Here is a 55,837-nt window from a genome sequence, read left to right as displayed (position 1 = left end):
ACCGGCGGCCGAGGCGGGCCGGGCGCAGGCCGCGGCCGAGGCCGACCGGATACGTGCGGTGTGGAGCGGCGTCACTCCGGGATGAGGCCGAGCTGCCGCAACTGCCCGTAGACGTCGACGACTCCCCACAGCTCGGCGATCCGGTCGCCGGCGATCCGGGCGATGAAGATCTCGCGGTAGACGACCGGCCTGCCGGTCGCCGGCAAGCCCCGGTACTCGCCGGTGTTGGTGCCGGTCACGGTCTGCCGGGCGACGACCTTGTCGCCGTCGGCGAGCAGGTCGTCGATCGTCACGTGGAGGTCCGGGAAGGCGCGCAACAGGATCGGCCAGATGCGCTTCTGCGCCTGCACCGCGTCGGCGCCGGACTGCTCCCCGGCGTGGAAAAGGGCGTCCGGGTGGAAACACCGGTCGATCGTGCGGCTGATGACCTGGAGGTCACGGCTGTTGACGGCGTCGTGGAAGCGGCGATAGGTCTGCTTGTGGTCGTCCTGGGCACTCGGCATGTCGGTCTCCGTCTGTCGGGCCGGACGCCCGCGGTGATGCGGGCGTCCTGCCTTCTCGACGGACCGGCTCGGCGGAATGTGACCGCCCTAGGCGCTGCAGGCGAGGCCCGGCGTGCCCGCCGCGCCCGTGGCGATGAAGCCGAACTCGGCGGTCGCGCCCGGCTGGAGCGAACCGTTCCACGCGGCGTTGCGGACGGTGACCGTCGATCCGCTCACCGACAGGCTGCCGCCCCACACCTGGCTGATCGACTGCCCGGCGGCCGGCGTCCAGGACACCGACCAGCCGTTGACCGCGCTGCCGCCGGCCTTGACCGTGACCTGGCCCTGGAACCCGCCCTGCCACGAGCTCGACGTCACGTAGCTCGCGGCGCACGCGCCCGCCGGCGCGGTGGTCGGCGGAGTGACTGGCGGAGTGGTGGTTGGAGGTGTGGTCGCGGGGGGAGTGGTGGCCGGTGGTGTCGTCGGCGGATTGGTGGTCGGCGGGACGGCCGCGCCGGTCGCCAGGCTGGCAGCCAGCGCCGGCTGGAACGAGCCGGCCGCGTACACGCAGCCGTCCGCCTCGCCCGGCGGCTTGACCCACAGGTACGCGTCGATGTTGGCGTCGCCGGTGTCGAGGGTGGGGTAACGCCCGATCCGCCGGTCGGTGTTGTCGTCGCCGCACCAGTCGCCGGCCGCGCCGCCGTTGCGGCTGGTGTCGATGACCTGGCGCTTGCCGGAGATGCCCCGGCCGGACAGCGCGCTGATGACCGACCGGCCGAACGCCGCCTCGTTCGCGGTGGACTGGAAGTTCGAGACGTTGGTGTAGAAGCCGTCCGCGTCGGCGACGCCCGCGTTCGCCAGGCGGCGGGCCTGCTCGGCCGCGCTGTTCCAGGCCGAGTGGCCGCCGTCCAGGTACACCTTGGCGCCGGCGGCCTTGAGCGTGCGGGTCGCCGTGGCCAGCGCCTGGTCACGGGCGGTGACCTCGCTGCTGCTCAGGCACGTCTGCAGGGCGATCGAGTCGGGCTCGAGCAGGATCAGCGTGGTGCGCCCGGCCAGCCCGCGCGCGATCCCGGTGACCCAGGTCTGGTACTGGGTGAGGTCGGGGGCGCCGCCCGCGCTCGCGCCGCCGCAGTCGCGGTTCGGGATGCCGTACACGGTCAGGGCCGGGACCCGCCCGGCGGCGGCCGCCGCACCGACGTACGCGGAGACCTCGGACTGGACGGTGCCGAGGTTGAAGTTCGACAGCCAGCGCGAGGCCGGCTGGCTCGCGATCCGTGAGCTGATCAGCGACGCGCGCGAGTCGTTCGGGTTCGCGGCCACCCAGCGGGCGGCGGCGGTGTCCGGGTCGCGGTAGAGGGTGCCGGTGAGCGTGCCGGCCGAGGCGATGCCGCCGGCCAGCCAGACGCCGGCCGTGGCGCAGGCGAGCGCCGCGGCGGCCAGAGCCAGCCGGGGGGAGCGGCGAGAAGCAGAGGGGGACAAGGTGCTTCCTTCCGAAGGGGGACGTCCGGTGTGGGAGCGCTCCCGAAAGGTAACCCCGGCGGCGACCCGGGAACAATAGCCTTCGATGCTTTGCCGCCGCCGCGTCATCCCCGCGGCAGCTGCTCGATCACGTCCGCGGCCGCGGCGGCGCCGTCCTCGCTCCGCATCCGTGCGGCGGTCGCCCGGGCCGCCGGTGTGCAGGCGAGGGCCGTGGCGAGCGCCGCCGCGACGGTGCCGGCGTGCGGCCGCCGCGGGATCCGGGTGCCCAGGCCGGCGCGCCGGACGACGCCTGCCCAGAACGGCTGGTCGCCCAGGAACGGCAGGACGACCTGAGGCGTTCCCGCGCGGGCGGCGGCGTGCACGGTGCCCGCTCCGCCGTGGTGGACGGCGACGACGGCGCCCGGCAGGACGAGATCGTGCGCGACGCTGCCGACCTCGAGGACGTCGTCGCCGGCGAGGTCGGCGGGCAGTGCCAGGCCGCCCCAGCCGCGGGCCAGCAGCACGCGGAGCCCGGCGGCGCGGGCGCCCAGCACGACGGCCCGGGCCCGGGCGGCGGGATCCCCGGCGGCCATCGACCCGAAGCCGGCGTACACGTAGTCACCGCCGGCGAGGAAGCTGCTGACCGCGGCGGGCAGGGCCGCGGACGAAGGGGCCGCCTGCCACGGTCCGGTCATGCGCAGCGAGTCCGGCCAGTCGGCCGGGCGGGGGAGCAGATGCGGGCTGACCGCGAGCAGGGTGCCCCGGCCCTGCGTGGCCGCCGCCCGCCACGTCTGGCCCACGGCTGCGGCGGCCGCGGCGAGCTCCGCAGCGAACAGGCGCCGGCCGGCTCGCTCCGCCACCCACGTACGGCGGTTGAGCGGCCCGAGATCGCGGTTCACCACGCCCGGTGCCGGGAACGCCCGGGTCGGCGCCGACGCGGGCACCAGCTCGGCCAGCAGGTGCGGGATGCCGAGCGTCTCGGCGGCGGCCGGCGCGGACAGCACCTTGGGGTGGTGCACGACCACGTCGGGCCGGTGCGTGACGACGGCGCGGGCCGCGGCGGTGAACAGGGTGCGCATGAGCGGACGGACGGTGGTGCGCAGCGACCGCGCGGCCTGCCACGCCGACACGCCCTGGCCGGCGACGACCGCGGCGTAGTCCACGCCGAGGCTCTCGGTGGCGAGCCCGGTCAGGTCGGCGCCGCTGTTGTCGGGCAGCGCCAGCGTCACGTCGTGGCCGCGGTCGGCGAGCTGCCGGGCGAGGTGGGTGAACGGTTCGACGTCGCCGCGCGTGCCGGCGGTGAGCAGAAGTGTTCGCATACGGAGCGGACGAGCCGGCGCCGACGAGCGTGACGCACCGGCGGTGAGACCCGGGTCACCGGGCAGCGGGATGCGCGTCAGGCGGCCGAGGAAGTGCGGAGGGCGGGCAGGGTCTCGGCGGGCCGGCCGAAGTGGTAGCCCTGCGCGAACCGGTAGCCCAGGCGGTACAGCTCCGCGGCCTGCTCGGCCGTCTCGACGCCCTCGGCCACCGCGGTCATGCCGAGGCCGTCCGCGATCTCGATGAGCGCGATCGGGATGACCGCTCGCCGTCCCGAGGTGAGGTCGTCGACGAAGGACTTGTCCACCTTGAGGACGGTGGCCGGCACGGTGCGCAGCAGCGTCAGCGAGGAGTGCCCGGTGCCGAAGTCGTCGAGGGCGATGCCCACACCGATGCCGCGCAGAGCCTGGAGCGTCGCGGCCGCGGGACCGGCGTCGAAGACCGCGGTCTCGGTCACCTCGATGGTCAGGCGTCCGGGGGCCAGGCCGCTGTCGGCCAGCGCGGCGGCGACGACGCCGACCAGCCCGGGCCGGACGAGCTGGCGGGCGGAGACGTTGACGCTGACCCGCTGCGGGGCGTCCGGGCCGAGCTCGGCCTGCCACCGGGCGGCCTGCCGGCAGGCCTCCCGCAGCGCCCACGCGCCCACCTCGACGATCAGGCCGTTGCGCTCGGCGACGGGCACGAAGCCGTCGGGGTTGATCAGTCCCCGTTCGGGGTGCTGCCAGCGGATCAGCGCCTCGGCGGCGACCGGGCGTCCGTGCGGCAGCTCGACGATCGGCTGATAGACCAGCCGCAGCTGCCCGGTGTCCAGGGCGGTGCGCAGCTCGGCGCCGACCCGGGCCTCCTCGGACGCCAGCCGGTCGAGCCCGGCGTCGTACCAGCAGGACTCCTCGCCGCTCTGCTTGGCGGCGTACATCGCCACGTCCGCGCGGCGCAGCGCCTCGAAGGGCTCGTCGGTGTCGCTTCCGCGCGCCAGGCCGAGACCCGCGCCGGTGAGCAGCTCGTGCTCCCCGAGCCGCACGGGTTGCCGCAGGGCCTCGACGATGCGGTTCACCACGGCCAGGGCGGGCTCGTCGCCCGCGCCCGGGAGCACGACGGCGAACTCGTCGCCGCCCATGCGGAAGGCTGCCGCGGTGTCGCCGACGGCTCCGGCCAGCCGGTGTGCCACCTCGATGAGCAGCCGGTCCCCCGCCTGATGGCCCAGGTGGTCGTTGACGTGCTTGAAGCCGTTCAGGTCGAGCAGGGCGATCGACGGTCGGGGCTGCGACGCCCACGCCGCCCGCAGGTGCGTCTCGAGGTGACGGCGGTTGCCCAGGCCGGTCAGCTCGTCCTGCATGGCGAGGCGCTCGAGCTGGCCGGCCTGCCGCTGCACCTGGGTGACGAAGCCGGACATCCGCAGCGCGACGAGCAGGAACAGCACCACCGCGCCGGCCGCCGCGGCGATCCAGTCGCCCGGGCGGGTGGTCATGCCCGGCAGGAACAGCATGCCGGGCGCGAGCAGCGAGCTGGCGGTGAGCACGGTCAGGCGGCGGATGCCCACCTGCGGCCGTCCGGTCGCGTGCCGGATGCCGGGCGAGGCCATCGACGGGTGCAGCGCGGCGACGCCCCACACCACGTACGACATCAGCCACAGCCCGTCCACCGGGTCGCCCGCGTCGTAGGTCGCGTACTGCGCCATGTACGTGTACGCGACGTCGGCCACCAGCAGCAGCAGAGCGGCCACGCCGAGCAGGCGGCCGGTGGCGCCGCGCGTCCCGGCGGCGGTGAACAGCCGCGCCAGGATCGCCAGCAGCAGGACGTCCGCCACCGGGTACGCCGTGGCGATCACCTGCGCGAGCGTGGAGTCCGCCTCGGCGGCCGCGACGGGATGCAGCAGGAACACCCAGAACACCAGGCCGAGCCCGGTCGCGACGATCGCGGCGTCGATCAGCCCGGCGAGGTCACGGCCGCGCCGGTCGCGCACCAGCAGCACCAGGCCGACCGCCAGCAGCGGGTAGGTGCCCAGATAGAAGACGTCGGCCGGGGACGGGAAGGGCTCCTGATGCAGCACGTACTCGTAGATCTCCCAGACCACGTCGCCCGCGACCGACGCGAACTGGCCCGCCGCGAACCAGTACCAGAGCGCCGGACGGCGGGGGCGGTGCAGCCGCACGCCCGCCAGCATGCACAGGCCGAACACGACGCCGATCGCGTTGTAGACCAGGTTCTGCGCGAGGCCGCCCTTCGGCAGCAGGAAGAAGCCGGCGATGGCCGCGACGCCGGCGCCGAGCATGACCAGCCACAGGTCGGGCGCGGCGGCGGGGTTGCCGTGCTGCTCCCGGCTCCTCGGCCGGCGTCCCCCTGATGCCACGGGCGGAAGATCGGCACCGCGGCGGGGGAGTTGAGGAATGCCCGCGTCTTGACATCCGTCGATGGCGGGCCTGAGATGTTACCGGGAGGTAACGCCATGCTCCGGTTCCGTGCCCTGGTCGTCGCCCTGCTGCTCGTCCCGCTCGCGGCGCCCCCGGCGCCCGCCGCGGCGGCCGCGCCGGCCTGTGCGGCGCCCGCGCCCAGCACGACCCGGCCCGGCTACCTCGTCGCCGATCCCGGGTGCAACCTCGACGGCACGCCGTTCGTCGCGCTGCCCGGCGCGCGGGTGCAGGTCGGCGTCGAGGCAGGCGCGGCGTACCGCATCGAGGTGCCCGACGCGTGGAACGGCAACCTGGTCGTCTACGCCCACGGCTATCGCGGCACCGGCACGACCGTCTACGTCGACAACCCGGCGCTGCGCGAGCACTACGTGAGCCGCGGCTACGCGTGGGCCGCCTCCAGCTACGCGACCAACGGCTACGACGTCGGCCAGGGGGTCCGCGACTCGGTCGCCCTCGTCGACGTGTTCCGGCGGGTCACCGGCCACCGCGCCCGTTCGGTCATCATGACGGGGGCGTCGATGGGCGGGCACGTCACCGCGGTGGCGATCGAGGAGCGCCCGCGGTTGTTCGCCGGCGCGATGCCGTACTGCGGGGTTCTCGGCGACACGGCGCTGTACGACTACTTCCTCGACGCGAACGTCACCGCGGCCGCGCTGACCGGCGTGGACATCGAGTTCCCGCTCCGGCCCGACGCCGGCTTCCAGCAGCGGTGGCGCGAGCAGGTGGGCCGGATCGTCCCGGCGCTGGGCCTGCCGACGGCCTCCACGCCGGCCGGCCGCACGTGGTCGGCGATCGTGGAGCGGCGCAGCGGCGGGGAGCGGCCCGGGTTCGACAGCGCGTTCACGTATTGGAACGCGGCTCCCTCGCTGCCGCCGCTGGCGGACCTGCCGTTCCTGTTCGGCCTCTACCCGGGTCTGCAGGGCGGCACCGCGAACATCGCACCCGGCAACGTCGCCGACAACCGGCACACGCTCTACCGCAGCACCGACCGGCTGTGGCCGACGACCGCGGAGTGGCGCCTCAACCGCGACGTGCTGCGCGTGCGCCGCACCGCGCAGGCCGACCCCGGGCTGTCCGGCATTCCCCGCGTCGACGGCCGGCCGCCGGTGCCGGTCCTCTCGCTGCACGACATCGGCGACCTGTTCGTGCCGTTCTCGATGGAGCAGGCGTACGCGTCCCGCGCGGCACGCCACGGCCGGGCCGGGCTGTTCGTCTCCCGGGCCGTGCGCGGCGTCGGCCACTGCGACTTCACGCTGCCCGAGCTGACCGAGGCCTTCGACGACCTGACCGGCTGGATCGGCACCGGTCGCCGCCCGGCCGGCGACGCGATCCTGAACCGCCGCGCCGTGGCCGACCCGGCGTTCGGCTGCCGCTGGACGCGCGGCACCCACCGCGGGTTCGTCGCGCCGCCCTGCCCGGCCGGCTAGGACGCGAGGAACTCCGCCAGCGTCGCGGTGATGTGCTCGGCCAGCGTGCGCTCGTTGCCGGGCTGGTTCCAGCGGTTGCGCGCGACGAAGAACACCGCGACCGCCGTCCACGCCGCGACCTCCGCGGCCGCCTCGGACGTGCCGCGCTCGCGCAGCGCGGCGGCCATCCCGGCCGCCAGCGTGGCACGTTTGGCCAGCTCACGCTCCTGCAGCTCGGGGCTCGCGGCGATGACGCGGCCCAGCAGCACCGCACCCTCGCGGTACTGCTCGTAGATCGTGTCGGCGGCCCGGACGAGCCCGGCCACGGCGGCGTGCAGCGGGTCCACCGCCGGCGGCTGGGCGCGGATCTCGCCGGTGATCAGCTCGTCGGAGGCGTCCTGGCCGGCGAAGACCACCTCGCGCTTGTCGGCGAAGTGGTGGAAGAACGTCCGCCGGTTCAGGCCGGCCCGCTCGGCGATGTGGGCGACGGTCGTCTTCTCGAAGCCCTGCTCGTCGAAGAGCGTCAGCGCCGCCTCGCGCAGGCGGTCGTACGCCCCCGGTTCCCATCTCGCCATGGCGCCAGCCTACGTGATTGCACTCAGTGGCATCACGGATGTACGGTGATGCCACTGAGTGCAATCACCGCTGCCGAACGGAGCTCTCCCTCATGGCCGACTTCACCGCCGCCGACCTGCCCGACCTGAGCGGCCGGACCGCGATCGTGACCGGAGCCACCTCCGGCGTCGGCCTCGCCACGGCCCGCACGCTGGCCGGCGCCGGGGCCCGGGTCGTGCTCGCCGTGCGCAACACCGGCAAGGGCCGGGACGTCGCCCGGACGATCCCCGGCGACACCGAGGTGCGCGAGCTCGACCTCGCCGACCTGTCCTCGGTGCGGGCCTTCGCCGGCGGCTGGGCCGGACCGATCGACCTGCTGATCAACAACGCCGGCGTCTCCGTGCCGGACCTGCGCCGTACGGCCGACGGTTTCGAGCTGCAGTTCGGCACCAACCACCTCGGGCCGTTCGCGCTGACCAACCTGCTGCTGGAGCACGTCACCGGCCGGGTCGTGAACCTGTCATCGCAGGCCGAGCGGATGGGCCGCCTCGACCTCGAGGACCCGCAGGGCGAGCGGCGGCCCTACCGCGAGGCGCAGGCCTACAACCGGTCCAAGCTGGCCAACCTGCTGTTCACCGCCGAGCTGCAGCGCCGCCTGAACGCCGCGGGATCCCAGGTACGTGCGCTGGCGGCCCACCCCGGCCTGGTCCGCAGCGACATCTACGCCGAATCCGGCGCGGTCACCAGGCTGCTGGTCCGCCTGCTCGGCCAGAGCCCCGAGGAGGGCGCCCTGCCCGTCCTCTACGCCGCCGTGGCCGACCTGCCCGGCGACAGCTTCACCGGCCCCAGCCGTTTCGCCCACATGCGCGGCGCGCCCGAGCTCATCAACCGTTCCGCCACCGCCCGCGACGAGCAGCTAGCCGCTCGTCTGTGGACGCTCTCCGAGCAGCTGACCACCACCCGGTTCCCACTCACCCACCTGTGATCTCTGTCGAGCTGCGTGGGAACGAGCGGTGAGCTCGGCGTGGAGCCTCTCGGAATTCGTGGGGCATCCAGCGTGACCGGCTCCCCGCGCGCCGCCGGGTGAGCCCTGCGGCGGCGCCCGAGTGGGCGACGTGCAGGTCGCGGTCGAGTCGCCGGCCGCCGGTCCTCGCGCCGGGCAGTAGTCTCCGCCGCGCCCGCCGCGCCCGCCGCGCCCGCCGCGCCCGCCGCGCCCGCCGCGCCCGCCGCGCCCACGGCGGCAATCCCACCCGCCGCGCACACCCCACAGGCCGCGCCCGCCGCGCTCACCCCACAAGCCGCGCCCGCCGCGCCCACCCCACCCGCTGCGCCCGCCGCGCGGGCCGCGCCCTTCGCGTCCGTCCCGTCCCGCTGGCTCTCCGCGCCTGCCCCTCGCGCCCACCCGTGCACCCCACGCGTTCTCCGCGCCCTGCCCCACGCGCCCACCGCGCCCACCCCACGCGCTGCGCCGGCCGCGCGGGCCGCGCCCATCGTGCCCTTCGCGTCCCGCTGGCTCTCCGCGCCTGCCCCTCGCGCCCACCCGTGCACCCCACGCGTTCTCCGCGCCCTGCCCCACGCGCCCACCGCGCCCACCCCACGCGCTGCGCCGGCCGCGCCGGCCGCGCCCATCGTGCCCTTCGCGTCCGTCGCGCCCCGCTGGCTCTCCGCGCCTGCCCCTCGCGCCCACCCGTCCACCCCACGCGCTCTCCGCGCCCCGCTGGCTCTCCGCGCCTGCCCCTCGCGCCCACCCGTCCACCCCACGCGCTCTCCGCGCCCCGCCCCACGCGCCCACCCCACTCGCTCTCAGCGCCACCCCACCCGCTCTCCGTGCCACCCCACCCGGTCTCCTCGCCCCGCCCCACGCGCTCTCCGCGCCCTCTTCGCGCCTGACCGTCGTACTCAGGGCGGGTCCTAGGATGGCGCCATGGTGGAGGTGCGGCTCGAGCCGATGAGCGCGGAACAGTTCGGACGGTGGCGCGAGGAAGCCGAGGCGCACTACGCGCGGAGCGTCGCCAGGACCGGAGTGCCCGTCGAGGCCGCGGCGGAGGAGGCCGCCGAGACGTTCGCGCGGCTCCTGCCCGAAGGCGCGGACTCCGCCGGCAACCACCTGTGGCACGCGTACGACGGCGACCGGCGGGTCGGGTTCCTCTGGCTGAAGGTCGTCGACAAGGCGAGCGGCCGCAGCGCGTTCGTGCACAACCTCGGGGTGGAGGAGAGCCTGCGACGCAACGGCTACGGCCGGGCCATCATGGTCGCGGGCGAGCGGTGGTGCCGGGAGAACGGCGTGACGAGCATCGGGCTGCACGTGTTCGCCCACAACCCCGGTGCGCGGAGCCTCTACGAGCAGCTGGGCTACAGCGAGCGCGGCCGCAACCTCGCGAAGGCGCTCTGACCGTCAGCGGCGCAGGACTGCGGGCGGGGTTTCCGGCGCGTATCGTCCGGCCGGTGACCGTCATCTCCGTGATGCTCGCGGTGCCGGACGCTCCCGCGGCGTCCGCCTGGTATCAACGCGCTCTCGGCGCTACCGAGCTGTGGAATCTCGGCTCGGTGATCGGCCTGGAGATCGGCGGGGCGCCGTTCTTCCTGGCCCAGCCGGAGGCGAATCGCTGGGCGAGCCCGGCGGAGGTGGGCACCACGACGGCACGGGTCGAGGTCTTCGTGGACGACCCGGACTCGTTCGCCGACTGCGCCGCGGCGGCGGGGGCGGAGTATCACGATCCGGTCCGCGACCACGAGATGCCGTGGGGAACGCATCGGCAGGGCGGTTTCTTCGATCCGTACGGGCATCTCTGGCTCGTGGGTGACAGGTCGCCGCTACGACGTTGGTGAGGCATCGGGACACGGGCGCGTAGCCGGCGACCCCATTCTGTCCGACATTTATAGATCGACAGACGTCATTATTGGTAAGCACGTCTGACAGATCTTGCGGCCGGTGGCGGGTATGGGCCGACGGCGACCGATTCGTGCGCAATACGGAGTCCCGGTTCGCGGGAACACATCTATTCACGCTTGCCAATGCCGGGTAGGGTTCCTCGTCGGTGGCACCCGAGGGCGGCACGCCATTTCGGTTGCGTCACCAGCCACCGTCCACCTTTTGCTGGGAGTGCGGCCAGTGAGCTTCGACCGGCCGGGTTCGCGGGGAGTGCCCTGGGCGTCTCCGCGACCTCGCACATGATCGCCTCGCCGTCGGTAGGCGGCACATCCACCCTGCTCACCACGGTTCTCGAGGTGCTCTGGTTTCTCGCCGGGGCGGCCATGGCGGTGTTCGCCGCATTCGTGGCGGTGCTGATTGTGGCGGGCGTGGTTTTCCGCCTGAGGCGGCCGAAGGGGGCGCGCCATTCGGCGGCGGTGTTCTCCTTTTCTTCCCTTCTTGTTGTCGCGCTGGCAACAGTGGTCTTCGTGCCGCAATCCTTTCGCGGCGGCGCCGATGCGGAGCCGCGTACGGCGTCCGCCGGTGGCCTCGCGCGACCGAATTGGATCTATCCGGCGGCGACCGGTCTGCCCCTGCGGTACGCGAACGGCGGGGCGAGCGGCGCCGGGCTGAGGACGGCGACCCGCACGCTGGTGCTCTACGGCGGCGCGGCCGAGGTGAGCGCGACGAAGCTGGCGAACCTGGTCTCGCATTTCGGAGGCTGGACGGCCCGGCCGGTGGCGACGTACCGGACCGGCGAGGTGGCGGCGTACAACGCGGTGTTCTACGTGGACGGACCGGCCGGCGCGGCCCCGCCTCCGGCGTTCCTCGACGACGTGCTGCGCACCTCCCGCCCGGTGATGTGGGTCGGCGGGGACATCGGACAGCTGAGCTCCCGCGGCGGCGCCGGATGGACCCGCCGGTACGGCTTCGTCCCGCAGGGCACGCAGGCGGGCCCGTTCGCGCGGGTGGACTACAAGGGCACGGCGCTGCCGATGAGCTGGGCCGCGGACATCGGCATCACCCGCGTCCGGATCACCGACGCCGGCCGGGCCACCGTGCTGGGCACCGCGGTGCGCACGGACGGCGACTCGCTGCCGTGGGCGGTCCGGTCGGGCAACCTCCTGCACGTCGCCGAGAACCCGCTGCCGTACATCGCCGCGGACAACGACCGCTACGTGGCGTTCGCCGATCTGCTGTTCGAGGCGCTGGCGCCCGGCACGGCGCAGCGGCACCGGGCGCTGATCCGGCTCGAGGACGTCGGACCGGCCGCCGATCCCGCACAGCTTCGGGCGGTGACCGACTACCTGCACGGCCAGGGCATCCCGTTCAGCGTCGGCGTCTTCCCTGTCCACCGCGACCCGAACGGAAAGGCGGGGGACGCGACGATCCGGCTGTCCGAGCGCCCGCTGCTGGTCGAGGCGCTGCGGCATGCGGCCGCGTCCGGCGGCACCGTGCTGATGCACGGCTACACCCACCAGTACGCCGACGCGGCCAACCCGGGCGACGGGCTCAGCGGCGAGGACGCCGAGTTCTACCGGTGCCACCTCGACGCCCGTCACCAGTCGTGCGTGCTGGACGGGCCGGTGGCCGAGGACTCCACGGACTGGGCGCTCGGGCGTATCGACCGGGGCCTCGAGGAGCTGCGCCGGGCCGGCCTGCCGCGACCCTCCATCTTCGAGTTCCCGCACTACATGGCGTCGCCGTCGGCCTACGCCGCCGCGGGCTCCCGGTTCCCGTACCGCTACGAGCGTTCCCTGTACTTCCCCGGGCTGCTGTCGCGGCAGCCGATCCCCGACGCCGGGCGGGAATGGCAGTTCTTCCCGTACGCCGTCCGGGACGTCTACGGCGCGACGGTGCTGCCGGAGAACCTGAACTACGTCACGAGCACCGGCGACTCGATCCCGGGCATGCTGGACGCCGCCCGGGCCAACCTCGTCGTGCGCGACGGCGTGGCGAGCTTCTTCTACCACCCGTTCCTCGGCGTCGGCGAGCTGCCGCGGCTCGTGGACGGCCTGCGCGCGATGGGCTACACGTTCGTGTCCCCGGCGGATCTGGTGGCGTCGTGAGGCGCGGCCTGGCGGCGGCCGTCGTCGCGGGCGGCGTGGTGACCGCCGTGACGCTGACGGCCGGGCTCGTCCGCGACGACACGCGGCACCGCGGCTTCGCCCTGCCGACGTACACGGCCGACGGCTACCGCAGCCCTCAGGCCGTACGGCATCTGCACGAGATCGCGGCGACCGGCGCCCGCTGGGTGCAGTTCAACCCGACCTGGTACCAGCACGGCACTCGCGGCGCCACGATCGCCGCGTCGGCGGACACGCCGACCGACGCGGCCCTCGAGCACATCGTCGCGGCCGCGCACCGCGCCGGTCTGCAGGTGCTGCTGAAGCCGCTGCTCGATCTGGACGACGCCGGATACCGCGGCACCATCCGCCCGGCCGACCCCGCGGCGTGGTTCGCGTCGTACACCGCCTTCATCGGCCACTACGCCGACCTGGCGGCGCGGCTGGACGTGGCCGAGTTCGCGGTGGGCACCGAGCTCGCCGGCGTCTCCGGCGACCGCGCCCGCTGGCTGCGGGTCATCGAGGCGGTCCGCTCCCGCTACGGCGGCCGCCTGATGTACGCCGCGAACTTCGACGAGTACCGGCAGGTCGGCTTCTGGCACGCCGTCGACCTGATCGGCATCGACGCGTACTGGGAGCTCGGCGACCGTCCCACCACCGACGCGGACGTCCTGCGCCGGGCGTGGGAGCCGGTGGTGCGCGAGCTCGCGGCGCTGAGCGCCCGCACCGGGCGTCCGGTCCTGTTCACCGAGGCCGGCTACACCAGCCGCCGGGGCAGCACGACCGCGCCCTGGGACTGGACCACGGGCCGCACACCGGATCAGGCCGAGCAGGCCGCGGCGTACGAGGCCCTGCTCGCCGCGCTCAGCGACCAGCCCTGGTGGGCCGGGGTGTTCTGGTGGTGCTGGGACGTGCCGCCGGCGCGGACCACCGACCCGCTCGGCTATTCCCCTCGCGGCAAGGCCGCCGAGGCCGTCGTCCGCCGGTGGTGGACGTGACCCGACCCGACCCGGCACCGGAGGAACGATGATCTGGATGCTCCGCTTCGCCGCCGTCATCCCGTTCCTGCCGATCCTGTCCTTCCTGGTGTACGGCGTGCTGGCGCTGGCCGCCGAGCGCCACCGCAAATACGCCGCGGGCCCGCCGGCGGCCACCGCGGACGACTTCCTGTTCGTGTTCGTGGTGCCCTGCCTCAACGAGGAACTGGTGATCGCCGCCAGCCTGGACCGGCTGCTCGCGCTGCCCGGCCGCGCCGTGAGCGTGCTGGTGGTCGACGACGGCTCGGACGACGCCACCGCCGCGATCGTCACCCGGTACGCCGAGCGCGACCCGCGCGTCCGCCTGCTGCGCCGGCGGGCCCCGGATGCGCGCAAGGGCAAGGGCGCGGCCCTCAACGCGGCGTACCACCACCTGCGCTCGGTGCCGCCGGCCGGCGCGTCCGGCTACGACGACGACCACATCCTGGTCGTCGTGGTCGACGCGGACGGGCGGTTGCAGCCGGACGGCCCGGCCACCGTGGCGCCGCTGTTCGGCGATCCGCGGACCGGGGCCGTGCAGGTCGGCGTCCGGATGTACAACCGCGCCTCCGGCCGGCTGGCCCGCATGCAGGACATGGAGTTCCTGGTCTTCACCGAGATCTTCCAGCGTGCCCGGCACCGCTGGGGCAACGCCGGGCTCGGCGGCAACGGGCAGTTCGTGCGGCTGTCCGCGCTGCGGTGCCTCGGCGACGACCCGTGGACGCACTTCCTCACCGAGGACCTCGACATGGGGCTGCGGTTGCAGGCGCGCGGCTGGCGCACCGGGTTCACCCCGGCGACGTACGTCAGCCAGGAGGGCCTGGCCACCCTGCGCCCGCTGGCCCGCCAGCGCACCCGGTGGTACCAGGGCCATCTTCAGTGCTGGTACCGGATCCCGGAGCTGCTGGGCTGCGGGCGGCTCTCCGCCGGCCGCACCGTCGACCTGATGGTCTACCTGGTCTCGCCGATCACGGTGCTGCTCATCACCCTGTCCCTGGTCGCCTACCTCCCGCGCCAGGCGTACGTGCTGGTCACCCGCTTCGACGAGACCGTCGACGGCTTCCTGGCCCACCACGGCCTGCTGCTCTGGTGGTACCTGCTGGTGTTCGGCGTGATCCCGCTGATCGGCACCATCTACTGGCGTGCCTGCAGGCGCTCGACCGACGACGTGACGTTGCCGCAGTCGCTGTACTACGCGCTCCTGTTCTCCGTCTACGCCTACCTTTGGCTGCCCGTGGGCTGGCGCGCGACCGCCCGGCTCCTGCGCCGCGACGGCAGCTGGGCCAAGACCCTCCGCATCCCCGACCAGCCCGCCACCGTGCCGTCCGCCCGCACCTGAGGCTGCCCGCTGCCCGCCGAAAGGACTCCCCGTGCACCGGATCATGGCCGTTTACGGCACCCGGCCCGAAGCCATCAAGGTCGCCCCGGTCATCCAGGCGCTGCGCGCCGACGGCCGGTTCGACCTCGTCACCGTCGCCACCGCGCAGCACCGGCACATGCTCGACCAGGTCATCAAGCTGTTCGACATCGTCCCCGACGTGGACCTCGACATGCTGCGCCCCGGGCAGACCCTGCCCGGCATGACCCAGCACCTGCTGGCGGAGCTGGGCCCGGTGCTGCGCCGGCTGCAGCCCGGCATCGTGCTGGTGCAGGGCGACACCACGACCGCGTTCTCCGCCGCGCTCGCCGCGTTCTACGAGCGCCGGCCGGTGGCCCACCTCGAGGCGGGCCTGCGGACCGGCGACATCCGGGCGCCGTACCCGGAGGAGGCCAACCGCCGGCTCATCGCCACGCTCACCGACCTGCACCTGGCGCCCACGCCCACGTCCGCCGGGAACCTCGTGGCGGAGAACGTGCCGGCGGACTCCGTCGTCGTCACCGGCAACACGGTCATCGACGCGCTGCTGTGGGCGGTCGACAACTGCCACGGGTACGGCGATCCCGCGCTGGACGTCCTGGACCGCGACGAGGGGCCCGTGCTGCTCGTCACCGCGCACCGGCGCGAGTCGTGGGGCCGGCCGCTGCGCCAGGTGGGCGCGGCGCTGGCCGAGCTCGCCGCGGCCGAGCCGCAGCTGCGCATCGTCCTTCCCGTGCACCGCAACCCGGAGGTACGCCGGGCGCTGCTGCCCGCGCTCGAGGGCCGGCCCAACGTCCTGGTCGTCGAGCCGCTCGACTACGCCGGGTTCAGCCGCCTGATGTACCGCAGCGACCTCATCCTCACCGACTCCGGCGGCATCCAGGAGGAGGGCCCCAGCCTCGGCAAGCCGGTGCTGGTCATGCGGGACACGACCGAGCGCCCCGAAGGGGTGGACGCGCGCACCGCGCTGCTGGTCGGCACCGACCCCGCGGTCATCGTCCCGGTGGTGCGCACGCTGCTGCACGACTCCGCCGCGTACCGGCGCATGGCGAACGCGGTGAACCCGTACGGCGACGGCCGCGCCGCCGAGCGGGTCGTCGCGGCCCTCGCCCACTTCTTCGGCGAGGGCCCGGCGCCGGAACCGTTCCGCCCGGACGTCGGTTCCTCGCCCACCGGCAGCCGGTGAACGTCCATACGCCCTCCGCGCGCCGCCGTGTGTCCCTTGGCCTGTCGGCATTCCGGCACCCATCGACGATCGGCTATTGCTATGGTCGTCGCACGATCCATAGTGGACCGGATGGGGGAGACATGAGGAAGTCAGCAGGACTGGCGGCGACCATCGCCGGCGGCGTGGGGCTGGTGCTGAGCCTGGCCGTCGGGATCCCGGCCGCGTCGGCCGACCCGCTCACGCCGGGCGCGCCGGCGACGACAGCCGGACCGGGCAAGCCCGCGGTGCCGGACGTCAAGCCGCCGCTCGCGCCGACCAGCACGGTGCGTCCCGAGGCGGAACCGGCCGGCGGCGAGGCGGAGGTCACCTCGGTCACGACCTCCGGTGACATCACCAGGGTCAAGGTCTTCCAGGCGGCGCCCGGCGTGACCGCGAAGCAGCTGCACGCCAGGCTCAAGAAGGCCGGTGTCGCCGGCCTGCGCGACCCGGGCGCGCCCCGGACCATGTCGATCAACACCTGCACCTGGGGCAACGCGACGACGATCCAGTGCCCGCAGATCCACTGGGCGCGCAACGGCCACAACCACCCGCAGATCTACTTCACCGACCACACCAGCTCGGCGTGGCCGGTCACCGCGGCCGTGCCGGTCTGGAACGAGGCCCAGGGCGTCGACAGCTGGTACCGCTGGGCCAACTGCCCCACCACCTCGGGCATCCACTGCGTCCACGTCTACAACGACAGCTTCGGCACGACCGGCTGGGTCGGGCAGACCGACTACAGCTACAACACCAGCTCCCGCAACTTCGTCGACGGCTCCGTGTGGGTGTGGTTCAACGACTCCTACTCGACGAGCGCGGCCCGCAAGCGGAAGACGGCCTGCCACGAGCTCGGCCACGCGCTCGGCATGGGCCACAACTCCTCCACGGGCAGCTGCCTGGTCAGCGGCGACTACACCCCGTCCCGCCCGAACGCGAACGACTTCTCCCTGATCCGCGACATCTACGCGTCGTTCTGACCGAACCCGCAGCAGGGGCCCGCGATCCTTCGCGGGCCCCTGCGCCGTCCCCGGTCAGTCGCACGGCGCCGGCTCGCCGGGATACGGCGTGAACTCCACCGTCAGCGCCGGCTCGCCGCCCCGGAACGACGCGTGACCGGCATCCGTCAACGTCATCGTGCCGGTCAGGTAGTTCCCGTCCTCGCCGGCCGGAGCGGAGGGCGCCTCGCGCGGCGGCGCCGCCTGCCACCACCGGTCGTCGAAGCGGGCGTACCGGATGCCGCAGTGCACGTACAGCCGATGGGGGTACGGGGTCCCCGCGACGACGCCGGGCCGGGCGTCCCCGGTGCCGGCGACGGGCGGCGGGCTCGCCTCGGAGGCGGGCCAGACGAGCGCCGCGGCGGCCACCACCGCGACCCCGGCGGCGCAAGAGGCCACGGTCGTACGGATGCGGGCGGCTCGGGCGCGGCGCACCACCGGCTCGTGCAGGCCGGTCATCGGCGGCGGGTCGTCGGTGAGCGCCCGCAGTCCCCGGCGCAGGTCGTCCTCGAGCGGGTTCATCGCCGGTCCTCCAGTTCGCGGGTGGTCCATCCGGTGGCCTCGCGGCGCAGTTTCTCCAGCGCGCGCGACGCGATGCTGGTGACGGTGCCCGGCGGGCAGCGCAGGACGGCAGCGGTCTCCGCGACCGACAACTCGTCGAAGTACCGCAGCACGATCACCGCCCGCTGGCGCCGGTCCAGGCGGTCGAGCGCCCGCGCGAGCGCGTCGGAGGCCGCCACCCGGTCGGCGGCGTCCGGGGCGGCGGGCGGCACGGGCGCGGCCGTGGCCACCTCGCGGTGCCAGCGTCGCCGCCGCCAGGTGCAGAAGGTGTTGACCATGACCGTCCGGGTGTAGGCCAGCGGCGAGTCCCACTCCGCGTGCCGGTTCCACCGCCGGTAGACCTGCACGAGCGCGGTCTGCACCAGGTCCTCACCGAGGTGCCAGTCCCCGGTGAGCAGGCGCGCCGATTTCAGCAGCGCCGGGCCGGCTCCGGTGACGAAGTCACTGAAGTCGCGATCGTTGCCGCCCAACGTGATCCTCCGGAGTCGGCGGGACAGTCACCCCATATGACGACCCGGCCACGACATCCGCTGCGGTCCGGCGGAAAAACTTCCGTGGCCGAGCCGACCGGCAACGGTCCTGGTCACTACGCCTGGGTGTGGCGTGCCTGCAGGTCGGCCATCAGGCCCAGGTACTCGTCGAGGTCGTCCTGCTCGTGGTTCGCGAACAGCACGTGGTCGACGCCGGCCTCGGCCAGCCGCTTGAGGTCCTCGGTGATCTCGGCCGGCGATCCGCCCAGGTACGGGCGGCCGTCGCCCAGCGGGCCGGTGGTGACGGGCACGTTCGCGCGCACGGCCACGGTCAGCACGGCCGGGTCGCGCCCGTGCTCGGCGGCCGCCTCCCGGAAGGTCGCCGCAGCGGCCACCACCTGCTCGTACGTGAACGCGATCGGGTTGATGCCGTCGGCGAACCGGGCCGCGCGCCGGTGGCCGGCGTCGGAGTTGGAGCCGACCAGCACGGGCAGCCGCGCCTGCACCGGCTTCGGGTTGATCTCGGACGCCTCGATCCCGTAGAACCGGCCCTCGTACGCCACCGGGTCCGGTCCCCAACAGGCCCGCATCGCCGCCACGAACTCGTCGAAGCCCGCGCCGCGGCGCTGCAGCGGCACGTTGGCGGTGGCGAACTCCTGCGGCATCCAGCCCTGCCCGATCCCCGCGATGGCGCGGCCGTTGCTCAGCCGGTCGAGCGTCGCGTACTGCCGGGCCAGCACGACCGGCGGGTGGTACAGCGCATCGACCACGCTGGTGCCCAGCTTGATCCGCTCGGTCAGCGCCGCGACGTAGCTCAGCGTCTCGAGCGGCTCGTACGTCTCCCGGTAGTACTCCGGCAGCCGATGCACCTTGCCGTCCGGCCCGGGCAGGATCGGCGCCATCGGCCGCAGCAGCCGCTCGTACGTCCACACGGCCGCATAGCCGAGCTGCTCCGCCTCGCGAGCCACCCGGGCGATGTTTCCCACGGAGGCCAGCGGCCCCGATGTCGGCAGCGCAATCCCCAGATCCACGTCGGACTCCTCCCGTCGTCGCGCCCTTTCCCGTGACTACCAGACCCTCGCACGCCACCGGCTGACGGAAATCCGACGCTCAGCGTCCGCTCAGCCACCCGGAGACGCTTCCCGGCCGTGGCGGTGGAGGGCGGGGCGGTAGACGAGCTCCTGGGTGCGGCCGTCGAGGGTGCGGCTCTCCAGCAGCTCCAGGTCGAAGTCCTCGGCGCCGCGCAGGACGGGGCTGGTGCCGCTGCGGCCGGAGATGACGGGGAAAATCGTCAGCTGCAGGCGGTCGACCAGGCCGGCGGCCATCAGCGCGCGGTTGAGCGACAGGCTCGCCTGCGAGCGCAGCGGCACGTCCGACTCGCGCTTGAGGCGGGTCACGACGTCCACGGCGTCGCCGCCGGCGATGGTCGCGTCGGGCCAGCCCAGCGTGTCGGTCAGCGTGGACGAGATGACCGTCGCGGGCGCGCGCATCGTCCGGACGTTCCACTCGTCGAGCGCGTTCAGGTCGGCGCCCGAGGTCATGATCTCGGCCATCTCCCGGAAGGTGGTCGCGCCGTAGACCATCCGCTGCTCGGTGTCGAACAGGGCGGCGCGGTGCTCGAGGAGCTCGGGGCCCTGCTTGCTCCAGTAGCCGCCCCAGTCGGCGCCCTCGGCGTACGAGCCGTAGCCGTCGAGGGTGGAGAAGACGTCCCACGTGTAGACAGCAGTCATCGTCGTGCCTCCTTGTCGGTCTGTGCCCCCACTACGAACGGGCGGCAGCCGATCCGACAGGGTTCAGCGATCGCAGGCGAGGACGAAATCCCCGGGCGGCGTGCCGGTCGCGACGAGCATGCCGAAGGTGGCCGATCCGCCGGGCGGCACGGCGCCGTTGTACGAGGCGTTGCGCACCGTGACGGCGGCCCCGTCCTGCTCGGCCACTCCGTTCCACAGGGTCTGGAGGCGCTCGTCACCTGCCCAGCGCCAGGAGACCCGCCACGCGTCGAGCGGCTCGGCGTTCACGTTGCGCACGGTGATGGTGGCGACGAAGCCGCCGGCCCAGGCGTTGCCGATCGTGGCCGTCGCGGTGCAGACCGGCAGCGCCGCGGTGCGCACGGACCCGGTCGCATAGGGATCGCGGACGTCCCCGGCGCTGAACCGGAACCAGTACGTCGTGTCGGGGGTCAGCCCGTCGAGGGCGACCTTGCCGTAGCGCTCCGGCCCGGACACCGCCTCGGCCACCGGGTTCTGCCACTGCCGGGCGTCCTCGGCCGCGGCGAACAGGGTGACGGTGATCGGCGGGTCGTAGCCGCAGGGCGGCGCCATCAGGATCGAGTAGCTGATCGTCACGCTGGTGGCGGTCACCGCCGAGGGGATGCCGCTGACCGGCAACGCCGGTGGGCACGCGGGGGTGGGCGTGGGCGCCGGGGTGGCCGCGGGGCCGGGGCCCGCTACGAGCAGGGCCAGCGCCGCGGCCGCGCCGCCGAGGGCAGCACTGAACGGGGGCATGGCCGTCACTATATATTGCTGAGCGTCGATTCGTGGGGGTGTTCTACCGGTCGGCGGTCAGGCCGGCGTGGTAGGGGATCGGGGTGGCCGCGACGGCGGCGAGCGCCTCCAGCACGCTGGACAGGTGGGCGCGCATCGCCTGCTCGGCCCGCTCGGGGTCCCGGGCGCAGACCGCGTCGATGATCGCCAGATGTTCCGGCAGGGACACCGACGGGCGGCCGGGGACCAGCGACAGCCGGAACTGGTGGCGGACCATCTGCCCGTTGAGCTGCTCGATGATGCGGATCGCGGTGGCGTGCTGGGCGATCGCCCGCACCCGGCCGTGCAGCTGCGCGTTGAGCTCCGAGTAGCGCAGCATGTCGCGGCTCTCGACGGCCGTGGTCATCCGGTCGCCGAGGGCGCGCAGCTCGGCGATCTCGGCGTCGGTGATCCGCTCCGCGGCGCGCGCCGCCACCAGCCCCTCCACGGACCGGCGGATCTCGGTGATCTCGATCGCCTCGCCGACGGAGATCTCGCGGACCCGGGCGCCGCGGTTGGGCTGCAGCTCCACCAGGCCCTCGTTGGCGAGCCGGGTGAGCGCGTTGCGCAGCAGGAACCGGCTGGTGGCGTACCTCTCGGTCAGCTCGTTCTCGATGAGCCGCTGGCGGGGTGCGTACTCGCCGCGCAGGATGGCCGCCCGCAGCTCGTCGAAGACGTCGCTCATCGCCGGACCTGCCCGGGGGCGGAAGGCGCCACCATCTCGTCGGTACTCCTCGTCGGTTCTCCCGGAGACGGCGGCCACCGCCGGCCCCGCCCTCGCGCCATCGTAAGCTCGCCGTCAGCCGCCGCCGGGACGGTGGCCCGGTCATCGGCGAGCCGTCGCGGTGGATCCGGCCGGCGGTCCAGGTCTGCGGGAACGTCCGCACGGGCCTTTGCGGCGCGAGAGATTGTTGACAATCTTGTCGACAGGCTCTTACGGTGGGCCGAGACCGAGAGGACTGACCATGTCTGTCGATTCCCTCCCGCCGAGCCGGGACTGAGCGGCATGGCGGATCACTACGTCGTGCGCGAGATCGACCGGGCCGCCCCGGGCACCGTCAGAGCGCTGCGGGACGCGGGCGTGGCCACGGCGCACGAGGCGGCCGGCCGCATCGGGCTGCTCGACGCCACGATCCGGGCGCGCCAGGACGGCGTCGCGGTGGCCGGCCCGGCGATCACCGTCTCCTGCCACCCGGGGGACAACCTGATGATCCACGCCGCGGTGGAGGTGTGCCGGGCCGGTGACGTGCTCGTCGTGACCACCACGTCGCCGTCCACCGACGGCATGTTCGGCGACCTGCTGGCCACCTCGTTGCAGGCCCGCGGGGTCGTCGGGCTGGTGATCGACGCCGGGGTGCGGGACCTCGCCGACCTGCGCGCGATGGGCTTCCCGGTGTGGTCGCGGGCCGTGCACGCACAGGGCACGGTCAAGGCCAGCCCCGGCTCGGTGAACGTCCCCGTCGTCGCGGCGGGCCAGATCGTCCGGCCCGGCGACATCGTCGTCGCCGACGACGACGGCGTGCTCGCCCTGCCCGCGGCCGCCGGCGCCCGGGTGGCCGCAGCCGCGGCGAGGCGCCTGGAGAACGAGGCCGCCAAGCGCGAGAAGCTCGCCGCCGGGACGCTCGGCGTGGACCTTTACAACCTGCGCCCGCTGCTGGCCGAGCTCGGCGTCCGCTACGTGGACCGCCTGCCGGACGAGAGCGGCTCATGAGCCACGACGCCGACGGCGTGCGGTGCATGCAGATGCGCGGCGGCAGCTCCAAGGGCGCCTACTTCCTCGCCGCCGACCTGCCCGCGGACGCCGCCGAGCGCGACGACCTGCTGCTGCGCATCATGGGCTCGCCCGACGAGCGGCAGATCGACGGCCTCGGCGGCGGGCACCCGCTCACGAGCAAGGTGGCGGTGGTGAGCCCGTCCACCGGCGACGCCGACGTGGACTATCTGTTCCTGCAGGTCGTGCCCGAGCGTGCGGTCGTCACCGACGCCCAGACGTGCGGCAACCTTCTCGCCGGGGTCGGGCCGTTCGCCGTCGAGCGCGGGCTGGTCCCGCCGGCCGGTGACACGACGCCGGTGCGCATCCGGATGCTGAACCCCTCGGTCTCGTACGCGACCGCGCGGGTGCAGACCCCCGACGGCCGGGTCCGCTACGACGGCGGCACCGTGATGGCGGGCACGCCGTTCCCGGCCGCGCCGGTCGAGATCGCCTTCCCCGGGTCGGGCGCGCCCGTCTTCCCGACCGGGCGGCTGCACGACCGGCTGGCCGGCGCCGACGTCACGTGCGTCGACGCCGGCATGCCCGTGGTCGTCGTCCGGGCGGCCGATCTGGGCCTGGCCGGCGACGAGCCGCCCGAGGCCCTGGAGGCCGACGACGAGCTCCGGGGCCGGGTGGAGGAGATCCGCCGGGCGGCCGGTCCGGCCATGGGCCTGGGCGACGTCCGGGATCTGACGGTCCCCAAGGTCAGCATCGTGTCGCCGCCCCGGCACGGCGGCACGGTCACCACGCGCACCTTCATCCCGCGCCGCGTGCACGCCGCCATCGGCGTGCTGGGCGGGGTCTCGGTCGCCGTCGCGGTACGCGCCGCAGGCTCGTCCGAGGTGGACGGTTCCTTGGTCCGCATCGAGCATCCCACCGGCACCTTCGACGTGTCGGTCGAGCTGGACGGCGACGGCCCGGAGGCCCGCCTGCGCAGCAGCGCCGTCGTGCGTACCGCCCGCAAGTTGTCCGACGGCCTGGTGTGGCCGAGAACCCGAGAGGCAGCGCGATGAGCCACGACCCCGAACGCCGCCGCGACATCGCCCACGTGGGCCCGATCGAGCTGCGCACCCCGGTGCTCGACGAGTCCGCCGACTTCTTCGTCCGGCTGATGGGCCTGCGCGAGGTGCGCCGCGACGACGCCTCGGTTTATCTGCACACCTGGGACGACTACCAGTCCTGGACAGTACGCCTGGTGCAGCACGACGCGGCGGGCATCGGCCGCACGTATCTGCGCGCGGCGAGCCCGCAGGCCCTCGAGCGCCTGCGGACCGCGGCCGGCAGCACCCGTACGGTCAAGGACGTTCCCGGCCTCGGCGAGGTTGCTCTGTTCACCGACCCGGACGGCCACGAGTTCGGCCTCTACTGGGACGTCGACTGGTACCGCGCCGACGACACCGACCGGCCGGCGCTGAAGAACCAGGCCGCCGCCTATCCGGGACGCGGCGCGAACCTGCGCCGCCTCGACCACGTCAACTACCTGACCGCCGACGTGCCGGGCACCGCGGCGTTCCTGGGCGACGTGCTCGGCGCCCGGTGCACCGAGCAGATCGTCAAGGACGACGGCAGCCCGCAGGCGATCTGGTACAACGTCGGCAACAAGACCTACGACCTGGTCTACACCGAGGACTGGACCGGCACGCGGGGCCGGCTGCACCACATCGCGTTCGCCACCGACACCCGCGAGGAGATCCTGCGCGCCGCCGACGTCTGCCTCGACGCCGGCGTGCACATCGAGACCGGCCCGCACAAGCACGCCATCCAGCAGACCTTCTTCCTGTACGTGTGGGAGCCCGGCGGCAACCGCGTCGAGCTCTGCAACGCGGGCGCCCGGCTGATCCTCGCCCCGGACTGGCGGACGATCAGCTGGACCCGCGAGGAGCGCGCCAGGGGACAGGCCTGGGGCCTGAAGACCATCGAGTCGTTCCACACCCACGGCACGCCGGTCGTCGACATCGATCCGGCCCCGTGAGCGTCCGGATCGCGGTGCTCGGCCTCGGCGAGGCCGGCGGCGAGATCGCCCGCGACCTGGTCGCCGCCGGGGCCGACGTGCGCGGCTTCGACCCGCGCGTCGCGCCGCCGCCGGGCGTGGACCCGCGGGCAGGCGACGCGGACGCCGTCCGCGACGCCCAGCTGGTGCTCAGCGTGAACAGCTCGCACGACGCGCTGCCGGCGCTCACCGCGTCGCTGCCGGCACTGGTGCCCGGCACCGTCTGGGCGGATCTGAACACCGCCGCCCCGCACGTGAAGACCGCCCTGGTCGACCGGCTGGCCGGGCACGACGTGCGGGTCGCCGACGTCGCGCTGATGGCGCCCGTGCCCGGCAAGGGCCTGCGCACCCCCATGGTGGTCTCGGGCGAGGGCGCGCAGCGGTACGCGGACATCCTCGCTCGCCTGGGCGCCGACGTCACCGTCCAGGACGGTCCGGCGGGCGAGGCGATCTCGCGCAAACTGCTGCGCAGCGTCTTCTACAAGGGACTGGCGGCCGCGGTCGTGGAGGCCCTCGCCGGGGCGGAGGCGGCCGGCTGCGCGGACTGGCTGCGCGCGAACATCGCCGCCGAGCTGGCCGGGTTCGACGCCCGCACGATCGACCGGCTGGTCGACGGCACCCACCGGCACGCCCGGCGCCGCGCCGACGAGATGAGTGCCGCCGCCGACCAGCTGCGCGAGCTCGGCGTCCAGCCGCGCGTGGCCGCCGCCGCGCGGGACCTGCTCATCGAGCTGCGGGACGGGGGACCACACACATGATCATCGACTGCCACGGCCATTACACGACGGCGCCGCCCGCCCACACCGCCTGGCGCGACGCGCAGGTGGCGGCGTTCGAGGCCGGAACCGCGCCGCCGCCGTACCCGCGGATCCCGGACGACGAAATCCGCGAGTCGATCGAGGGCAGCCAGCTGCGGCTGATGGCCGAGCGCGGCATCGACCTGACGATCTTCTCCCCGCGCGCCTCGGCGATGGGCCACCACATCGGCGACGGGAGCGTCAGCGCCGCCTGGGCCCGCGCGAGCAACGACCTGATCGCCCGGGTCGTGCAGCTGTACCCGCGCAGCTTCATCGGCGTCTGCCAGCTGCCGCAGTCGCCCGGCGTCCCGATCGCGCACTCGGTCGCCGAGCTGCGCCGCTGCGTGCTCGAACTGGGCTTCGTCGGCTGCAACCTCAACCCCGACCCCAGCGGCGGCCACTGGACGGCGCCGCCGCTGACCGACCCCGGCTGGTATCCGTTCTACGAGGCCATGGTGGAGCTGGACGTGCCCGCCATGGTGCACGTGTCGGCGGTGACCAACCCCAGCTTCCACGCCACCGGATCGCACTACCTCAACGCCGACACCACCGCGTTCATGCAGTTCCTGCAGGGCGACCTGTTCGAGCAGTTCCCCGGGCTGCGCTTCGTCGTCCCGCACGGCGGGGGAGCGGTGCCGTACCACTGGGGCCGCTTCCGCGGTCTCGCCGACATGCTCGGCCGCCCGCCGCTCGAGGAGTCGGTGCTGGGCAACGTCTTCTTCGACACCTGCGTCTACCACCAGCCCGGCATCGACCTGCTGTTCGACGTCATCGACTCCGGCGCCATCCTGTTCGGCTCCGAGATGGTCGGCGCCGTGCGCGGCATCGACCCGCGCACCGGCCACCACTTCGACGACACCCGGCGGTACGTGGAAGCCCTGCCGCTCACGACCGAGCAGCGGCAGCAGGTCTACGAGCACAACGCCCGCCGGGTCTATCCCCGCCTGGACGCCGCGCTCCGCGAAGTGCCTCCCCGGCGCGGCCGATAGCCTGGGGTGTCGGGTCGCCGGAGGGAGCAGCATGGTGGAGCTGACCTGGGATCGGGTGCTGTCGTGGCGGATGCGGCGGCAGCACCTCGACCGGCCGGAGGGCACGACCGCCGAGAGCATCGTCGGGCGGTTGTGCGGGGTCCAGGCGCAGGTCGCCTCGGCGGCCGACCAGGCGATCGCGGCACGCCTGCCGGCACCCGTGCGGGGTGAGGCCGCCAAGGCGCTCGACCGCCGCAAGCTCATCAAGGTGTGGGCGATGCGCGGCACCCTGCACCTGCTGACGGTGGCGGCCGCCCCCGACTGCCTGAGCCTCGTGGCGGCCGCCCGCACCTGGGAGAAGGCGTCCTGGCAGAAGACGTTCGCCACCGCCGGCCAGATCGCCGCCATCGCCGACGCCACCCGCGAGGCCCTGGACGGCCGGACCCTGACCCGCGAGCAGCTCGCCTCGGAGATCGTGCGGCGCACCGGCGACGACTCGCTCGCCGAGCTGCTGGGCTCCGGCTGGGGCGCGGTGCTCAAGCCGCTGGCCTGGCAGGGGCTGCTGTGCAACGGACCCAGCGACGGCAACCGGATCACCTTCACGAGCCCGCGGACCTGGGCCGGAGGCTGGGCGGGCCTGCCCGAGCCCGGCGAGGCGGCGCAGCGCGTGATCCCCGCCTATCTGGGCGCCTACGGCCCCGCCACGCCGGCCTCCTTCGACCAGTGGCTGCTGCGCGGCGGCTCGAAGAAGGCGTCACTGAAGGCCTGGTTCGCCTCGCTCGTCGCCTCCGGCGTGCTCACCGAGGTGTCCGTGGACGGCGTCGCCGCGTACGCCCGCACGGAGGACGTCGACGACCTCGCCGCCGCCGAGCCGGTGCCCGGCGTCCGCCTGCTCCCCGCGTTCGACCAGTTCGTGCTCGGGCCGGGGACCAGGGACGAGCACGTCGTCCCGCCGCAGCGGCGCGCTCTGGTCAGCAAGGCGGCGGGCTGGATCTCCCCGGTCGTCGTGGCCGGCGGCCGGGTCGTGGGCGTCTGGGAGCAGGACGACGACGACAAGGTGAGCGTCACGCTCTTCCCCGAGGCGGGCGACATCGCCGGGGAGCTGCGGGCCGAGGCGGACCGGATCACGGGCGGCGCCGGCCGGCTGGTGGTCGATCGCCTGCCGTAGGCGGCGCCGCACGGTCGGTGTTTCCCTTCCGGTGAACGGCACGCCCCCTGGCGCGGACGGGCCCTGCGGCGCACGGTGGACCGAGCAGCGACGCCTGAACGGAGAACCCATGAGCTTCGCGTACGTGGCCCGCCCGGAAAAGCCGGCGTGGTCCGGGGTGCTGCCCGGCAGCCCGCAGCCGTACTTCCTGCGCAAGGGCGAGGGGGAGCACGCCAAGCTGTTCACCGACACGTTCACGGTGATGCTCAGCGGCGACGAGACCGGCGGGCAGTTCGGCATGTTCGTGGCCAACTGCCCGACCGGCGACGTCATCCCGGCCCACGCCCACGACGACACGCACGAGACGTTCTACATCGTCGAGGGCCGGGTCCGGGTGTACGTGCAGCTGCCCGACGGCGAGAAGACGTCCCGGCTGCTCGGCGAGGGCGACTTCGGGTTCGTGCCGGCCGGGGCGGCGCACGCGTACCGGGTGGAGGCCGCGGCGCGCATCCTGGGCGCGGCGACCGGCGGGTTCGAGCGGTTCTTCCAGCAGATGGGCACGCCGGCGGACACCGTCGACATGCAGTCGCCGCCGTTCGTGCCGGACATGCCGCGCATGCAGGCGGCGGCGCGGGCCCACAACATGCGCTTCCTGCCCGGCTTCGAGTGGCCCGAGGCCGAAACCCCGTGACCGCCCCGGCCCACGAGGCGCCGCTGCCCGCAGCGGTCGCCGGAGCCGACGGCGTACGGGTGCTGCACGGCGTCCCGTACGCCTCGCAACCCGGCGTCCGGCCGCTGGAGCTCGACCTCTACCTGCCGCCCGGCACGTCCGCGCCGCCGCCCGTCGTGGTCTTCCTGCACGGCGGCGGCTGGCGCGTGGGCAGCCGCCACTCCGCCGGTCCCGCCTTCCGCGCGGCCGTACCGTCACCGTTCGAACGCGTCGCCGCGAGTGGTGTGGCCGTGGCCTCCATCGACTACCGGCTCTCCGGTGAGGCGCACTGGCCGGCGCAGCGCGACGACGCCGAGGCCGCGGTGCGCTGGCTGCGCACCCGTGCCGGCGAGCTCGGCGTCGACGGCGCCCGCATCGCCGCGTGGGGCGAGTCGGCGGGCGGTCAGCTGGCCGCGATCCTCGGCCTCACCGGCGACCGCATCGCCACGGTCGTGGCCTGGTATCCGCCGACCGACCTGGTGGCGCTCCCCGGCGACGCCGGCGCCGACCCCGCCGCCCCCGACTCCCGCGAGGCGCAACTGCTCGGCGCGCCCGTGTCCGCCGTACCGGACCTGGCCGCCGACGCCAGCCCGGTGTCCCACGTGCATGCGGGCGCGCCGCCGTTCCTGCTGCTGCACGGCCGCCACGACCGCCTGATCCCGTGCCGGCAGAGCGAGCGCCTGCGCGACGCCCTCACCCGCACCGGCGCGCCGGTGACCCTCGAGACGTACGACGGCGCGGACCACATGTGGCTGGGTGCCCCCGACGCGGCCGGGTGGGCGCTCGACCGCACCATCGACCACCTCGCGCGCCACCTGTCGTGACCCTGAAACCTTACGGCGGGCTCCGGTGGGCCATCACCACCCGGTCGGCGTCGTGCCAGCCGAGCGGCCCGCTGCCGAGGCGCTCCCAGCCCCGCCGCTCGTAGAGGCGCACGGCAGGCGTGTCGAACGGCCAGGTCACGAGCCAGGCGTACGGGGTGGTGCGGTGGCGCATCAGGCGGTCGAACAGCTGCGACCCCCGTCCCGAGCCCTGCCACCGCGGCGCCACGATCAGCCAGCCGACCGCCCATTGCGCGTCCAGCAGCGGACGATCCGCCGGCGCGACCGCCGTGGTCGCCCTGCCCATCCAGCCCGTGGCCGAGAGCGGAGGCCCCTGATAGCCGTAGCAGAACCCGCCCAGCTCGTCCCCGGCCCACAGCTCCACGGCGGCGAAGCCCTCGGCCGCCAGCTCGCCGTCGAGCTCGCGCCCGAACGACCGTGCCTCGTCGTCGCCCTCCCGGAACGGCGGCTCGGCCATCGTCTCGCGGTAGAGCTCGACGTAGCGGTCGCGGCGCCCAGCGACGTCGCCGGGCCCGGCCTCGGCGAAGCGGAGATCGTGTGTCACGCGCAAGCCCCTCTGTCCGACGCCGGAGGGGCTCACCGTACCGGCATGCCGGCCGGGCCCGCACCACCGTTGCGGGAGCGGAGCGCCGGGACGAGGCTGTGATTGAATCGGCGGCCGGACCGGCCTAGGTACTCGGCAATGAGGGCCGGCCGGTCGACAAAGGGAGAGGGTCGCGGTGGGTGCTCTCGAGGCGGTGCGGCAGCTGGTCCGCCAGGGCTACCGGGCCCGGCCGGAGGACCTGGCCGACATGGCGATGCAGGCCGCCCCGCTGCTCGGGGTGACCTCCCTGGTGATCTACGTGGTCGACCACCAGCAGCGCGAGCTGCTGCCGCTGCTCGGCGACCTGTCGCCGGCCAGGCGGCCGCTGTCCGTCGACGGGACGCTGGCCGGGCGCGCCTACAGCACCCTGTCACCCGTACGCGGTCAGCAGGACACCGAACAGGTGGTCTGGGTGCCGCTGCTCGACGGCAGCGAGCGCATGGGCATCCTTCAGGTCACCGCGGACGAGCCGCTGACCGACGAGGCCCTGGCCGACTGCGCCACCATCGCTGCGATCGTCGGGGAGATCGTGGTGACCTGCGACCTCTACAGCGACACCATCGAACGGCTCCGCCGCCGCGAACCGATGCGCCTGGCCGCGGAGATGCTGCGCGCCCAGCTCCCGCCGCTGACGTTCGCCACCGGCCGTACGGTGATCGCCGGCGTCCTCGAGCCCTGCTACGACGTCGGGGGTGACGCCTTCGACTACGCGGTCAACGGCGACACCGCACACCTGGCCCTGTTCGACGCCGTGGGCCACGGGTCCGCCGGCGGCATGCGCGCGGTCGTGCTGGCCTCGATCGCCATCGCCGCCTACCGCAACGCGCGCCGGGCCGGCCTGGACCTCACCGCCACCTACCACCGCCTCGACGAGGCGATCCGGGTCCACGACCGCACGGGCATGATCACCGCGGTGCTCGCCGAGCTGCAGCAGGACACCGGCGTCCTGCAGTCATCTCCGCCGGCCACCCCAGCGGGATCGTGCTGCGCCACGGGCGCGTGGTCACCGTGCTGCCGACCCCGACGGCCCTGCCGGTCACGCTCGGCGACCGCCGGCCGCCCGTCATCATCCAGGAGGCCCTCGAACCCGGCGACCAGGTGCTGCTCTACACCGACGGCATCACCGAGGCCCGCGACCGCGAGGGCGCTTCGTTCGGCCTCGACCGGCTCGTCGACTTCGCCCAGCGCGCGTCCGCCGACCACCTGCCCGCCGCCGAAACCGCGCGCCGCCTGGTCCACGCCATCCTCAAACACCAGGACGACTGTCTCCAGGACGACGCCACCGTCCTCCTCCTCCAGTGGCACGGCCCCGACCCCCACCCGGCGGAGTCCTCAGCAGACCCGTCCAACCCGTCCTGACCGACCCGTTCCATTCCACCAGCAGCCCATTCGACCCGGCCCTTTCGACCCGGGCTCTTCGGCCCGGTCCTTGCGACCCGGGCTCTTCGGCCCGGTCCTTGCGACCCGGGCTCTTCGGCCCGGTCCTTGCGACCCAGCCCTTGCGACCCAGCCATTCGACCCAGCCATTCGACCCGGCCTGTTTGATTCGGCCCATTCGGCCTGCCAAACCAACCCGCGTGTTCGACCCGGCTCGTTAGGACTTGGTCCGTTAGTCCCGGCTCCTTCGGCTCGGTTTCGTCCGTCCCGGCCCGTTCGGCTCGGCGCGCCTGGCCCGGTCAGTTCGACTCGGTTCGTCCGTCCCGGCGGGGCCTGGCAGGGCGGAGGACGCCGCTGCCGACCGGATCACCGCACGGTCTGGCTGGTTCCGTTCGGCCGGACTCGTCGGGCGTGGCCCGTTCGACACGACCTGTCCAACTCGGTCCGCCCAACCCACTCCGTCCGGCCTGCCCTTCGGGCCTGATCGGCTCGACGCGGCCGCCCGCCGCGGCCCGTTTGGCCTGGCCTGTTCGACCTGGTCGGTTGGACGTGGCCGTCCGACCTGGTCCGGCCGGCGTGGCCCGTTCGACCTGGTCCGTCCGCCTGGCCGGCCGATCTGATCCGTCCGACCCGATCCGACCCGACCGATCTGATCCGTCCGACCCAGTCCGGCCCGGTCGATCTGGTCAGTCCGGCCTGGCCCGGTCAATCTGGTCCGTCCGGCCCAGCTCGGTCGATTTGGTCCATCCAGCCCGACCCGGTCGATTTAGTCCGTCTACATCACCGCGCAGCCGCGATTTAACGCTCCATCTCAGTGGGATAGAACGTTCGGTCTTGACCTGGCGCGATGGCCAATGCATTGTGATGGATGACAGAACGTTCGTTCTACCTGTGTTGCCGATGGCGGGCGACGTCTGCGCAGCAGCACTCGAGAGGAAGACCATGACTACCGTTGCCGCACCCGGCATCTCCAGCACGGCGGCCGCACTGCGGCGGCTGTATTTTGCCCGCTTTGCGTTTGCTCTCGTCTGGGCCGCCGTGACGTTTGCGGTTGCCGACGATCTCAGCCCGCTGGCCGTCACGCTGCTGGTGATCTATCCGCTGGTCGACGTGGCTGCCGCGATCGTCGACGCCCGCGCGTCGCGCGCCACCGGGTCGCCGGCGCTGCTCTACGTCAATGTCGCGGTCAGCTTGCTTGCCGCGGTCGGTCTGGCGTTCGCCGGAGCGTCGGGCGTCCCGGCGACCCTGCGGGTGTGGGGTGCCTGGGCCGTCGTCGCCGGTCTGGTGCAGCTGGCCGTGGGCCTCACGCGCCGGAAGATGGGTGGACAGTGGCCGATGATCATCAGTGGTGGCCTCTCCGTGCTCGCCGGTGGGTCGTTCGTCGCGGCGGCCTCCGCGGCCGATCCGGCGTTGACCAACGCGATCGGCTACGCCATCCCCGGCGCCGTGTTCTTCCTCATCGCCGCGCTTCGGCTCGGCCGTGCGACGAAGGGCAACTGACATGTGGGACACGAGTGATGACGTCATCGCCGCGCTGCGGCTCGGCCGCGCGACATGTGGAACACCAGGTGTGACGTCATTGCCGCGCCTCGGCTCGGCCGTGCGACGAAGGGCAACTGACATGAGGGACACCAGTGATTACGTCATCGCCGCGCTGCAGCCCGGCCGCGCGACATGTGGGACACCAGGTGTGACGTCAATGCCGCGCTGCGGCTCGGGCGTGCGACCGAGGGCAGCTGACATGTGGGACGCCAGATGTGACGTTCTTGCCGCGCTGCGGCTCGGGCGTGCGACGGAGGGTGAGTGACATGGGGGACGCCGCGTACGACGTCGTTGTCATCGGGGCGGGGCCGGTCGGGGAGAACGTCGCCGACCGGGTCGTGAAGGGCGGGCTGACCGTCGCCGTGGTGGAGCGGGAACTGGTGGGCGGCGAGTGCTCGTACTGGGCCTGCATGCCGACCAAGGCGCTGCTGCGCGGGCCGGCGGTGCTGCGCGCGGCCCGGCAGGTGCCGGGCGCGCGGGAGGCGGTGACCGGGCACCTCGATGCGGCTGCTGTGCTGCGCCGGCGGGACGCCTTCTCCTCGCACTGGGAGGACGACGGGCAGGTGTCCTGGCTGGAGTCGGCGGGGATCGCGCTGTTCCGCGGTCAGGGGCGCATCGGCGGCGACCGGATCGTCGAGGTGACGGGGACGGACGGCGCCACGACGGTGCTCACCGCCCGGCACGCGGTCGTCGTGGCGACCGGCAGCAGCGCGCTGGTTCCGGACGTGCCGGGGCTGCGCGAGGCGAAGCCGTGGACCAGCCGCGAGGCGGCCGCCGCGAGCGAAATTCCCGGCCGGCTCGCGATCATCGGGGGCGGTGTGGTGGCCGTGGAGATGGCGACCGCGTTCGCGAGCCTCGGTTCCGCGGTGACGGTGCTGGCCCGCGACGGCGTGCTGCCGCAGGCTGAGCCCTTCGCCGGTGAGCTGGTCACGCAGTCGCTGGAGGAGGCCGGTACGGCGGTGCGCGTGGGCGCGGAGGCGGTCGCGGTGAGCCGGGACGGCGACGGCACCGTGCACGTCATGCTTGCCGGCGGTGAGCAGGTCGACGCCGACGAGGTGCTGGTGGCCATCGGGCGTACGCCCAACACGTACGACATCGGTCTGGAACTCGTCGGCCTGAAGCCGGGCTCGTGGCTCACCGTCGACGACACGCTGCGCGTCGTCGGTGAGGACGGGTCGCCGGTCGGTGGCGGCCGGCTGTACGCGGCGGGCGACGTCAACCGGCGCGCGCTGCTGACGCACCAGGGCAAGTACCAGGCCCGCGCGGTGGGTGACGTCATCGTGGCGCGCGCCGAGGGGGAGACGGTCGAGGACGCTCGTTGGGGCCGGCACGTCGCGACGGCCGACGAGCGGGCGGTGCCGCAGGTCGTCTTCACCGATCCGGAGGTCGCGTCGGTGGGGCTGACCGCGGCCGCCGCCGAGGCCGCCGGGCTGCGGGTCCGGGTGGTCGACTACGACCTCGCGGCGGTCGCGGGATCCGCCCTGCACGCCGACGGCTACCGCGGGCGCGCCCGGATGGTCGTCGACGAGGACCGCCGGGTGATCGTGGGCTGCACGCTGGTCGGCCCGGACGTCGCCGAGCTGATCCACGCCGCGACGATCGCGGTGGTCGGCGAGGTGCCCCTGGACCGGTTGTGGCACGCCGTGCCCGCGTTCCCCACCGTCAGCGAGATCTGGCTGCGCCTGCTCGAGGCGTACGGCCGTTGAGATTGAGAAGCAAGGAGACTGTCATGCCCACCAAGATCACATTGATCCTCGGCAACCCCGCGGATCCCGGCGCCTTCGAGAAGGTCTACGCCGAGGTGCTCGAGGCCGCGCGGACCTTCCCGCGGCTCCGGCGGCTGGAGTCCGCCAAGGTGTGGCCCAAGGAGGACGGCACACCGACTCCGGCGTACCGGACCCTCGATCTGTATTTCGACAGCTACGAGGACGCCTCCGCCGCCGTCGCGACGCCCGTGGCCGGCGCCGTCTTCGGCGGGCTGCAGGGCGCCCAGGTAACGGTCACGGGTCTGTTCTCGGACATCGAGTAGCTGCTCAGGCCCGCACGTTGCGCTCGCCGTGGATGCGGACCAGGCCCTCGACCCCGCGCAGGAAGGTGTCGGCCACCAGCGCGGGGTCGAACAGGCAGCCGGCTGCCATGGCGCCGTCGCGCAGCATGACGTAGTGGCGGGCGGCGGCGTCCGACAAGTCCCGCGCGACCTGGGTGAGCAGCGACTGCAGCGAGTCGAGGAACCACTGCCGGTGCGCGATGATCTGCTGGTGCACCGGATGGTCGGCGCCGGGGTACTCCGCGGCGGCGTTCAGGAACGCGCAGCCGCGGAATCCGGGCGACTGGATGTTCCCGGCGATGGCGTGCGCGATGGCCAGCAGGGCCTCGGCCGGCGACGGGTAGGCGGCGACGGCGGCCTCCAGCGCGTCGCGGTCCATCGCGTGGACCTCGCGCAGATAGGCGAGCACGAGATCCTCCTTGCCGGGGAAGTGCCGGTAGAAGGTCGCCCGGGTCACCTGGGCCTCGGCGATGATCCGGTCGACGCCGACCGAGTGGATGCCCTCCGCGTAGAAGATCCTGGTCGCGGTGGTGAGCAGTCGGAGTCGTGCCTCGGAGGGCCGGGTCCCGGGTTCGCTGCGCGCCATGGAACCAGTGTAGCGACAGAACGTTCGGTATCGCGCGTACGTCGTGGGTGCCTTTGGGTAGCGCCATGGACCACCGCCAATGCCGTACGGCGGAAACGCATTGATGTTCTTAGCTGTGTGGAACCTTTACTTTCATCGATGCGAGTCATAGGTTGCTCGCATCGCGTCAAAGTTTCGTCTCTTCTGAGAAAAGTTCCCTGACGTACGCCTGGATGGCGTCGCGGTGGCGCTTTGGCGCGCGAACACCTCTTCCGACGTGGGAGCCCCGGTCTCGGCCGGGGTGTGGGAGGACGCGCATGACTGATGACATCGTTGTCAACGACCGGTTCCGCCGCCGGTCGCTGCTCGCCGCCGCCGGTGCTCTCGGGCTGACCGGAGGGGCGGTCGCGGTGACCCGGAGCAAACCCGCGAAGGCCGCGGCGGGCGTGACCAAGAAGATCACGATCTACGCCTCGTCGCTTCCCGGCGGCCAGTACGGCTACGGCCTCACACCGGGCGGCGCCACGATCCCCGGGCCCGTGCTCGAGATGTACGAGGGCGACACGCTCGAGATCACCCTGGTCAACACGACCGACCAGCGGCTCTCCATCCACCCGCACGGCGTCGACTACCGCCCCGACTCCGACGGCGCGCCGTTCAACAACTCCTTCAACGCGCCGGGCGAGACCCGTACGTACGTCTGGCGCTCGCACGAGATGACCGCCGCCGCCGGACGCCGGTTCATGCCCGGAAGCGCCGGCTACTGGCACTACCACGACCACGCGATGGGCACCGGCCACGGCACCGCCGGCCTGATCAAGGGCCTGTACGGGGCGCTGATCGTCCGCAGGCGCGGCGACCTGCTGCCGGACAAGCAGTTCACGGTCGTGTTCAACGACATGCTGATCAACAACAGGACCGCGCCGGACACCCCGATGTTCGAGGCCACGCTCGGCCAGCGGGTCGAGTGGATCGCCATCGGCCACGGCAACTTCTTCCACACGTTCCACCTGCACGCGCACCGCTGGGCCGACAACCGCACCGGGATGCTCGAAGGCCCGTCCGACCCCAGCCCGGTGATCGACAACAAGGACCTCAACCCGGGCAGCTCGTTCGGGTTCCAGGTGCTCGCGGGGGAGGTCGTGGGGCCGGGGGCGTGGATGTACCACTGCCACGTGCAGTCGCACTCGGACACCGGGATGGCCGGGATCTTCCTGGTGCGCAACGAGGACGGGAGCATGCCGGCGGGGGCTCAGGAGGCGATCGACCGGTTCCGCGGGCACCAGCACGCGGCGGCGTCGGGTGCGGCTGCGGGCGCCGCGGGATCGGGGGCGGCTGCGGGCGCGGCGGCGTCGGGCGGGGGAACGGCTGCGGCGGCACCTGCGGCAGCGTCCGGCGCGGCGGGATCGGGGGCCGCGACGAAGGCGGCAACGGGAGCGGCAGCGTCGGGCGCCGGGGCGTCGGCGGCGGGGCACAATCACGGAGGGACTGGCTCATGAGGCTCGGACGGCATCCATCCGATCACCGAGGCGTTGTCCACATTTCCGCGCTGTCCACAGGGCGCGCGCCGAAGATCCGCGAAACCCGCGAAAATGACCGGCGGGGGTTCCCCCTTGGGAGGGTGGGCCGTGGTGGTGGTTCGCGAACGGTGATCATCGCGTTGGCGGCGACCTTGACGGCCGCGGCCGCGCCCCCGCCCCCGGCCGCCGCCCACCAGGCACCAGCGCCCCATACGCAAGCCCCGACCGCTCTCCACCGCGCGGCCCCCACCGACAGCCCCCGCATCCTCATCTTCTCCGGCACCCCCACCGCCCAGCAGGACCCCGTAACCCACGCCACCCAGACCATCCAGTCCTTGGCCACCACCCAGGGCCTCACCGCCACCTCCACCACCGACCCCTCGGTCTTCACCACGTCCGGCCTCACCCCGTACCGGGCAGTCGTCTTCCTCTCGGCCGACGGCGTGACGCTGACCCCTCCCCAGGAGGCCTCCCTCAAGGCCTTCATCAACGCCGGCGGCGGCTTCCTGGCCATCGGCGACGCGGCCCGCGCCCAGCTCGACTCGCCCTGGTTCACCGGCCTGATCGGCACCCGCCCGGCCGGCGCGATCCCGGTCGCCCACCCGGTGCAGGCGGTCACCGCCAACGGTGAGAACCCGCCGAACGAGACCGCGGTCAAGCTGAACGACGGCGACCCGAACACCAAGTGGCTGGTGCGCACGCCGACGGCCTGGGTGCGCTACGAGCTGGCGGCGCCGGCCCGGGTCACGGGCTACGCGCTGACGTCGGCGAACGACTCGCCGGGGCGCGACCCGAGGGACTGGACCCTGCAGGGGTCGGCGGACGGGCAGGCGTGGACCGATGTGGACGCTCGGACGGGGCAGACGTTCCCGGAGCGCTTCCAGACGCGCCGCTTCGACGTGGGCACGCCGGGGGACTACAGGTTCTATCGGCTGAACGTCACGGCGAACGGCGGCGAACCGCTGACCCAGCTCGCCGACCTGAGGCTGTTCACCGGCAGCACGCAGACGCCCGCGCCGCCCGCGGTGAACCGGGCCGTGGTCGACATCCTGGACCGGCAGCATCCGGCCACGAAGGGCCTGCCGCTGACCGTGACGCGCGAGGACCGCTGGCAGAACTGGGATCCGAACCCGGTCGGCGCGGTGCACACGCTGGCGCAGGTGGAGGAGCGGCACTACGACGCGGGGCTGGGCGCGAACGGGCCGTTCCATCCGATCTCGTGGTGCCGTGACTACGACGGCGGGCGGTCCTTCTACACGGGCATGGGCCACACCGAGGGCTCGTACGGCGAGGAGGCGTTCCGCAAGCACCTGGCCGGCGCGCTGGGCTGGACGAGCGGCATCGTGCGCGGCGACTGCCAGGCGACGATCGCGGCGAACTACAAGGTCGAGCGGCTCACGGCGGCGAACAGGGCGGGTGAGCTCGACCAGATCGGCGAGCCGCACGGGCTGACGATCGCGCCGGACGGCACCGTGTTCTACGTCGGCAAGGCGGCCTGCCCGAGCGGGCCGGTCGTGCCCTGGACGGACCCGAAGGTGGGTCTGGGCTGCGGCACGATCCATTCGTACAGCCCGGCGACCAGGCAGGTGAAGTTGCTGACCACGCTGCCGGTGATGGGCAACCGGGGCAGCGGCGACGAGCTGGTGAAGAACGAGGAGGGCCTGCTCGGCATCGTGCCCGACCCGCGGTTCGCGGACAACGGCTGGCTGTACGTGTACTGGATGCCGCACGCGTCGATCGACCGGGACAGGCGGATCGGGCAGCGCACGATCTCCCGGTTCACGTACGACCGTGCACAGCAGACGATCGACCAGGGCACGCGCAAGGATCTGCTGCACTGGCCCACCCAGATCCACAGCTGCTGCCACGCGGGCGGTGGCATGGCGTTCGACGACGACGGCAACCTGTATGTCGGGTCGGGCGACAGTAACTCGTCGCAGGGCTCGGGCGGCTATTCGGGCAACAACTGGACCGCGGAGTTCGAGGGCACGTCGTTCCAGGACGCCCGGCGTACGGCGGGCAACACCAACGACCTCAACGGCAAGATCATTCGCATCCACCCGGAGGCGGACGGCACCTACACGATCCCGCCGGGCAACCTGTTCGCGCCCGGCACGGAGAAGACCCGGCCGGAGATCTACGTGATGGGCGTGCGCAACATCGCCCGGCTGCAGATCGACGAGAAGAAGCAGTGGCTGACCGCGGGCTGGGTCGGGCCGGACGCCGCGGCGCCGAGCCCGGAGCTGGGGCCGGCCAAGTACGAGACCGCCACGATCATCACCGAGGCGGGCAACCACGGCTGGCCGTACTGCATGGGCAACCGGCAGCCGTACCGGGATCGCAGCAGCACCGACGCCACGCAGCTGACCGGCTGGTACGACTGCGAGCACCCGCGCAACCAGTCGCCGCGCAACACGGGGCTGGCCGACCTGCCGCCGGTCAAGGACAACATGATCTGGTACTCGCCGGACGGCGGCGGCCCGGTCTTCCCGCCACGCGCGGACGGCAGCGGCGTGCCGACGTACAGGGCGGCGGACGCCACGTACACCCAGCCGTACCTGCGCGGCGGCGGGCAGGCCGTGATGTCGGGGCCGACGTACCACCGCGACCTGGCCGACCCGGCGAGCAAGGTGGCGTGGCCCGCGTACTGGAACGACAAGTGGCTCATCGGCGACCAGTCGAACGCGGCCAACCGGGTCGCGGTCACGGTCGACCAGCCGGGCCGGCCGCCGGCCTTCGGCGAGTCGCTGCGGGCCATCATCCCGGCCGGTGGCGGGGCGACCCAGCTGCAGTCCTGGATGGACGCGAAGTTCGGGCCCGACGGGGCGCTGTACCTGCTCGACTACGGCGGCGGCTTCTTCAGCCTGCACGCCAACCAGAAGCTGATCCGGATCACGTACCAGGGTGGGGCGCCCACGCCCGCGCCGGCGGCCACGTCGGTCGCCGTGCAGGACAAGCCGCTCACGGTGGCGTTCACCGGCTCGCGCTCGGGCGGGTTGTCGCACCAGTGGACGTTCGGCGACGGCGCCACCTCGACCGAGGCCGACCCCCGGCACACGTACGCCCGGGTCGGCTCCTATCCGGTGACGCTGACCGTCACCTATGCGGGCGGCGAGACGGCGACGGTCCGCACGACGGTCACGGTGGGCTGTGCGGTGGCGGACCCGGCCACGACCGTACGCCTGGACGCCGTCGACTCCGGGGTGCCGAACCGCGTCGTGGGTCAGGGCTGCACGATCGACGACCTGATCGACGACGAGAGCACGTGGGCCACCCACGACGCGTTCGTCCGGCACGTCGGATCGGTGGCGTCGATCCTGGTGGCGGACAGGGTGATCAGCGCCCGGGAGTCGGGGGCGCTGACCCGGGCGGCGGCCGCCTCGCCGATCGGCCAGGAGGGACACGCCGGCTACCAGTCGCTCTACAACGGCACGCCGGAGTCGCTGCGGGACTGGGCGCAGGCGCCGACCGGGCAGTTCACGATCCAGGCCGACGGGTCGCTGCGGCCCGGCGGCGGGCTCGGGATGCTCTACTACACCGAGCCGTTCCGGGACTTCTCGCTGACGTTGCAGTTCCGCGACGTCGCCCCGGGGGACGCGCGGGGCAACAGCGGGGTCTTCACCCGGTTCCCCGATCCGCGGATACCGCTCGACCAGCGGCCGCCGGGCAGTTGCGGCACGGTCGGCTCGGCGCGCACGTCGCAGGCCTGGGTGGCGATCTACTGCGGCCACGAGGTGCAGATCTACGACGGCGAGACGGGCGAGCCGCAGAAGACGGGCTCGATCTACAACTTCGACCCCAACCCCCTGAGCGCGGCGGGCGTCACCGCGAAGAACGTGTGGAACCGCTACGAGATCCGCGTGGTCGGCCGGCACTACACCATCGTGCGCAACGGCGCCGTCATCAACGAGTTCGACAACACGCCGGGCAAGCAGTCGTCGCGCGCCGGCGACCCGCCCACCGACCTGCGGCAGTTCGCGGAGGGGCTGATCGGCCTGCAGAACCACAGCGACACCGACCTCGTCGAGTTCCGCGACATCCGGGTGCGTGCGCTGTGAGGCGGCTGCTGATCGTCCTCGCCGCGCTGCTCCTGCTAGCGCCGGCGGCTCCCGCCTCCGCCGCGCAGACGGTCACCTGGACCGCCGGCGACAGCATCACCGCGTACCGGTCGGCGCCCGCCACGGCCGTCGCCGGCGTCACCACCATCGTGTTCGAGAACAGCGCGGCGACCGGCAACACCACCGGCATGCCGCACACGCTCACCTTCGACACCACGACCGAGGGCTACAACCACGACGTCGGCCTGAACATCCTCGCGAACCCGTTCGACGCCACCAACGGCCGGCACGAGGCCACCGTGACGCTCACCCCGGGCCGGTACCGGTACTTCTGCTCGATCCCCGGGCACGGCTCGATGGTGGGCGAGCTCGTCGTCACCGACGGCGGCGGGTCGCCGGACACGACGCCGCCGACGGTGACGGCCGCCGCGACCGGGACCCGGGACGCGGGCGGCAACTACGTCGGCACGGCGACCGTCACGCTTACCGCCACCGACAGCGAGTCGGGCGTGGGCGTCGTGGAGTACGCCCTGGACGGTGGAGCGTTCCAGGCGTACGCCGCGCCGGTGGCGGTGTCCTCGCCCGGCGCCCACACCGTGCGCTACCGGGCCACCGACCGGGCGGGCAACGCCTCCGCCGAGGGCTCGCTGGCGTTCACGGTCGTCGAGCCGTCGCCGCCGGAGGACACGACACCGCCCACGGTCACCGCCTCGCTCACCGGGGACCGCGACGGGCAGGGCGACTTCCTCGGTACGGCCACCGCCACGCTCACGGCCGCGGACGCCGGCTCGGGAGTGGCCCGCATCGAGTACTCGCTCGACGGCGCGCCCTTCACGCCGTACGGGAACCCGGTTGTCGTCTCGGCGCCCGGCACGCACATGCTGCACTACCGGGCCACCGACAGGGCCGGGAACACGTCGGCCGAGCAGATGGCGCACTTCGCCGTGGTGGCGCGGCCGCAGCCGGACACCACGCCGCCCACGGTGGCGGTGACCGTGGCGGGGGAGCGGGACGGCAACGGCGCGTACGTCGGCGCGGCGACGGTGACCGTCAGCGCGGACGAGCCGGGGATCCTCGAGTACGCCCTGGACGGCGGAGCCTGGAATCGTTACTCCGCACCGTTCTCCGTGACGGGCTCGGGCGCCCACACCGTACGGGCCCGGGCCACGGACGCGGCCGGCAACACGTCGGCGGAGAAGTCCGTGACGTTCACGGTGGCCGGCTCCGGCGGCGGCGCGTGCGAGGTTCCCGATCCGCGGCCCACGGTCGTCATCGGCGGCGACGACACCGGCGTGCCCAACGTGGACACCGGCGACGGCTGCACCGTCAACGACCTGATCGCCGAGCACGCCGGCTATCCGGGCCACGCCGCGTTCGTCCGGCACGTCGAGACCGTCACCGCCGCGCTCGTTGCCGGCGGCATCCTCACCCAGCGGCAGCGGGGCGCGATCGTGCGCGCGGCCGCCCGATCGGACATCGGCTCATGAAAGGGCTTCCCATGCGCAAGCGCTCCCCGTTCCTCGTCGCCGCCGGTGTCCTGGCCGGCCTGGTCCCCGCCGTGCCCGCCGGCGCCGCCCTCGTCACGCACTGCGTCGGCACCGGCGGCGCGGTGACCGTCCCGAACGACCTGTACGTGCCGGCGGGGGAGTCGTGCGCGCTGACCGGCACGACCGTCACCGGCAACGTGAGCGTCGCGGCCGGCGGCAACCTGGTCGTCACCGGCGGCCGGCTCGCCGGCGACGTACGGGTGGCCGGCAACGGCTACCTGGACGCCTCGGACACGACCATCGCCGGCCCGGTCGTGCTGGCGGCGGGCGGCTACGGCGTGTTCCTCCGCGACGCGTCGAGCGGCGCGGTGACCGTACGGGCAAAGGGCACCACCACGGTGGACAGCTTCCTTTTCGTGGAGGACAGCACGGTCGCCGGAAACGTCACCACGGCGGCCGGGGAGGTGCGCCTCGACCGCACGTCGGTCGAGGGCAACGTCTCCAGCAGCGGCACCTACTACACCGACGTCCACGACGCGTTCGTGGACGGCACGCTGTCGGTCCTCAACAGCGCCACCGGCAGCGTCGTCTGCGGCAGCTCGGTGCGCGGCAAGGCGACCTTCGCCGGCAACCTGGGCGGCGTGCAGCTCGGCCCCGGCGGCCCGCTCGACTCGTGCGCCTCGGGCACCTTCTGGGGCCGGGACGTCAGCGTCACCAGCACCACGGGCGGCGTCACCGTCGACGACAACATCATCGACGGCACGCTGACCGCGACCGGCAACACGCCGGCCGCCCGGATAGCCCCGAACAACCGCATCCGCCGGGGCGTCGTCACCGACCCCGCTCCGGCGGCCGCGGCCCGTTCGGCCGCCCGCTCCGCCGCGCCCCGCACCGACGACACCACCAAGGCGACCGAACGGCGCAGCGCCGCGGTCCGGGAGGCCACTGCCACAGGCCCCGCCGACCTCTGAGCCGGCGAACCGGGTGCGCCGCGGCGGCGCACCCGGTTTCCCGTCCACCAGTTGGGAGCGCTCCCATACCGCTACCTGGGCATTGACGAACATCGTTGCCTGGGCGCGTTCTCCGTGTTTAGCCTGCGGGAATCCCCGTCCCCCTCGCTCCCCGCAAGGAGAACCATGTCCCCTCACCGTCTCGCCGCGCCGACGTGGTCACTGTTCCGCATGGTGGTCGGCCTGTTGTTCCTGTGCCACGGGCTCGCCTCCGTCTTCGGCGTGCTGGGCGGCAACCGCGGCTCCGGCCAGGCCGTCGAGCCGGGCACGTGGCCGCACTGGTACGCCGGGCTGATCCAGCTGGGATGCGGCGCGCTGGTCCTCGCGGGCCTCGCCACCCGCCCCGCGGCGATCCTCGCCTCCGGCTCGATGGCGTACGCGTACTTCGTCGTCCACCAGCCGCAGGGCCTGCTGCCGATCGAGAACGGCGGCGTCACGCCCGCGCTCTACGCCTGGGCGTTCCTGGCCATCGCCGCGATCGGCGCGGGCCCGTGGTCCGCCGACGCGCTCATCGCCCGGCGCCGCGGCGTGCCGGCCGTCGTGGCCGGCGACCGCGAGCTCGCCGGCATCCGCCGCTGACGTCGACCGCCTCGAGGAGGAGAACCATGCGTCACCTTTTCGCCGCGCTCACCGCGGCTCTGATCCTCGGCGCCGGAGCGGGCAGCGCCCCGGCGGGCGCGGCCGGCGCCGACCACCACGGCACCTGCGACCGCGACCTGCTCTTCTGCGAGGACTTCCAGCGGCTGCCCACCGGCGGCGCGAGCTCGCTCGACTGGGGCATCGACACGCGCAACGGCACGCTCACCGTGGAGCGGGCCCGGCGCGGCGACAAGGTCCTGCACGTCCGCACCGTCGACAACGGGCGCGCGTTCCTGCGCGTCGACGACCTCGCCGCACCGGGCCGTCTGTTCGGCCGGATGCGCCTGCGCGTCGACGCCTTCCCCACCGCCCCCGACTGGGCGCACTTCACGCTCGTCGAGGCCACCGGCGCCGGCAGCTCGGAGATCGTCCGGCCCGTCGGCGGCCAGTACGCGCCGACCGTCCCCGGGGTCTTCTGGGGCGTGGGCGCCGACGGCGGCCCCACCGGTGACTGGACCGACTGGCGCGAGTCGGCGCCGGTCGTCGAGGACACCTGGCAGTGCTTCGAGTGGGTGCTCGACCGCGCGGACAACCGCGTCGCCGTGTGGATCGACGGTGTGGCCAACCCCGAGCTGACCGCGTCGGCCACCGAGCACGGCGGGAACGCCGTCCCGTTCGTCCTGCCCGCCGTCGACACCGTCAAGGTGGGCTGGCAGCTCTACCAGGGCGGCACCACGCCGGGCCGTTTCGACCTCTGGATCGACGACATCGCGCTGTCCGAGCAGCGGCTCGGCTGCTGACCGCCTTATCCTGGGGCGCGCACGGTTCCCGTGCCTGAGCCCGTCGGAGAGGTACGACCATGCCCGGTACGCCCGAGTCCGTGACCTACCTCATCGTCGACGGGGAGAACATCGACGCCACCCTCGGCGGGAGCGTGCTGGACCGCCGGCCCGCTCCCGCCGAGCGGCCGCGGTGGGAGCGGCTGCGCGAGTTCGCGCACGACACGTGGAAGCAGCCGGTCAAGGGGCTGTTCTTCCTCAACGCCTCGGCCGGCGCCATGCCGATGCCGTTCGTCCGGGCCCTGCTGAGCATGGACTACCGGCCGATCCCGCTGGCCGGCTCGCCGGACCAGAAGGTCGTGGACATCGGCATCCAGCGCACCCTCGAGGCGATCACCCGGCGTCCCGGCAACGTGCTGCTCGCCAGCCACGACGGCGACTTCCTGCCGCACATCGAGCGGCTGCTGCACGGCGATCGCCGCGTCGGGATCGTCGGGTTCAAGGAGTTCCTCAACGCGGGCTTCGCCGAGCTGCCCGGTCTCGAGGTCTTCGACATCGAGGAGGACGCGGACTGCTTCACCAGCGTCCTGCCCCGCGTCCGCATCATCGACGTCGACCGGTTCGACCCCGAGCGCTTCCTGTAGCCGCGCCCGGCGTCACTCGCGCAGCGCCTGGACGATCTGGATGGGGTTGCCGTCCGGGTCGGCGGTCCACGCGATCAGCAGCCGGTCGAGCCAGACGTGCGGTCCCCGCAGCGCGGGCGACCCCAGCCCGACGACGTGCTCGTAGGCCGCCGCGGTGTCGTCGGTCCAGAGGACGACGGCGGTGTGCTGGCCGCCGGTGACCGGGTCGAGGCCGTGGTCGTCGCGGGTGGACTCCACCGAGGAGAAGCCGATCCGGTAGCCGTCGAGAACGAGGTCGATGTGGATCGGCGGCCCCTCGGTGGGCACCCGGAAGGTCTCGCTGAAGCCGAGCTGCTCGTAGAACCGGGCGACCCGCGTGACGTCCGCGCTGAACAGGACCAGCTGCGGCGCTCGGAACATCGACATGGCGCCGAACCTATCGGGTGCTTCGCTCGTGCCGGGCTCACCAGGGCAGAGCTCACCAGGGCAGGCTCACCAGGGCAGGGCTCCGGCCTCGTCCTGCAGCGTTCCGGTCGGCCCGTCCCGGCCGAGCGTCGCCAGCCCGACGATCACCTTGGCGCTCTCCTGAGCCGGCCGTCCGATGTCGTAGGCGGCGACCATGTCGGTGGCGGTCGGGCCGGGCTCCACCGCGTTGAACTTGATGCCCGGGTGCGCCTTGGCGTACTGGACGGTGAGCATCGTCGCCGCCGCCTTGGACGCCGCGTAGAGCGCCAGCGGCAGCGCGAACTCCGGCCGCCCGGGGTCGGTCACCACCCCGAACGAGCCCATGCTGCTCGAGACGGTGACCACCGTGGGGTCGGCCGACCTGCGCAGCAACGGCAGCGCCGCTTCGGTGACCCGCACGACGCCCACCGCGTTGGTGTCGAACACCCGCAGCGCCTTGGACCCGTCGACGGGCCCGTCGCCCAGGATGCCCGCGTTGTTGACCAGCACGTCGAGCCGGCCCTCGGCCGCGTCGATCGTCGCGAGCGCGCCGGCCACCGACGCGTCGTCGGTGACGTCGAGCTGCACGAAACGCGCGCCGATCTCCGCGGCGGCCGGCAGCAGGGCTACGAGGGCGCGAGCCTGACCGACCTGACCAGCGCCATGGGGATCACCAAGACCAGCATGTACGCCGCCTTCGGCAACAAGGAGCAGCTGTTCCGCAAGGCCCTGCAGCGCTACGCGGACGGTCCTGCCTGCTACATGGAGACCGCGCTGGAGCAGCCCACCGCGCGCGAGGCCGTCGAGGCGCTGCTGCGCGGGGCGGTCCGCACGTCGACCCTCCCCGAGGACTTCGCCGGGTGCATGACCGTGCAGGGCGCGCTGCCCACGAGCGACCAGAGCCGGCCCGTGCACGACGAGCTCGTCCGGTGGCGCAACGATGCAGGTGAACGCCTCGAGGAGCGTTTCCGCCGCGCCGTCGACCAGGGCGACCTGCCGCGCGACACGGATCCCCGGCGGCTCGCCGCTGCTTCATGACCGTGGCGTTCGGCATCTCCGTGCAGGCGGCCAACGGCCTCGGCCGCGCCGAGCTCGACGAGATCGTCGACGAGACGCTGCTCGCCTGGCGACCGTAGTCGCTCTCCCACGGTGGGCCGGCCCGGAGGGTCCGCCCGCGGCGCTGACCGGCCACCGGGGGCGAAACGTCGAACGCGACGATCTCGTCGTATGCCCCCGTGGGCCCACCGCGGCCGCGGGAGCGGGCACCGGAGGGTCAGTCCGCGGCCGCCAGGCCGAGCACCAGCGCCGAGGTCAGCCGGGTCAGCCGCGGCGTGAAGTCGGAGGCGGCGTGCGCCACGCGGGGGTCCTCGGCGTACAGGGCCGCGAGGGTCTCGGGCGGGTGTGCGATCTGCCAGAGGCTGGCCGCCAGCGAGGTGACCGCGGCGACCAGGTCGTGGGCGGCGGGGGCGGGCAGCGCCGTCGCGGAGGTCACCGCCGCGACGATGACGTCCACCGCGCGGAGCGCCGTCAGCTTGAAGTCGCGGACCGTCTCCCGGGGGACCTCGCGCTCGAGCGTCAGCGGGGCGTGCGCCAGCAGATCGCAGAAGAGCGCGCGCTCGGCGAGCGTCCGCGACAGCAGGCCGGCCAGCTCGGCGGCGGGCACCTCGCGGCGTCCGGCGAGTGCGGCCTCGATCGTGCCCGCCCACTGCTCCCACTCCTGGGCGGCGAGCCTCAGGAAGATCTCCTCGCGGGAGCCGAAATACCGGCGTACGCCCGAGACATGCACCCCCGCGGTGGTGGCGATCTCGGTGAGCGTGACCGACCGGACGCCGGCTTCCGTGGCCAGCTCGCGCGCGGCGCGCACCAGGGCGGCGGAGCGCTCCTCCTTGGCCTGCGCGGACCGGGCGCGCTGGAACGGCGTGTGGGACACGACACCACAATAACGCAACATCCTTGCGTTGTTTACGCAACTGGCTTGCGTTAAATTTCAGGCACACCCCAGTGAAGGAGAAGGACATGACCGAGCAGGTCTGGTTCGTCACCGGCAGCTCCCGCGGTCTCGGGCGGGCGATCGTCGAGGAGGCCCTCGCCGCCGGGCACCGCGTCGCCGCCACCGCCCGATCCACCGCGTCGCTCGCCGATCTGGCCGCCAGGTACGGCGACCGGCTGCTGCCGCTGACCCTCGACGTCACCGACGCGGCGCAGGCGCAGACGACGGTCGACGCCGCCATCGCCGCGTTCGGCCACCTCGACGTGGTCGTCAACAACGCCGGATACGCGAACCTCGTCGCCATCGAGGACATCTCCCTGGACGACTTCCGCGCCCAGGTGGACGCCGTGTTCTACGGCACCGTGCACGTCACCAAGGCCGCGCTGCCGCACTTCGTGTCCCGGGGCGCGGGCCACTTCATCCAGGTCACCTCGGTCGGCGGCCGCGGCACCGCGCCCGGTGTCGGCGCCTACCAGTCCGGCAAGTGGGCCGTGGAGGGCTTCTCGGGCGTGCTGGCCAAGGAGGCCGGCCCGCTCGGCGTCAAGGTCACGCTTGCCGAGCCCGGCGCCATGCGCACCGACTGGGCGGGGTCCTCGATGGACATTCCACGGATCTCCCCGCAGTACGATGCCACGGTCGGCGCGATGGGCCGCTACATCCGCGGCCGCACCGGCCGGGAGCCCATCGACCCGGTGAAGGTGGCGCGGGTCCTGCTCGAGGTGGCGCGGATGCCCGAGCCCCCGCTGAACCTGCCGCTGGGCAGTGACGCGGTGGGGCTGGTCGACGCCGAGATGAAGCGGCTGAAGGCCGCCGACGACCGCTGGGCGGAGCTGGGCCGCAGCGTCGACTACGACGCCGCCTGACCCGTGGCCGTGCCGGGTGTCGGCGTGACGACCGACGCAGTTTTCATCGATCATCGGCGGGTATGCTGCTGCCACGTCGCGGTGCGGTCCACGCCGGCGCCGGGACGGCCATCGGGGAGGTCGCAGTGCAGGTGCTCGCGGGGCGTTACGGGCTGGGCGACGCCCTCGGCCAAGGCGGCAGTGCGGTGGTGCACTACGGGTTCGACACCACCCTCAAACGCGCCGTCGCCATCAAGATCTTCGGTGAGTCCGCGACCGACGTGCTGCTCGAGGCCCGTACGGCGGCCGGGCTCAGCCACCCGAACATCGCCCAGGTGTACGACTACGGCGAGGTCGCCGACGGCCCCCGGCGGACCCCGTACCTGGTCATGGAGTTCGTCGACGGCGAGACGCTCGCCGACCGGCTGGCCCGCACGGGCCGCCTGAAGTGGCGCGAGGCCGCCGAGATCGGCGCGGGCGTCGCCGCCGCGCTGGCCGCCGCGCACGCGCAGAGCCTGGTGCACCGCGACGTCAACCCGCGCAACGTCATGCTCACCGCGGACGGCGTGAAGGTCCTCGACTTCGGCATCGCCGCCGCTGCCGGGCGCAACGGCCTCGACACCAACGGCGGCCTGTGGGGCAGCCCGACGCACCTGGCGCCCGAGCAGCTCCGCGGCGAGCCCACGTACCCCGCGGCCGACGTGTACGCGTTGGGCCTGCTGCTGTTCGAATGCCTCACCGGCGCCCCGGCCTGGCAGGGCGCGAGCCTGCACGAGGTGCTCGTCGCCCGGCACGGCAGCCCGGCCCCGCGGCTGCCGCGCATCGCCGGCCTTCCCCGCGAGCTGGTCCGCCTCTACGAGGAGTGCACGGCCGACGACCCGCAGGCCCGCCCGTCGGCCACCGCCGTCGCCGAGGCGCTGCGGCAGGCCGTCCGCCCGGCGCCGCTGCCCCGCCCCGCGCGGCCGATGCCGGCCTTCCGCGTCGCTTCGCTGATCCCGGCGACGCACCGGCCGCAGCGGCGCACCACCGTCATGACGTCCGTCGCGGTGGTCGCGGCGGTCCTGAGCATCCTGGGCGCCCAGCTGGCCAACGGCACGGCCACGCCCGGCGGCCGCAAGGCGGAGGCAGCCGTGGAGGGCGCGGTGGAGGGCACCCGCCCCGTGACCGTCTCGCCTCGCCCGAGCGGCACGCCGTCGTCGACGCCCACCGCGCGGGTCCGCAGGACCACCGAGACGACGACGATCCGCGTACGGAAGAAGACCACCACCCGCCACACCGCTCCGGCCGCCGACCCCACGACCACGCCGGCCCCGCGACCGTCCACCACACCGCCGGCCGCCCCGAGCAAGCCGCCCGCGAGCACCCCGCCGCCGCAGCAGCCGACGCCCTCGAAGACCCCGGACCACAGCCCCGCGCCCACCGACCCGCCCGTCGAGCCGACGGACCCGGGCCCGTCGTCGCCGCCGGAGCAGACGCCGCCGGTCACCTCCAGCCCGACGGCCGAGTCCCGGACCGACCAGGCTGTCTGAGCGAGCAGGCGTGGCTGCCGCCCGGGGTGAGCGGCGTCCCGCGTAGTGTCGCGGTCATGTCCGGCCCCGGTTCGTTCGACGCTGTCCTGTTCGACTGCGACGGGGTCCTGGTCGACTCCGAGAGCATCACCAACGGCGTGCTCCGCTCGATGTTGCACGAGCTCGGCTGGCAGGTGAGCGCGGCGGACTGTTTCCGCCTCTTCGTCGGCCGGGCGCTGCGCGACGAAACCGCCGTCATCACCGCCCACACCGGCTTCGAGGTCACCGACGACTGGCTGAGCGAGTTCCGCCACCGCCGCAACGAGGCGCTGGCCGCGTCGCTGGAGCCGATCCCGGGAGCCGTCGCCGCGGTCCACGAGATCAGCGCGGCGACGGGCGGCATGATCGCCTGCGCGAGCGGCGCCGACCTCGGCAAGGTGATGTTGCAGCTGCGCAAGGTCGGCCTCGACGGGATCTTCGCCGGCCGCATGTTCAGCGGCATGGACCAGCCCCGTAGCAAGCCGGCGCCCGACGTCTACCTGGCCGCGGCGGCGGCTCTGGGCGTCGATCCGGCCCGGGCCGCCGTCGTCGAGGACACGGTCCCCGGGGTGACCGCGGGCGTGGCCGCCGGCGCCACCGTGTTCGGCTTCTGCCCGCCGGACAGCCTCGCCCACCACCCGCCGGAGGCTCTGCTCGGCGCGGGCGCCACCCACGTCTTCACGGCGATGGCGGACCTTCCCGCGCTGGTGGGCCGCCCGGTCCGCGCCACCGGCTGAGCGCTGCTCCTTCCGGCGTCCGGCGGGAAGTCATACCCTTCGATCGAAGGCCCGGATAGGCGCACGACGCTCGAGGAGGGGTCATGAGGCTCGTATTCAGGATCTTGGTGGCAGCGATCACGGTGGCGGCGGGGCTCACCGGCCCGGCCGCGGCGGCGGCGTCCGGGCATCCCCGGTTCAGCGCGCTGGTGTTCTCGAAGACCGCGGCGTTCCGGCACGACTCGATCCCGGCCGGCGTGGCCGCGATCCGGCAGCTCGGCGCCCGGCACCACTTCCGGGTCGACGCGACCGAGGACGCGGCGGCGTTCACCGACGCGAACCTCGCCCGGTACGACGTCGTGGTGTGGCTGAGCACCACCGGCGACGTGCTGACCGAGCCGCAGCAGGCCGCCTTCGAGCGCTACATCCGGGCCGGCGGCGGGTACGCGGGCATCCACGCCGCGTCCGACACCGAGTACGACTGGGCCTGGTACGGCGGGCTGGTCGGGGCGTACTTCCGCGACCACCCGGGGTCGGTGAACCCGCAGTTCCAGGTCGCCACGGTGAAGGTCTTCGGCCGTGACACCGCCGCCACCCGGCCGCTGCCGCGGCGCTGGCAGCGCGAGGAGGAGTGGTACAACTTCCGCACCAACCCGCGGGGCACCGTCCGCGTGCTGGCCGAGGTGGACGAACGGACCTACGACCCGCGCGGCTACAGCGTCCCCGGCGGCTCGCCCGGCATGGGCCCGCATCACCCGGTCTCGTGGTGCCAGCCGTACGACGGGGGTCGCGCCTTCTACACCGCGATGGGCCACAAGGCGGAGTACTACACCGACCCGCTGCTGCTGGCCCACCTGCTCGGCGGCATCCGGATGGCCGCCGGCGTCGCGCCGTTCCGCTGCGGGCACGAGGACGCGGTCGCGGCAAGCTAGGCGACCCGTCCGCCATTTGGTTGACATTGTCATCTCGATGCTGCAGGCTCATCGAGATGACAATGTCACCTGAACAGGAACTCGTCGTCGTGACCGGAGCCTCGGCCGGGCTCGGCGCCGCCACCGCGCAGGAACTGGCCCGCCGCGGCTTCCACGTGCTCGCGGGTGTCCGGCGCGAGGCCGACGCCGACGCCGTGCGGGCCGACCGGATCGAACCGGTGATGCTCGACGTGACCGATGCCGAGCACATCGAGGCGCTGGCCGCCCGCGTCGCCGGCGACCCCCGGCGGCGGCCGCTGCGGGCGGTGGTGAACAACGCCGGGACCGGCGCGTTCGGGGCCGTGGAGACCGTGCCGATCGGCGAGCTGCGGCACGCGTACGACGTGAACGTCTTCGGCCCCATCGCGGTGACCCAGGCGCTGCTGCCGGCGTTGCGCCGCGGTGCGGGCCGGGTGGTGACGATCAGCTCGGTGGCCGGCAAGGTCGCCCTGCCCGGGTGGAGCCCGTACGCCGGAACGAAGTTCGCGCTGGAGGCGGTGCACGACTCGTTGCGGCGCGAGGTCACCCGGTCCGGGGTACGGGTGATCGTGGTCGAGCCCGGCTACATCCGCACCGGGTCCCTGGACCGCGGCGTCACCAGCCTGGACCGCCGCGCGGCCGGGCTTGCCCCGGAGCTGCGCGAGCTCTACGGCGATCTGACGCAGGCCGTCGGCGCCCAGCTCGCCGCAGCCACCGCCGGCGCGACACCTCCGCCGGTGGCCGCCCGTGTGATCGCCAGGGCGGTGACCGACCGCCGCCCGCGTGCCCGCTACACCGTCGGCCGCGACGGCGCCCTGTTCACGTTCCTGCCGCGGATCGTGCCCGACCGGCTGCTCGACCGCCTGCTCGCCGCCGGCCTGCGGCCGTACTTCCCGAAGCCCTAGCGTCCGGCGGTGGGCCAGGCGGTCCGGTGCGGGTCGGCGACGATGGCGACCAGCGCGGCGACCAGGTCCTCGGCGGAGGTGTGCCACTTGTCGCCGGCGAGCTGGCCGCTGACCTCCATGGCGATGATGCCGTTGGCGCCGGCCAGCAGCAGGGCCGCGTACCGCGGGGCGTCGCGCTCGTCGACGAGCGTCGCGATGATCGCCAGGAACTCGTCCTGGCTGGACCGGGCCGCGCGGGCCAGCGCCTCCGGGTCGTCCGCCGGGTTGGTGAACATCAGCCGGTAGAGGTGGGGCTGGGTGCGGCCGATCGTGATGAACGCGGTCAGGGCGCCGCGCAGCTTGTCGGCCGCGGACAGGGCGGTGTTCGCGCGCAGCTCGCGGATGCCGGCGCCCACCCTGCTCCACGCCTCGGCGGCGACGGCGGTCAGCAGGCTCTCCTTGTGGTCGAAATGCCGGTACGGCGCCCCGCGGCTCACGCCGGCCCGGGCGCCGACCTCGCGCAGCGTCACGGCGTCGGGCCCACCGGCGTCGAGCAGCTCGGCGGCCGCGTCGAGCAGCGCCCGGCGGGTGGCGGCGGCGGACTCCACACGGCTGACCATGCCGGACACGCTACTTCCCGCCCGGCTCCGGCGACGCAGCCGCACCCGGGGGGCGCGGCTGCGTCGCCTACGGCGTACCGGTCAGAGCTGACCCAGCAGGGCCAGCAGGAACGTCAGGATCGCGGCGAGCGTGCCGGCGCTGGGGGTGCCGTCGAGCAGGCCGGCGATCGCGCACAGCAGGTTGCCGAGCAGGTTGCCCGGCCCCGGGACGGCGTTGATGACCAGGTGCACCTGGTTGAGGTCGACCACGAGGCCGAGCAGGTCGAGGTGCAGCGGGCCGAGGGTGAGGTCCAGGACCCGGCAGGTCGCCTGGGCGATCGCCGCGGGCGCGCTGACGGTGCGGGTGACCGTGCCGACGGTGGCGCCGGTCGAGTCGGTCAGGGTGCCGGTCAGCGTGCCGATCGCCACGAGGCTGCCGCCCCGCGCGGCGAACCTGGTGGGGGTGAAGCTGCCGGCGAAGGCGCCGGTGCCCCCGGCGGCGTCGGTGAAGGTGCCGGTGACCGGCGTGGTGGGGACGGCCGTGGCGGCCGGCGGCGCCGCTGCCGGGGTGCTGGGGGCGGCGGCCGCCGCGTTCGTGCCCGCGGCGGCGAGACCCAGCGCCGCGAGCACTGTCACGACGATCATCGAGAGCCGTTGCCGATGGTTCATCGTTCCTCCTGCTGTTGGGAAATCCCGTCCCACCGATCGTCGATGTCCGCCCCGGCGCGCCCCAGTGAGCGCTGTCACGGGCTGTGCTGACAACAGTCACGTTTGGCCCGCGGCCGTCACTGCAGCCAGCCGGCGTCCTCGGCGACGCGGACGGCCTCGAGCCGGTTGCGGGCCCCGGTCTTGCGAAGGATCACCGAGATGTGGTTGCGGACGGTGCCGGCGGCCAGGTGCAGCCGGGCGGCGATCTCCGCCGACGGCATCCCCGACGCGGCGACGCTGAGCACGTCCAGCTCGCGCGCCGACAGCGGGCTGCGCGGGGCGGCGACCAGCGCGACGGCCAGCCCCGCGTCGATGACGCGTTCGCCCCGGGCCAGCCGCCGGATGGCGCGCATCAGCTCACTCGGCGCCGCCTGGGTGCCGATGACGCCGCGTACGGGGGCCTCCAGCGCACGGTGCAGCAGCCCCGGCGCGTCCGCGGCCGCCAGCACCAGCGTGGCGCAGCCCGGCTGCTCGGAGCCGAGCCGGCCCAGCAGGCGCAGACCGTCCCCGGCCAGCAGCCCGGCGTTGACGACCGCCACGTCCGGCGGCACCGCGCGGGCCATGTCGAGCGCCTCCGCGAGGCAGCCCAGCTCCGCGACGACGGCGAAATCCTCTTCCAGTGACAGGGTCGCGGCCAGAGTGCCGCGTAACAGGTTCATGGGTTCGACGAGCAGTATGCGGATCACGATGGCCTCCCAGCCAGGATCAAGCCTTGCGGTGGGAAGCCGGCGTCCTCGGGCCTTGGTCTCCGGGAGCCGGCTGATGGCCGCCGCCGGGTCTTTGCGCCGGCGTCGGCCCGATTCCGGACCGGAAGGTTCAGCTGGGAGGACCGCAGTACCGGACGGTACGTCCGGAGGTGCTCGCATCGGCGGGCACGGGAAGCAGGGCAGCCGCGAACCGCGGCCACCAGCCCGGCGGGACGGTGCCCGCCGGAGGCCCACTGCCGCCGCCCGAGTCCCGGACGTGCCCGGCGCCCGCGAAGTGGTCGCCGGGATGCAGGGGAGCCGGTGAGGGGGTGGCCGGGAAGGGGCCCGAGCCGGTCACGGTCCCGCCGGGCCGGATGCCGGGCGGTGCCGTGGAGTTCTGCCGCATCCGTGAAGCCGAGGGGACGCAGCCGCTGGTCGGCTCGGACGCCGTCGCCGTCGCCGTTGTGGGCACGGCGGGACTGATCAAGCCGGCCACAAGAGACGCCGGACCCGGCACCACGAGAGCGTTGAGGGGCGCCTGAGCCGGCACGACGGGATTGTTCGAGGCGGCGGCCGTGAGGGGTGCCCGGGCCGGCACGACTGAGTGGTCCAGGCCGGCCGGGAGGATGGCTGCGGCGTTCAGGGCGGCCGGGAGCGTCAGTGCGCGAACGGCGGGCTCGTTCAAGCCGGGCGGCAGCGGGGCGGCAGCGCGTATGACCAGCTGATTCAGGTCGGCGTGCCGGTCGGGCAAGGTCGGGAGCGACGATTCGGCGGTGGGCGCGAGCAGGCGGGCCGTCGCGCTCTTGTGCATGATCGTGCGTGGCACGTTCCGCAGACGCTCGGGCAGCAGGGCCGCGACCGCGGGCACCTTCCGGACGACGAGCCGGTCCTGTGCCGACACTTCGATGGCAGTCGTCCGGGCAAGTATCTTCCACGCAGGAGCCGGCGGGTTCGCAACGCTGCGAGAAGCTGCCTTGACGGCCGAGACGACCCGCGGCCGGACCGCAGCCGGCGTCCGGACCGTGGCCTTACGCGTCACGACCCGGGCTGCAGCCGTCCGCTGCTCCACACCGCGAAGCACGACCCTCTGTTGCTCGGTTGCGGGCGAGAGGCCTGCCTCGCGCGGCAGGGCGGTGCGTCGTGCTGCCCCGCGCGGTACGGCCGTCTGGTGCTCGGCCGCGCGCGAAAGGACAGTCCCGGCCTTGGCCGGGTGGGGGAGGGCGGTCCGGGCCTTCGACGTGCTCGGCGGAGCGGTGCGTTTCGCGGTCCCGCGCGGTATGGCCGTCTGGTGCTCGGCTTCGCGCAACAGGGATGTCCGGTGCTTCACCGCGTGCGGGGCAGCCGTGCGTCGCGCTGCCTCG

The 55,837-nt window shown here is 73.6% G+C and carries 54 protein-coding genes and 2 pseudogenes (1 of these 56 running past the window's edge); 35 read left to right on the top strand and 21 right to left on the bottom strand.

The features are described from left to right. Positions 1 to 85, top strand: the final stretch of a protein-coding gene (locus ACSNN8_RS31980; protein ID WP_436653699.1) for a patatin-like phospholipase family protein. 770 nt of this gene lie to the left of the window's left edge; only the last 85 of its 855 coding nucleotides appear in the window; its start codon lies beyond the left edge, outside the window; the stop codon is at positions 83 to 85. Here the strand turns inward: ACSNN8_RS31980 and ACSNN8_RS31975 are convergent. The 4 genes from ACSNN8_RS31975 to ACSNN8_RS31960 all read right to left on the bottom strand — a co-directional run bounded on the left by ACSNN8_RS31975 (position 72) and on the right by ACSNN8_RS31960 (position 5,607). After that, positions 72 to 503, bottom strand: a complete 432-nt coding sequence (locus tag ACSNN8_RS31975; RefSeq protein WP_436653698.1) for an ester cyclase — start codon at positions 501 to 503, stop codon at positions 72 to 74. The genes ACSNN8_RS31980 and ACSNN8_RS31975 overlap by 14 nt on opposite strands. 87 nt (positions 504 to 590) lie before the next feature. Further along, positions 591 to 1,961, bottom strand: coding sequence for a glycoside hydrolase family 6 protein (locus ACSNN8_RS31970; RefSeq protein ID WP_436653697.1), 1,371 nt, complete (start codon positions 1,959 to 1,961; stop codon positions 591 to 593). 104 nt (positions 1,962 to 2,065) lie between these two features. Then, positions 2,066 to 3,259, bottom strand: coding sequence for a glycosyltransferase (locus ACSNN8_RS31965; RefSeq protein WP_436653696.1), 1,194 nt, complete (start codon positions 3,257 to 3,259; stop codon positions 2,066 to 2,068). A 77-nt stretch (positions 3,260 to 3,336) separates the two neighbouring features. After that, complete coding sequence (locus ACSNN8_RS31960) at positions 3,337 to 5,607, bottom strand: putative bifunctional diguanylate cyclase/phosphodiesterase (protein WP_436653695.1); 2,271 nt, start codon at positions 5,605 to 5,607, stop codon at positions 3,337 to 3,339. A gap of 96 nt (positions 5,608 to 5,703) precedes the next feature. Here ACSNN8_RS31960 and ACSNN8_RS31955 point away from each other — a divergent pair, with 96 nt between their 5' ends. After that, positions 5,704 to 7,095 (top strand): alpha/beta hydrolase family protein, encoded by a 1,392-nt coding sequence (locus tag ACSNN8_RS31955; protein WP_436653694.1) that lies wholly within the window; start codon positions 5,704 to 5,706, stop codon positions 7,093 to 7,095. Here ACSNN8_RS31955 and ACSNN8_RS31950 read toward each other — a convergent pair. Beyond that, positions 7,092 to 7,649 (bottom strand): TetR/AcrR family transcriptional regulator, encoded by a 558-nt coding sequence (locus tag ACSNN8_RS31950; protein ID WP_436653693.1) that lies wholly within the window; start codon positions 7,647 to 7,649, stop codon positions 7,092 to 7,094. The two genes, ACSNN8_RS31955 and ACSNN8_RS31950, sit on opposite strands and share 4 nt — an antisense overlap. 92 nt (positions 7,650 to 7,741) lie before the next feature. On the opposite strand from ACSNN8_RS31950, the gene ACSNN8_RS31945 reads away from it, so the two are divergent. The 8 genes from ACSNN8_RS31945 to ACSNN8_RS31910 all read left to right on the top strand — a co-directional run bounded on the left by ACSNN8_RS31945 (position 7,742) and on the right by ACSNN8_RS31910 (position 17,163). Beyond that, positions 7,742 to 8,614: an oxidoreductase gene (locus ACSNN8_RS31945; protein WP_436653692.1), complete on the top strand. Its 873-nt coding sequence runs from the start codon at positions 7,742 to 7,744 to the stop codon at positions 8,612 to 8,614. 939 nt (positions 8,615 to 9,553) lie between these two features. Then, positions 9,554 to 10,021 (top strand): GNAT family N-acetyltransferase, encoded by a 468-nt coding sequence (locus tag ACSNN8_RS31940; RefSeq protein ID WP_436653691.1) that lies wholly within the window; start codon positions 9,554 to 9,556, stop codon positions 10,019 to 10,021. 53 nt (positions 10,022 to 10,074) lie between these two features. Further along, a complete protein-coding gene (locus ACSNN8_RS31935; protein ID WP_436653690.1) occupies positions 10,075 to 10,458 on the top strand; it encodes a VOC family protein in 384 nt (127 codons plus the stop codon). A 570-nt stretch (positions 10,459 to 11,028) separates the two neighbouring features. Then, positions 11,029 to 12,609 carry a DUF2334 domain-containing protein gene (locus ACSNN8_RS31930; RefSeq protein ID WP_436653689.1) on the top strand — a complete coding sequence of 527 codons (1,581 nt, stop codon included), beginning with the start codon at positions 11,029 to 11,031 and terminating at the stop codon, positions 12,607 to 12,609. After that, a complete protein-coding gene (locus ACSNN8_RS31925; RefSeq protein WP_436653688.1) occupies positions 12,606 to 13,604 on the top strand; it encodes a glycoside hydrolase family 113 in 999 nt (332 codons plus the stop codon). The genes ACSNN8_RS31930 and ACSNN8_RS31925 overlap by 4 nt, the downstream gene beginning before the upstream one ends. 28 nt (positions 13,605 to 13,632) lie before the next feature. Next, a complete protein-coding gene (locus ACSNN8_RS31920) occupies positions 13,633 to 14,961 on the top strand; it encodes a glycosyltransferase family 2 protein (protein ID WP_436653687.1) in 1,329 nt (442 codons plus the stop codon). 31 nt (positions 14,962 to 14,992) lie between these two features. Further along, entirely contained in the window at positions 14,993 to 16,165 is a 1,173-nt protein-coding gene (gene wecB, locus ACSNN8_RS31915; protein ID WP_436653686.1) for a non-hydrolyzing UDP-N-acetylglucosamine 2-epimerase, read from the top strand. A 122-nt stretch (positions 16,166 to 16,287) separates the two neighbouring features. Next, positions 16,288 to 17,163, top strand: a complete 876-nt coding sequence (locus tag ACSNN8_RS31910) for a hypothetical protein (RefSeq protein ID WP_436653685.1) — start codon at positions 16,288 to 16,290, stop codon at positions 17,161 to 17,163. Positions 17,164 to 17,217: 54 nt separating this feature from the next. Here ACSNN8_RS31910 and ACSNN8_RS31905 read toward each other — a convergent pair whose 3' ends face one another. The 6 genes from ACSNN8_RS31905 to ACSNN8_RS31880 all read right to left on the bottom strand — a co-directional run bounded on the left by ACSNN8_RS31905 (position 17,218) and on the right by ACSNN8_RS31880 (position 21,419). Then, positions 17,218 to 17,703, bottom strand: a complete 486-nt coding sequence (locus ACSNN8_RS31905) for a hypothetical protein (protein ID WP_436653684.1) — start codon at positions 17,701 to 17,703, stop codon at positions 17,218 to 17,220. Further along, entirely contained in the window at positions 17,700 to 18,212 is a 513-nt protein-coding gene (locus tag ACSNN8_RS31900; protein ID WP_436653683.1) for a SigE family RNA polymerase sigma factor, read from the bottom strand. Before ACSNN8_RS31900 ends, ACSNN8_RS31905 begins: the two co-directional genes overlap by 4 nt. 116 nt (positions 18,213 to 18,328) lie before the next feature. Further along, positions 18,329 to 19,243: a TIGR03619 family F420-dependent LLM class oxidoreductase gene (locus ACSNN8_RS31895; RefSeq protein ID WP_436653682.1), complete on the bottom strand. Its 915-nt coding sequence runs from the start codon at positions 19,241 to 19,243 to the stop codon at positions 18,329 to 18,331. A gap of 90 nt (positions 19,244 to 19,333) precedes the next feature. Then, a complete protein-coding gene (locus ACSNN8_RS31890; RefSeq protein ID WP_436653681.1) occupies positions 19,334 to 19,942 on the bottom strand; it encodes a dihydrofolate reductase family protein in 609 nt (202 codons plus the stop codon). Positions 19,943 to 20,005: 63 nt separating this feature from the next. Beyond that, positions 20,006 to 20,716 (bottom strand): cellulose binding domain-containing protein, encoded by a 711-nt coding sequence (locus ACSNN8_RS31885; protein ID WP_436653680.1) that lies wholly within the window; start codon positions 20,714 to 20,716, stop codon positions 20,006 to 20,008. Positions 20,717 to 20,759: 43 nt separating this feature from the next. Further along, entirely contained in the window at positions 20,760 to 21,419 is a 660-nt protein-coding gene (locus tag ACSNN8_RS31880) for a GntR family transcriptional regulator (protein ID WP_436653679.1), read from the bottom strand. Positions 21,420 to 21,740: 321 nt separating this feature from the next. Between ACSNN8_RS31880 and ACSNN8_RS31875 the strand changes: the two genes are divergently transcribed. The 8 genes from ACSNN8_RS31875 (at position 21,741) to ACSNN8_RS31840 (ending at position 28,922) form a co-directional block, all read left to right on the top strand. Then, positions 21,741 to 22,445 (top strand): 4-carboxy-4-hydroxy-2-oxoadipate aldolase/oxaloacetate decarboxylase, encoded by a 705-nt coding sequence (locus ACSNN8_RS31875; RefSeq protein ID WP_436653678.1) that lies wholly within the window; start codon positions 21,741 to 21,743, stop codon positions 22,443 to 22,445. Next, on the top strand, positions 22,442 to 23,500 hold the full coding sequence (locus ACSNN8_RS31870; RefSeq protein WP_436653677.1) for a PrpF domain-containing protein: 1,059 nt from the start codon (positions 22,442 to 22,444) through the stop codon (positions 23,498 to 23,500). The genes ACSNN8_RS31875 and ACSNN8_RS31870 overlap by 4 nt, the downstream gene beginning before the upstream one ends. Continuing rightward, on the top strand, positions 23,497 to 24,459 hold the full coding sequence (locus tag ACSNN8_RS31865; protein WP_436653676.1) for a VOC family protein: 963 nt from the start codon (positions 23,497 to 23,499) through the stop codon (positions 24,457 to 24,459). Before ACSNN8_RS31870 ends, ACSNN8_RS31865 begins: the two co-directional genes overlap by 4 nt. Further along, positions 24,456 to 25,235 (top strand): DUF1932 domain-containing protein, encoded by a 780-nt coding sequence (locus ACSNN8_RS31860; protein WP_436653675.1) that lies wholly within the window; start codon positions 24,456 to 24,458, stop codon positions 25,233 to 25,235. The genes ACSNN8_RS31865 and ACSNN8_RS31860 overlap by 4 nt, the downstream gene beginning before the upstream one ends. Further along, a complete protein-coding gene (locus ACSNN8_RS31855) occupies positions 25,232 to 26,263 on the top strand; it encodes an amidohydrolase family protein (RefSeq protein WP_436653674.1) in 1,032 nt (343 codons plus the stop codon). Before ACSNN8_RS31860 ends, ACSNN8_RS31855 begins: the two co-directional genes overlap by 4 nt. Before the next feature lie 31 nt (positions 26,264 to 26,294). Further along, complete coding sequence (locus ACSNN8_RS31850) at positions 26,295 to 27,410, top strand: winged helix DNA-binding domain-containing protein (protein ID WP_436653673.1); 1,116 nt, start codon at positions 26,295 to 26,297, stop codon at positions 27,408 to 27,410. 109 nt (positions 27,411 to 27,519) lie between these two features. Further along, entirely contained in the window at positions 27,520 to 28,080 is a 561-nt protein-coding gene (locus ACSNN8_RS31845) for a quercetin 2,3-dioxygenase (protein ID WP_436653672.1), read from the top strand. Then, a complete protein-coding gene (locus tag ACSNN8_RS31840) occupies positions 28,077 to 28,922 on the top strand; it encodes an alpha/beta hydrolase fold domain-containing protein (RefSeq protein ID WP_436653671.1) in 846 nt (281 codons plus the stop codon). The genes ACSNN8_RS31845 and ACSNN8_RS31840 overlap by 4 nt, the downstream gene beginning before the upstream one ends. 10 nt (positions 28,923 to 28,932) lie before the next feature. Here ACSNN8_RS31840 and ACSNN8_RS31835 read toward each other — a convergent pair whose 3' ends face one another. Then, positions 28,933 to 29,484 (bottom strand): GNAT family N-acetyltransferase, encoded by a 552-nt coding sequence (locus tag ACSNN8_RS31835; protein ID WP_436653670.1) that lies wholly within the window; start codon positions 29,482 to 29,484, stop codon positions 28,933 to 28,935. A 409-nt stretch (positions 29,485 to 29,893) separates the two neighbouring features. Next, entirely contained in the window at positions 29,894 to 30,412 is a 519-nt protein-coding gene (locus ACSNN8_RS31830; RefSeq protein WP_436655606.1) for a hypothetical protein, read from the bottom strand. On the opposite strand from ACSNN8_RS31830, the pseudogene ACSNN8_RS31825 reads away from it, so the two are divergent. The 4 genes and pseudogenes from ACSNN8_RS31825 to ACSNN8_RS31810 all read left to right on the top strand — a co-directional run bounded on the left by ACSNN8_RS31825 (position 30,299) and on the right by ACSNN8_RS31810 (position 34,471). After that, positions 30,299 to 30,882: pseudogene (locus ACSNN8_RS31825) on the top strand (PP2C family protein-serine/threonine phosphatase). The gene ACSNN8_RS31830 and the pseudogene ACSNN8_RS31825 sit on opposite strands and share 114 nt — an antisense overlap. 852 nt (positions 30,883 to 31,734) lie before the next feature. Next, positions 31,735 to 32,400 carry a hypothetical protein gene (locus ACSNN8_RS31820; protein WP_436653669.1) on the top strand — a complete coding sequence of 222 codons (666 nt, stop codon included), beginning with the start codon at positions 31,735 to 31,737 and terminating at the stop codon, positions 32,398 to 32,400. 308 nt (positions 32,401 to 32,708) lie between these two features. Then, positions 32,709 to 34,148 (top strand): dihydrolipoyl dehydrogenase family protein, encoded by a 1,440-nt coding sequence (locus ACSNN8_RS31815; protein ID WP_436653668.1) that lies wholly within the window; start codon positions 32,709 to 32,711, stop codon positions 34,146 to 34,148. Positions 34,149 to 34,171: 23 nt separating this feature from the next. Beyond that, positions 34,172 to 34,471: a hypothetical protein gene (locus ACSNN8_RS31810; RefSeq protein WP_436653667.1), complete on the top strand. Its 300-nt coding sequence runs from the start codon at positions 34,172 to 34,174 to the stop codon at positions 34,469 to 34,471. 4 nt (positions 34,472 to 34,475) lie between these two features. Here the strand turns inward: ACSNN8_RS31810 and ACSNN8_RS31805 are convergent, their stop codons facing one another. Beyond that, positions 34,476 to 35,075, bottom strand: coding sequence for a TetR/AcrR family transcriptional regulator (locus ACSNN8_RS31805; RefSeq protein WP_436653666.1), 600 nt, complete (start codon positions 35,073 to 35,075; stop codon positions 34,476 to 34,478). A 296-nt stretch (positions 35,076 to 35,371) separates the two neighbouring features. Between ACSNN8_RS31805 and ACSNN8_RS31800 the strand changes: the two genes are divergently transcribed. From ACSNN8_RS31800 to ACSNN8_RS31770, 7 genes and pseudogenes are all read left to right on the top strand, one after another. After that, positions 35,372 to 36,553: a multicopper oxidase domain-containing protein gene (locus ACSNN8_RS31800; protein ID WP_436653665.1), complete on the top strand. Its 1,182-nt coding sequence runs from the start codon at positions 35,372 to 35,374 to the stop codon at positions 36,551 to 36,553. 149 nt (positions 36,554 to 36,702) lie between these two features. Beyond that, positions 36,703 to 40,632, top strand: coding sequence for a ThuA domain-containing protein (locus tag ACSNN8_RS31795; RefSeq protein WP_436653664.1), 3,930 nt, complete (start codon positions 36,703 to 36,705; stop codon positions 40,630 to 40,632). A 5-nt stretch (positions 40,633 to 40,637) separates the two neighbouring features. Then, positions 40,638 to 41,852 (top strand): annotated as a pseudogene (locus ACSNN8_RS31790) (OmpL47-type beta-barrel domain-containing protein); the annotation flags it as partial. Between the two features lie 278 nt (positions 41,853 to 42,130). Beyond that, complete coding sequence (locus ACSNN8_RS31785; protein ID WP_436653663.1) at positions 42,131 to 43,090, top strand: hypothetical protein; 960 nt, start codon at positions 42,131 to 42,133, stop codon at positions 43,088 to 43,090. Between the two features lie 165 nt (positions 43,091 to 43,255). Continuing rightward, positions 43,256 to 43,708 (top strand): DoxX family protein, encoded by a 453-nt coding sequence (locus ACSNN8_RS31780; protein ID WP_436653662.1) that lies wholly within the window; start codon positions 43,256 to 43,258, stop codon positions 43,706 to 43,708. Between the two features lie 26 nt (positions 43,709 to 43,734). Beyond that, entirely contained in the window at positions 43,735 to 44,508 is a 774-nt protein-coding gene (locus ACSNN8_RS31775; RefSeq protein ID WP_436653661.1) for a hypothetical protein, read from the top strand. 59 nt (positions 44,509 to 44,567) lie between these two features. Beyond that, positions 44,568 to 45,131 (top strand): NYN domain-containing protein, encoded by a 564-nt coding sequence (locus ACSNN8_RS31770; RefSeq protein ID WP_436653660.1) that lies wholly within the window; start codon positions 44,568 to 44,570, stop codon positions 45,129 to 45,131. A 12-nt stretch (positions 45,132 to 45,143) separates the two neighbouring features. On the opposite strand, the gene ACSNN8_RS31765 is transcribed toward ACSNN8_RS31770, so the two are convergent. After that, positions 45,144 to 45,536: a VOC family protein gene (locus ACSNN8_RS31765; RefSeq protein ID WP_436653659.1), complete on the bottom strand. Its 393-nt coding sequence runs from the start codon at positions 45,534 to 45,536 to the stop codon at positions 45,144 to 45,146. A 66-nt stretch (positions 45,537 to 45,602) separates the two neighbouring features. Further along, positions 45,603 to 46,157 (bottom strand): SDR family NAD(P)-dependent oxidoreductase, encoded by a 555-nt coding sequence (locus ACSNN8_RS31760; RefSeq protein ID WP_436655476.1) that lies wholly within the window; start codon positions 46,155 to 46,157, stop codon positions 45,603 to 45,605. Positions 46,158 to 46,217: 60 nt separating this feature from the next. On the opposite strand from ACSNN8_RS31760, the gene ACSNN8_RS31755 reads away from it, so the two are divergent. Continuing rightward, complete coding sequence (locus ACSNN8_RS31755) at positions 46,218 to 46,592, top strand: TetR/AcrR family transcriptional regulator (RefSeq protein WP_436655474.1); 375 nt, start codon at positions 46,218 to 46,220, stop codon at positions 46,590 to 46,592. Between the two features lie 235 nt (positions 46,593 to 46,827). Here ACSNN8_RS31755 and ACSNN8_RS31750 read toward each other — a convergent pair whose 3' ends face one another. After that, positions 46,828 to 47,484, bottom strand: a complete 657-nt coding sequence (locus tag ACSNN8_RS31750) for a TetR family transcriptional regulator (protein ID WP_436653658.1) — start codon at positions 47,482 to 47,484, stop codon at positions 46,828 to 46,830. Positions 47,485 to 47,570: 86 nt separating this feature from the next. On the opposite strand from ACSNN8_RS31750, the gene ACSNN8_RS31745 reads away from it, so the two are divergent. From ACSNN8_RS31745 to ACSNN8_RS31725, 5 genes are all read left to right on the top strand, one after another. Then, on the top strand, positions 47,571 to 48,407 hold the full coding sequence (locus ACSNN8_RS31745) for an SDR family NAD(P)-dependent oxidoreductase (RefSeq protein WP_436653657.1): 837 nt from the start codon (positions 47,571 to 47,573) through the stop codon (positions 48,405 to 48,407). A gap of 62 nt (positions 48,408 to 48,469) precedes the next feature. Beyond that, positions 48,470 to 49,915, top strand: coding sequence for a protein kinase domain-containing protein (locus ACSNN8_RS31740; RefSeq protein ID WP_436653656.1), 1,446 nt, complete (start codon positions 48,470 to 48,472; stop codon positions 49,913 to 49,915). A gap of 56 nt (positions 49,916 to 49,971) precedes the next feature. Continuing rightward, the gene (locus ACSNN8_RS31735; protein ID WP_436653655.1) at positions 49,972 to 50,670 is read left to right on the top strand and encodes an HAD family hydrolase; all 699 of its coding nucleotides are present in this window, start codon (positions 49,972 to 49,974) and stop codon (positions 50,668 to 50,670) included. A gap of 83 nt (positions 50,671 to 50,753) precedes the next feature. Then, positions 50,754 to 51,581 carry a ThuA domain-containing protein gene (locus ACSNN8_RS31730; protein ID WP_436653654.1) on the top strand — a complete coding sequence of 276 codons (828 nt, stop codon included), beginning with the start codon at positions 50,754 to 50,756 and terminating at the stop codon, positions 51,579 to 51,581. A 56-nt stretch (positions 51,582 to 51,637) separates the two neighbouring features. Next, a complete protein-coding gene (locus ACSNN8_RS31725; RefSeq protein ID WP_436653653.1) occupies positions 51,638 to 52,504 on the top strand; it encodes an SDR family NAD(P)-dependent oxidoreductase in 867 nt (288 codons plus the stop codon). On the opposite strand, the gene ACSNN8_RS31720 is transcribed toward ACSNN8_RS31725, so the two are convergent. The 4 genes from ACSNN8_RS31720 to ACSNN8_RS31705 all read right to left on the bottom strand — a co-directional run bounded on the left by ACSNN8_RS31720 (position 52,501) and on the right by ACSNN8_RS31705 (position 55,377). After that, positions 52,501 to 53,103, bottom strand: coding sequence for a TetR/AcrR family transcriptional regulator (locus ACSNN8_RS31720; protein WP_436653652.1), 603 nt, complete (start codon positions 53,101 to 53,103; stop codon positions 52,501 to 52,503). The genes ACSNN8_RS31725 and ACSNN8_RS31720 overlap by 4 nt on opposite strands. Before the next feature lie 81 nt (positions 53,104 to 53,184). After that, the gene (locus tag ACSNN8_RS31715; RefSeq protein ID WP_436653651.1) at positions 53,185 to 53,751 is read right to left on the bottom strand and encodes a hypothetical protein; all 567 of its coding nucleotides are present in this window, start codon (positions 53,749 to 53,751) and stop codon (positions 53,185 to 53,187) included. A 116-nt stretch (positions 53,752 to 53,867) separates the two neighbouring features. Next, a complete protein-coding gene (locus ACSNN8_RS31710) occupies positions 53,868 to 54,476 on the bottom strand; it encodes a LuxR C-terminal-related transcriptional regulator (RefSeq protein ID WP_436653650.1) in 609 nt (202 codons plus the stop codon). 130 nt (positions 54,477 to 54,606) lie between these two features. Continuing rightward, positions 54,607 to 55,377 carry a hypothetical protein gene (locus ACSNN8_RS31705; protein ID WP_436653649.1) on the bottom strand — a complete coding sequence of 257 codons (771 nt, stop codon included), beginning with the start codon at positions 55,375 to 55,377 and terminating at the stop codon, positions 54,607 to 54,609. Between the last annotated feature and the right edge of the window lie 460 nt (positions 55,378 to 55,837).

The sequence above is a fragment of the Actinoplanes sp. URMC 104 genome (genome assembly GCF_051386375.1).
Classification (GTDB): Bacteria; Actinomycetota; Actinomycetes; order Mycobacteriales; family Micromonosporaceae; genus Actinoplanes.
The sequence above is the reverse complement of the archived record's forward strand: the minus strand, read 5'-3'. Positions and strand labels throughout refer to the sequence as shown.

Excerpts from the sequence above, each read along its gene's own strand:
- ACSNN8_RS31975 (WP_436653698.1), bottom strand. The coding sequence starts at position 503 with ATGCCGAGTGCCCAGGACGACCACAAGCAGACCTATCGCCGCTTCCAC.
- ACSNN8_RS31965 (WP_436653696.1), bottom strand. The coding sequence starts at position 3,259 with ATGCGAACACTTCTGCTCACCGCCGGCACGCGCGGCGACGTCGAACCG.
- ACSNN8_RS31955 (WP_436653694.1), top strand. The coding sequence starts at position 5,704 with ATGCTCCGGTTCCGTGCCCTGGTCGTCGCCCTGCTGCTCGTCCCGCTC.
- ACSNN8_RS31950 (WP_436653693.1), bottom strand. The coding sequence starts at position 7,649 with ATGGCGAGATGGGAACCGGGGGCGTACGACCGCCTGCGCGAGGCGGCG.
- ACSNN8_RS31945 (WP_436653692.1), top strand. The coding sequence starts at position 7,742 with ATGGCCGACTTCACCGCCGCCGACCTGCCCGACCTGAGCGGCCGGACC.
- ACSNN8_RS31940 (WP_436653691.1), top strand. The coding sequence starts at position 9,554 with ATGGTGGAGGTGCGGCTCGAGCCGATGAGCGCGGAACAGTTCGGACGG.
- ACSNN8_RS31920 (WP_436653687.1), top strand. The coding sequence starts at position 13,633 with ATGATCTGGATGCTCCGCTTCGCCGCCGTCATCCCGTTCCTGCCGATC.
- ACSNN8_RS31910 (WP_436653685.1), top strand. The coding sequence starts at position 16,288 with ATGAGGAAGTCAGCAGGACTGGCGGCGACCATCGCCGGCGGCGTGGGG.
- ACSNN8_RS31905 (WP_436653684.1), bottom strand. The coding sequence starts at position 17,703 with ATGAACCCGCTCGAGGACGACCTGCGCCGGGGACTGCGGGCGCTCACC.
- ACSNN8_RS31890 (WP_436653681.1), bottom strand. The coding sequence starts at position 19,942 with ATGACTGCTGTCTACACGTGGGACGTCTTCTCCACCCTCGACGGCTAC.
- ACSNN8_RS31885 (WP_436653680.1), bottom strand. The coding sequence starts at position 20,716 with ATGCCCCCGTTCAGTGCTGCCCTCGGCGGCGCGGCCGCGGCGCTGGCC.
- ACSNN8_RS31880 (WP_436653679.1), bottom strand. The coding sequence starts at position 21,419 with ATGAGCGACGTCTTCGACGAGCTGCGGGCGGCCATCCTGCGCGGCGAG.
- ACSNN8_RS31875 (WP_436653678.1), top strand. The coding sequence starts at position 21,741 with ATGGCGGATCACTACGTCGTGCGCGAGATCGACCGGGCCGCCCCGGGC.
- ACSNN8_RS31870 (WP_436653677.1), top strand. The coding sequence starts at position 22,442 with ATGAGCCACGACGCCGACGGCGTGCGGTGCATGCAGATGCGCGGCGGC.
- ACSNN8_RS31865 (WP_436653676.1), top strand. The coding sequence starts at position 23,497 with ATGAGCCACGACCCCGAACGCCGCCGCGACATCGCCCACGTGGGCCCG.
- ACSNN8_RS31855 (WP_436653674.1), top strand. The coding sequence starts at position 25,232 with ATGATCATCGACTGCCACGGCCATTACACGACGGCGCCGCCCGCCCAC.
- ACSNN8_RS31850 (WP_436653673.1), top strand. The coding sequence starts at position 26,295 with ATGGTGGAGCTGACCTGGGATCGGGTGCTGTCGTGGCGGATGCGGCGG.
- ACSNN8_RS31845 (WP_436653672.1), top strand. The coding sequence starts at position 27,520 with ATGAGCTTCGCGTACGTGGCCCGCCCGGAAAAGCCGGCGTGGTCCGGG.
- ACSNN8_RS31815 (WP_436653668.1), top strand. The coding sequence starts at position 32,709 with ATGGGGGACGCCGCGTACGACGTCGTTGTCATCGGGGCGGGGCCGGTC.
- ACSNN8_RS31810 (WP_436653667.1), top strand. The coding sequence starts at position 34,172 with ATGCCCACCAAGATCACATTGATCCTCGGCAACCCCGCGGATCCCGGC.
- ACSNN8_RS31805 (WP_436653666.1), bottom strand. The coding sequence starts at position 35,075 with ATGGCGCGCAGCGAACCCGGGACCCGGCCCTCCGAGGCACGACTCCGA.
- ACSNN8_RS31800 (WP_436653665.1), top strand. The coding sequence starts at position 35,372 with ATGACTGATGACATCGTTGTCAACGACCGGTTCCGCCGCCGGTCGCTG.
- ACSNN8_RS31785 (WP_436653663.1), top strand. The coding sequence starts at position 42,131 with ATGCGCAAGCGCTCCCCGTTCCTCGTCGCCGCCGGTGTCCTGGCCGGC.
- ACSNN8_RS31780 (WP_436653662.1), top strand. The coding sequence starts at position 43,256 with ATGTCCCCTCACCGTCTCGCCGCGCCGACGTGGTCACTGTTCCGCATG.
- ACSNN8_RS31775 (WP_436653661.1), top strand. The coding sequence starts at position 43,735 with ATGCGTCACCTTTTCGCCGCGCTCACCGCGGCTCTGATCCTCGGCGCC.
- ACSNN8_RS31770 (WP_436653660.1), top strand. The coding sequence starts at position 44,568 with ATGCCCGGTACGCCCGAGTCCGTGACCTACCTCATCGTCGACGGGGAG.
- ACSNN8_RS31765 (WP_436653659.1), bottom strand. The coding sequence starts at position 45,536 with ATGTCGATGTTCCGAGCGCCGCAGCTGGTCCTGTTCAGCGCGGACGTC.
- ACSNN8_RS31755 (WP_436655474.1), top strand. The coding sequence starts at position 46,218 with ATGGGGATCACCAAGACCAGCATGTACGCCGCCTTCGGCAACAAGGAG.
- ACSNN8_RS31745 (WP_436653657.1), top strand. The coding sequence starts at position 47,571 with ATGACCGAGCAGGTCTGGTTCGTCACCGGCAGCTCCCGCGGTCTCGGG.
- ACSNN8_RS31740 (WP_436653656.1), top strand. The coding sequence starts at position 48,470 with ATGCTGCTGCCACGTCGCGGTGCGGTCCACGCCGGCGCCGGGACGGCC.
- ACSNN8_RS31735 (WP_436653655.1), top strand. The coding sequence starts at position 49,972 with ATGTCCGGCCCCGGTTCGTTCGACGCTGTCCTGTTCGACTGCGACGGG.
- ACSNN8_RS31730 (WP_436653654.1), top strand. The coding sequence starts at position 50,754 with ATGAGGCTCGTATTCAGGATCTTGGTGGCAGCGATCACGGTGGCGGCG.
- ACSNN8_RS31725 (WP_436653653.1), top strand. The coding sequence starts at position 51,638 with ATGACAATGTCACCTGAACAGGAACTCGTCGTCGTGACCGGAGCCTCG.
- ACSNN8_RS31720 (WP_436653652.1), bottom strand. The coding sequence starts at position 53,103 with ATGGTCAGCCGTGTGGAGTCCGCCGCCGCCACCCGCCGGGCGCTGCTC.
- ACSNN8_RS31715 (WP_436653651.1), bottom strand. The coding sequence starts at position 53,751 with ATGAACCATCGGCAACGGCTCTCGATGATCGTCGTGACAGTGCTCGCG.